Genomic DNA, 57,671 nt, shown 5'->3' on the forward strand with positions numbered 1-57,671 from the left:
TGCCAAGGCATTGGGGTTCAATCAGCGCCCATTGGGCGTCCGTCAGCACAAAGCGTTCCATCAGAAGCTTGAATCATAACCCAAGCCTCATGTGAATCCCCACACGCCGTAGTCGGGGTTTCATGGGCAGACTTTGAAACAGCCTCTTATCATTAAGAGACCGCCCCCTTTTATGAAGTTCGGGCCAAAGCCCGGAGAAATCCTCCCCATCCCGCTCAGCGGCAGGTTTCTCAACGAGCAGGTTTGCGGAATTTAAAGACCACCTGGTCGGTCCGTCCTCTGATGGAAGGATCGAACACAGTCGCCGTATGCGGATCAGACGGGTTCCGCAGAACGGAACTCTCGCTTTCAAACACGAAGCCGGCCTTCGTGACCTGATCGCGGATCAGGGCCGGATCGATCCTGTGAAGCGTCGTCGTCGGGGCGCTGCCGCTTCCGGCAATGGCGACATGGTCGATCACGATGAATGTGCCGCCCGGACGGAGAATGCCGAAAACAGCCTTATCGAAGGCCAGCGCGGCATCAGGACTCTGACCATAGACGTCGTGGTAGTTCTGGGAGGTCCAGGCCATATCAACCTGGCCAGGGAGAACAGGCGAGCCGAGCGGGGTCGTCACTTCGCTCACATTGGCGAAAGACGGATCGGCCGCGATTGCTTTTACGGCATCGGCTGCATCCGGCTTTCTGGCGACCCTCTCAGCCGGCACAACGGCATAGACATGACCGGTCTTTCCGACGACATTGCTGAAGATCCGTGTGAAATAACCCTGTCCCGGCATCAGATCCGCAATCTTCATGCCTGGCCCAAGCCCTGCGAAGGCGAGCAGCTGGGCGGGTTTCCGTGTTGCGTCGCGGGAGCGGTCCGCATCCGGGCGATCCCTGTCCGCCAGAGCGGCCGCGATCGGCAGCGTGCGGACCTGGCTTCCCTTCAGAGAATGCTGCGCAACTGCCATACCATCAAAAGACAGGCTCCCCGCAAAAACGACAGAGAATGCGGCAAGCAGGAGAGCTTTCTTGCGGGGCACGGACGTTTCCTTTTTTCAACGATATGACATAACGCATAGCAGACTGGCAGGTTGCTGTCTCAGGCGAGGAGCCTCAGAGCCTCTGCTACAGGCTGTTATAATGTATTCTTTCATCTGGTCATAATGGGTGTGAGAGCACCCTGATCAGAGCGGTTGTATACTTTGTGACCATGCGCGGAGCGTGTTTTCAGGGCCTATCCCCGAACCCCGTAAAGGGACGCGGTCCCATTGATCCCGACATATCTGAAGCTGCTTCAGACGCCTGCCCATGAAACTCTGGACTAATATTAAGAGAAGTTTTTGGTGAAGCTTTTTCCAAAAAGCTTCAGAAGACGCCGCCTTTTTGAAAAAAGGCGGCGCCCAAAAAATTTTATTACTTTTTATCAAAGAGTTAATTATGAGAATTCTTCGATCTGGCAGAGACAGGCAAGTGCCCAGGACGCAAAAAACCATAACATTATCAGTTTATGATGAGAATTTTGTGCATTAAAGGCTTTTGAAACAGCCTCTTAAAAGAGCTCAACCTCGCCTGACGGCTCCGACACCGGAGACAACGCCTGTCCGGTCTTCAGGAACGCCTCGACATCACCAAGCCGGAACCGCATCGTCTCGCCGGTTATCCGCAATTGCTCCCCACTGGCAGAAGCGCCGGTCTCAGCTGAGACCTCTTCCAGAACATGACCGATTTCTCTGGCCATCTGCGTGGCACGATCCAGATTCTGCAGACTTGCCGGAATGCCACCTGTTCCGTCAGTTTCCGACAGGTCATGCTGGAGCCGGTCGAGAAGGGAGCCCAGACTGTCAGCAACAGAGGCGATTCGTGCCAGAAATTCAGGCAGCCCGACGGAAACTGTTTTCATCAGAAAAAATCCGCCTCATGCTGTCTGTCCATTCTGATGCGCAATGCATCTTCCCGGGCCGCTCTGATTTCCGTCGCCGGCATCGTGTCATCCTGAATCACGGCCTGCTGGGCACGACCGCCGACAGGCCAGAATCTGACACGTCTGCCGAACGTGCCACCCGTGCTTGAAGAGACACAGTCAATTCCCTCATCCCGAAGAAATTCCAACGCGAATTCGGAATTCTGAGTGCCAATATTTCCGAAACTTAGCCGTATGTTAGCGCCCCCGAACAGCTTGCATTTAATACGGGACTTCCTGGCACCGATATTAATAAGGGCGTTGATAAGAACCTCCATCGCATGGGCGCCGTAGGAAATTCTGTCTCCCGTCGCATATCCTTCTCCCGAAGGCAGAAGAAAATGATTCATGCCACCGACCCCGGCGACAGGATCGAACATACATGCGGAAACGCAGGACCCGAGCAGCGTCATGAAAATTGTCTCCGAACAGTCAGAGACACGCACATCGCCCTGCGTCACCAGTATGACCCCGTCGGATTGCATGGTGCGCGACTGTCCGCCCGTTACGCGGTTATCGTGCCGAAAACCGCTTCAAGAACGGATTTAAGCTTTGCGACAGTATACGGCTTTGCCAGGAAGTTATTCACGCCGCCTTTAACCGCCTCCTGCACGAGATCTTTGCTGGCTTCGCCGGTAAGGATGATAAAAGCGGTTTTCTGTGTTTTCGGATTGGTTCTGACCGCTTTCAGCAGCTCAAGACCATTCATTTCAGGCATATTGAAATCAGAAATAATCAGATGAACGGAATTACCGTCGAGATAATCGACCGCATCTTTACCGTTTTTCCGTTCCGACACCTGAATGATACCAATCTGAGCCAGGCTGTTCCGCAGAATGGTCCGGATGGACGTCTGATCATCAACGATCAGTGCCCGAATAGCGGATGCGGATGGCATTAGTGCTTCACTCCTGTTGCAGCGCCCTGAGATGACATAAGAAAATCAGCGATCTTTCCGAGCGGCAGCGTTTTCTCAGCGGCGCCCAGTTCCACGGCCACACGCGGCATTCCATAGACCACGCATGTTCCCTCGTTCTGAGCGATCGTCTGCGCGCCGGCCCGGCGCATGGCCAGCAGACCTTCCGCGCCGTCCCGCCCCATGCCGGTCAGAATCACACCGAAAGCGTTTTTGCCGGCGACCTTCGCAACAGATGAGAAGAGTTCATCAACAGACGGCCGGTGTCCCGATACCGGCTCACCCGCATCAAGAGAGGCCGTCAGCCGGCCAGCGAGACGCCTGACATGAAGATGGCGCTGTCCGCCGGGCGCGATATAGGCGTGTCCGGTCCGCAATGTCATGCCATCCTGCGCCTCGGTGACTTCTATCCTGCACAATCTGTTCAGACGTGCCGCAAGGCTCGCCGTAAACAGCGCCGGCATGTGCTGCGTTATCACGACAGGCGCCGTCGATTCCGACAGAGCCGGCAGGATTTCACCAAGAGCCTCAACACCGCCCGTCGACGCTCCGATCGCTATGATTTCAGCAGATCCGTTCCCGGACCCGGACGGCTTATGCGACGATGCATCATGGATGTCCTGCCTGACAGAGGAAGGCAGCCTGCGTTTAACCCCGCTCGCGGCAGCGGCTTTAACGATCGGCACCAGACCGGCATAAGCATCGAGTCCGGAAAGACCCGAAGCCTTCGGAAAACAGTCGAAAGCGCCAAGTTCCAGAGCCTCAATCGCGACATCCGCACCCCGGACCGTAAGACTGGAGACCATGACAACAGGGATCGGTCTCAGCCGCATGATCTTCTCAAGAAACTGCAGACCATTCATATTCGGCATTTCGACATCCAGCGTGATGACGTCAGGTTCATCACGCACAATGATATCGCGTGCCTCGAAAGGATCACCGGCGGAACCGAGAATTTCGATGGAAGGGTCACGCCTCAACGCCGCGGCGATCAGTGCACGGCCGGTTCTGGAATCATCGACTATGAGAACCCGTGTTTTCCGGTTCATGACGATTCCTTCCGGTAGGTGGTCGGAGTGTCACAGGCAGCAAGAGATGCGACCAGCCCCTTCGGAATCTTTTCTGAATGCCCGATATAGAGATAACCGCCCGGTCGAAGATGCGCCGCCAGACGCATCCATAATCTGTCCTGCGTCTGTCTGTCGAAATAGATCGCCACATTCCGGCAGAAAATAGCCGAAAACGGGATACTCATCGGCCACGAAGCCAGCAGATTCAGACGTCTGAACGTAACCAGGCTTTTTACCGGCTGCCGGAATTCCATTCCCCCGTCTGTCGTCTCCATCCAGTTTTTTCTGATTTTATCAGGAATATCCCGACATTCCTCGCGGGTATAAATACCCTCCCTCCCGCGTCCGACCATATCAATATTGATGTCTGTAGCGAGAACCTTGATGTCATATTTATCAGAGTCGGGACATGCTTCCATAATACAGGAGGCAATTGAATACGCTTCCTGTCCGGAAGAACAGGCCGCCGACCAGAACCGGATTTTCTCTCCCCTTTTTGCCAGCGCAATCGCATCCGGCAGCACGATACGCGAAAAATGTCCGAAGTGATGGCCTTCTCTGAAGAAATTGGTAACGTTCGTTGTGATGGCATCGATCATTCGGGAGAGCTCTCTCTCACCGTCGGAAGCGGTCACAAAATCAATATAATCGCTGAAGCTGGGAAAACCGCATTCACGTATCCGACGCGCGACACGGGAATAAACAAGCGATTTTTTCGTCTCTCCCAGAGCGATTCCTGAATAATCATAAACAATATTCTTTATCTTATCGAAATCCTCGTCGGTATAAAGAACTTCACCCGGATGGACAGATAAAGCTGTCATACAGCTTCTTCCATAATCTGTTCTGCAACAGAATCCAGATTCAGGATGCCGATCATACGTCCGTCGAGTGCGATCAGTCCACTGATGATCCCGGATGTATCACCTGTGACAGATGACGGAACGTCCTGAACCATTGCCGGATCAACATCGATGATATCGGAAACCTTGTCGACGAGCAGGCCCGATACCTTATCGCCGATATCGACAACCATGACGACTTCACGGGAGACCGGACGCTCGCTTCCGATACGAAGCAGGACGCGTATGTCGATAACAGGAAGAATGATGCCTCGCAGGTTTATGACGCCGCGCACCCAGGGCGGTGTGCCAGGTAAAGGCGTGGCTTCCGTCCATCCCCTGATCTCGCGCACACTCAGTATGTCGACACAGTATTCCTGCTCACCGACGGCAAATGAGATCACCTTACCGGAGTTCCTGCTGTTGCCGTCGTATTCCCGTTCAGTATTCATATCATCGACTCCGCCGCAGCCATTTCAGAGGGAATGCCTGTTTGTTTTACCCATGAAATATCCGCCGGCTTTCCGGCCCCGGCAATGACGGCAGGCACATCAAGAATAAGGGCGACCTGCCCGCTTCCCAGTATCGTTGCCGCTGAAACACCCGCGATCGGACGGTAATTCGTTTCGATGGCTTTGATCACGATCTGCATCTGTCCGTCGATGCTGTCCGCGACGAGGGCGGTTGTCCTGCCGTCATCATCTTCAACAATCAGCACGACCTTATCGGACCAGTTTTTACTCACCGAAGAAAATCCGAGCGCGCTGCCGATCTCGATCATGGGAATAAAAGAACCACGCACGCACATAAGCGGCATATCATCGGCGACCGGAAAGATATTTTTCCGGTCGATCATCATTGTCTCAACAATGCAGGAGACCGGCAGTATCAGCACCTGCCCTGCAGCCGTCACCAGCATGCCATCCATGACCGCCAGAGTCAGCGGCAGGCTCAGAATGAAATCCGATCCTTTACCCGCTTCGGACTGGATGGAAACACGACCACCTAAATCCTGAATCGCCTGTTTGACGACATCCATTCCAACACCGCGCCCTGACAGATCAGTAACGGTTTCCGAAGTGGAAAAACCGGGGGCGAATATCAGGTTATCGACATCCGCGTCTGACAGATTTGCATCGGGTGAAATGATCCCTTTTTTTTCCGCTATTGCTCTTACGCGTTCACGGTTGATACCGCCTCCGTCATCTTTAATCGTAATAACAATCCGCCCGGACCGGTGCGCGGCTGAAAGCGTGATTGTACCCTCGGCTGGTTTGCCGGCAGCAATCCGCTTTTCCTCGGGTTCTATGCCATGATCGATGGCATTCCGCAGCATATGCGTCAGCGGATCGGTCAGACGCTCGATAAGTGTCCGGTCAACTTCCGTATCCTCACCTTCAGTAATCAGGTGAACACGTTTCTTTGCAATGAGCGATGTTTCCCTGACAACACGCTGCATTCTCTGAAATACCGTGCGCAAAGGCTGCGCCCGGACCGCCATCACCGCGTCCTGGATGTCCCGCGTAAGCTGTCCGATGGCGTTCATCGCGTCCGACAGCGTGGAGGAATCGCTTTCACCCGGAATACTGAGTGCGTTTTTATCGAATGCCTCCCGGAGCGCCGACTGGCCGATGACCAGTTCTCCGACAAGATCCATAACCCGGTCTATGCGGGCCACGTCGACCCGTATACTTGCCGGCGGTGCAGTAACAGGAACCACTGGTGCTTTTGAAACAGGTCCTGATAAGACAGGTGTTTTTGTCTCACACGGACTTTCAGACCGGACAGACTTCGCCATCTCCGCCGGTGGCTCTGCCTCTGCATGAGGCATATTTCCGGACGCAGGAGAGTCTGAGAATATCTCGAATCCTTCAGACAATTCAGGAATATTCTGCGGATCTGAGAGATCCTCCTCAAATTCAAACCGCACGGGCATGAATCCGTCAGGAACACCGTCGTCAGCCTCCGGCGTCGCTTCCGCAGGATCTTCAGACTTCTGCGCTGGCTCTGCTTCTGGCATCGCAGACAGAGCTTCAAGCATTTTCCCGCACTCTTCCGTCCTCTGAGGATCTGCGGCAGGACCGCCCTGCTCCGCGGCTGTGAGATCACTCAGAACATCGGTTGCATGAAGAAATATCTGAAGAACTGACGGTGCAGGCGTAATTTTTCCGGAACGGAGAAGATCGAGAGCCGTTTCAAAAATATGCGCGAATCTGACGAGTTCCGTCATCCCGAACGACCCGGCTCCGCCCTTGATCGAATGCACCGCCCGAAACGCCGCATTGACCGTATCGTGGTCTGCTTCTCCGTTCTCCAGACGAGCCAGAGCACGCTCCAGTTCGGTGAGCTGCTCAGCACATTCTTCAAAGAAGATCGGCCGGATGCTGTCCAGATCGTCCATCATCGCTTTGTCCCGTTATGATCCGATGACACGTTTCAGAGCGGAAAGAAGGACCGACGCTTCAAACGGTTTAACGATCCAGCCTGTTGCCCCGGCATTCTTTGCCCGTGTTTTCTTTTCGGCACTGGTTTCCGTGGTCAGTACGAGAACAGGGATGTGACGACCGCGATCTTTTCCCCGCGCCCCCTCTATGAAACCGTATCCGTCCATACGGGGCATATTTATGTCGGTAATGATCGCATCCGGCGCCGGATTCATTGCCTCCAGCTTCTCAAGACCGTCCTGTCCGTCAACCGCATCAACGACCAGATAGGCGGCGCCTTCGAGAGTACGACGAAGCATATCGCGCATCGTCCGTGAATCATCGACTATAAGGATTGTCTTTTCCATAGCTCTGCTTTCTCCCGTGTCCGTCCGTCCGCGAATGCTCAGAAATCTTCCCAGCCGTCATCGGAAGAGGCATGCCGGGAAACAGCGCCGGTACGAATCTCTCCATTTTCAGGGATCTCAGGGGCAGAGGGATGTTTCATCGCGAGAGATTTCGTCCTCTGTGTCGCCGCCGCTATCTTCCCGACCTCATCCCCGATACGAAACTGGGAGACAGCTTCGGCAAGATCCTTTGTTTCCCGGGTCAGATTATGACTCGCGGCGGTCGTCTCCTCAACCATGGCGGCATTCTGCTGCGTAGTCTGATCCATTTCGCTGATCGCGGCGTTGATCTGCGTGAGGCTTTCCGCCTGCTCCTGAGCCGATGAAGAAATCGATGCGATCAGATCCGATATCGTTTCCACATTCGCAGATATTTTAGAGAGAGCCGTTCCTGTCTGCGTCACAAGACTGACGCCTTTCGAAACCTGACGACCCGACAGGGAGATCAGCTCCTTTATATTTTTAGCCGATGTTGCCGATCGTTGCGCGAGAGAGCGGACTTCCGTCGCGACGACCGCGAAGCCACGCCCCGCATCTCCAGCACGCGCTGCCTCAACCCCGGCATTGAGAGCAAGAAGATTTGTCTGAAAGGCGATCTCATCCATTACGCCAAGAATATCAGCGACCTTTTTGGAAGAATCCTCAATCTCATGCATTGCGGAAATTGCCGACTGCACGACGGATGAAGACTCCGCCGCCTGCTCCCTGGCACCTCCGGCGGCTTTTCGCGCATCAAGCGCTGCCTGCGCCGTACGCTGAACGCCGGTTGTCACCGTGCTGACCGAACCGGCTGTTTTCCCCAGATTGTCGGCCTGCCGCTCCGTGCGACGCGCGAGATCGTCGGATGCCAGAGCGATCTCCGCGGAGCCTGAAGCGATTGTCGAAACACTGGCCGTCACTCTTCCCAGCGTATCGGCAAAGCGGTCGGCAGTCGCATTGAAATCTGTCCGAAACTGCTCGAATTCAGGACGAAACGGCTCTGTATAGCGAAAATTCAGATCGCCTGATGAAAGACGCTGCATGCCGAAAATAAGCTGTCCGACCAGTTCTTCCGTCCATTTCCTCTGCTGCGTACTTTCCTCGGTCAGCTGCTTCTGGCTGATCTCGGCGGCGCGTGATGCCGCGAGCGCTTCCTCATGGACCCTGGTGTTCTCAACCGACATATTGCGGAATTTTGTCAGCGCCCTGGAAAGACGACCCGAGCAGTCCCGGTAATTGTGATACGGAATCGGTTCATCGAGCCTGCCTGCCGCGATTTTCTCAGTGGCGGCTGTAATTTTCTCAAGCGGAGCTACGACAGTACTCATTGCAAGCATCAGCGTCACGAAGATAGTGACGATCTGAAACAGGCTGCCGCAGATGGCCGTTGTCGAGACCCAGTGGCTGTAAACCGGCGCAAAGACAGAGATAACGGAGACGCTCAGCTGAAGCAGGGCCGTAGCAAAAAGAATGCCGAATATTATGTTAATCTTTCTGCGAACAGAAGCGGCAGTTCGCAGCCACGATAAAGACATTCTCTGATCTCCGCAGTTCTCGTCGTGATCTGTTTTTCGGTTGCCCGGACACACGCGGTAAGGCTGCGGAAATTTTATAAAAAAACAGTTACTTTTTTAACAATATACGGTCGGCCGGCATTGCAGATACCAGAGAAAAGACGTTATTTTTATATTTCAGTTCAACCCTATGATAACTCTGAAAGATTTACTTTTATTTTAAATTTTAATATTCAAAAGAATACTTCTAATAATACACGGGATAATGATATCCGCAAAAGATGCCGCTTATCAACTTTGGCATGACGAAACAAAAAATCCTGTATTCGATACAATATAAACCGGAAAAAGAATCAATCTGATAAGTTATTTTTCCAACAAGGTGAGATTATTTTAAACTTCTGTAAACTTTGTTAATACGCTGATCTGAAACACTCAGAGACTGTTTCAAAAGCTTCATCCGGATAAAATCTTTCATAACATACGAATAATATTATGCTTTTTGTCCCACTTATCCGCTCGTCAGCCAGCCTCAAAAAAAGCACCCACGACAAATCTTTGATAAAAACAATAAAAGTTTTTAGGTGCTGCCTTTTTCCAAAAAGGCAGCGTCTTCTGAAGCTTTTAAAAAAGCTTCACCAAAATTTCTTTGTGATTTAAAAGAAATTTTATGAAAAGGATTTTGAAACAGTCTCTCAGGCTCATGCGATAATGAAAAAATGCCCGGCGTGGCCGCACACACAACTCCGACATTAAAGTAACCAGACCCTGTGCAATCCCCTGACATGCCAGTCAGCACTTACTTTCAATGCCATAACCTTCCGGCCCGTTAATTTACCTCTGATTACGATCACCACCTCACAATTGTGACCCCGTCTGGCGTTCCGGCGACGAAACGCTCTAAAAAGAACCAGTCTGCTTTTGGTACTCGGTTCTTCCCGGAGGATTCATGTCCGTCCCTCGCGTTGTCGCTCTCGCTGTTCTGGCTTTTCAGATGACATCTGTTGTGACGACCCGCGCAGCACCGGCACCCGCGAACGAGGCTCCGGATTACCTCTCTGACATTCACGGCGCGGAAGCGCTTGACTGGGTCATGGCCCACAACAGGAAAACCTTCGACGCTCTTCAGTCCGACCCGCGCTATTCAGGTTTTTATGCCGACGCGCTGGCTGTGGGACAGAGTCAGGACCGTCTTGCGAAACCCCGCTTCCTCGGGAAGAACATCTGGAATTTCTGGCAGGACGAACGCCATCCGCGTGGCATCTGGCGGCAGACGACTCTGGCCTCCTACCGGCAGCAGCTCACCGGCTGGGTGACGAAACTGGATGTCGACGCCCTCGCGAAGCAGGACCATGAAAACTGGGTCTTTAAAGGCGCGAACTGCCTGGAGCCGAAAGAACGGTATTGTCTTGTCAGCCTGTCTGACGGTGGCGAGGACGCGGACACGCTTCGCGAATACGACACCCAGGCCGGACTTTTCGTTCTGAACGGTTTTGCTCTGCCACGCTCCAAACAGGCAGTCGGGTGGGTTAACCGGGACACATTGCTGGTCAGCCGTGACTGGGATGGCACAGGAGCCACACTGACGGCGTCAGGTTATCCTTTCGTCGTGCGACGCGTCATTCGTGGCCAGCCGACCGATCTGGCGATTGAGATCGCCCGCGGAGAAAAGAGCGACGTTTCCGTTGATCCGGTCGTGCTGACGGACGGCGACGGAACGCAGCTTCTCCTCATCCACCGGGAGCCGACATTCTTTACGAGCCGCTTCGCGGTCGTTGAAAGCATGGATATCGCATTCCATGGAAACGGCGCGGGACAGCTCAGATGGCTCACACTGCCAGAGCATATCGAACTGCACGGGATGCTCCACGGGCGGCTGATTCTGTCACTGAATGAAGCATGGACGCCGTCCGGTTCGCCGCAGATTCCGTCGGGCAGCCTGGTGTCCGTCGATCCGCACGATCCGGGGCGGGACGCGGAAATATTGTATACGCCAGGCCGGACTGAAGCACTGGACGAAGTCGCTGTGACGAAGGATACCGTCGTTGTCACCTATTTTGACAACGTACGCGGTCGCGCCATGGTGCTCCGGTCACCATCCGTTCCCAGGACTGCTCCGGGGGCCGCCCCGGGAACCACCCCGGGAGCCACATGGTCCCGCGTGGTGCTTCCCCTGCCCGATATGTCGACAGTGCATATTGCTGACGCTGACCAGAATTCCGACGCCGCATTCCTGACTGTCGAGGGATATATCGATCCGCCGCAATTATGGCTTGTGGGAGCCAGCCCGGCCGGCGCCGAGAAGATACGGCAGATGCCGGCTCAGTTCGATGCCAGCGCCCTGACAGTTGAACAGCTCTGGGCGACGTCTTCCGACGGCACGCGCATTCCCTATTTTCTCGTGCGCCCGAAGGGAATGGTGAAAGACGGATCGCATCCGGTCCTTCTCACGGCTTACGGCGGATTTCAGGCCTCCTACACACCCACCTATGCGCCGGAGATCGGCCGGCTCTGGCTGGCCCATGGCGGTCTGTATGCCGTCGCCAATATTCGCGGTGGCGGTGAATTTGGTCCCGCATGGCACGAAGCCGGACGCAAGACGCACCGGCAGCGCATCTACGATGACTTTGCCGCCGCAGGCCGCGATCTGGTGGCACGGGGAATCACCTCGGTTCGTCATCTCGGCATCCGGGGACGATCCAATGGCGGCCTGCTGATGGGTGTCGAGTTTACGGAACACCCGGAACTCTGGAACGCCGTGGTGATCGGCGTGCCGCTGCTGGACATGCTGCATTATGAAACGATGGCGGCCGGCGCTTCCTGGGCGGATGAATACGGCTCGATGAGTGATCCGGCGGAGCGGCATTTTCTGGAGTCGATTTCGCCACTTCAGCATCTGAAAGCAGGCGTGCATTACCCGACGCCGTTTATCTTCACCTCCACAACCGACGACCGCGTGGGACCGGTCCATGCGCGACGGTTCGCAGCCCGGCTGGAAGCCCTCGGAGCACCGTTTTATTATTACGAGGATACGGAAGGGGGCCATTCGGGAACGGTGAACGCGAAAGAAGTCGCCCATGAACGGGCGCTGGAAGCGGTTTATCTCTGGCGGCAGCTCAGCGGTTCGGACATCAGTCACGAGGATCTGCCATCCGGGAAACCCTGATCAGGCGAAAACCGCCTGAACAAACCGGGATCAAAGGGACCGTGTCCCTTTGTGGGGTCCGGGGCAAAGCCCCGCGAAGCCATCCTCCCGTTCAGATATCCGGACACCAGAGATCTTTATTCCCGTTCATTCAGGAACACAGGACGCAGAATCAGCATGCTCCGGAACCCCACCCTGTTCCGTCATCGCTGAAAAACAGCTTCCTCCCGTGACATCCGCTTCATTCGGCTCTGGTCTTCGCCATACGGGGCTTGCCATTCGGGCGGCGTTGCCACATGTCCTGTCTGTATACAGGACCGTCCGTGTCCTCTTTTATCTCCGGCGTCCGGTCAGCCGTGCGGGACCGATGCCTTATCTGGAGTCTGGTCATGTTCATCGAGACTGAAGGCACGCCGAACCCGAACACACTGAAATTTCTTCCTGGCCGGGACGTGACCGGTGACGCCGGCACGGTCGATTTTATCGACGCGGATGCGGTATCCGGCCGGTCGGCTCTGGCCGAGGCCCTCTTTGAACTGCCAGGCGTCTCGCGGGTCTTCATGGGATCGGATTTCGTCTCCGTGACAAAGGCGGATGAACAGGACTGGGCGGAGCTCAAACCGCTGATCCTGTCGGCTCTGGTCGATCACTTCGTATCCGGACGTCCGGCTGTCGAAGCCGATGCGGCGGTAACGGAAGACCCGGTCATGCCGGGTGACGAAGAGATCGTTCAGCAGATCAAGGAACTTCTGGAGACGCGCGTGCGGCCGGCCGTGGCCAGCGACGGCGGCGATATTGTCTTCCGTGGCTACCGGGACGGAATTGTGCGGCTGAGCATGCAGGGCGCCTGCTCGGGCTGCCCGTCTTCAGGCGCAACGCTGAAGCATGGCGTCGAAAACATGCTGCGGCATTATGTGCCTGAAATCGTGTCGGTCGAGCAGGTTCTGAACTGAGACCGTTTTCCCGTCCTGGAATCCACCGGGAACACAGCCTTTCTGTGATCCTGTTCATTTTCGGAAAACCCCGGCTTCCTCCGCGCACCGGGTCCGTGATCCGGTGCGCATCGGGGTGGAAAGCCGCCTCCGGCAGAGGTATGCACGGCACGGAACCTGGACGGGGTAAGGTCTATGCCAGTGGATGAGAGCGTATCTGATTGTCTTTTCCGTAATGCGCGGACACCTTCGCGCTGGAAGGACGAGCCTGTCGCGAACGAAATGCTGCAGACGCTCTATGATCTTGTCAAAATGGGACCGACCTCCGGGAACTGCTGTCCGGCCCGTTTTGTCTTCCTGACGACACAGGACGTAAAGGAACGGCTGCGTCCGGCCCTGTCAGCAGGCAATGTGGACAAGGCAATGACGGCGCCCGTTGTGGCAATCATTGCGTATGATCCTCTGTTTTTCGATTATTTTTCGCAGCTGAACCCGGAACCCGATCTGCGTTCCTGGTTTGCCTCCGATGTCGGGCTCGCCGAAGAGACGGCGTTTCGTAACGGCACTCTGCAGGGCGGCTATCTGATCCTCGCGGCCCGGGCGCTGGGACTCGATGCGTTGCCACTGTCGGGCTTCGACAGCGCGATGGTGGAAGACACATTTCTGGCGGCGGACGGCTGGCGGGCGAATTTCCTTCTCTGCCTGGGCCATGGCGTTCACGACGAAACACCACGCGCCGGACGACTTTCCTTCGATGAAGCCTGCCGGCTGCTTTGAGCGGAAATATAACCTTGCCCGCACAGACCGCTCCTGAACGGATCGTCGTGCTCGACGCGTCGCCAGCCGGTGAGAAGGTCGGCGCCCGGGTGGCGACCCTGAATGCTGACCTGTCGGTTGTGGCATCGGCAGAGCAGGCAGGGCATGAAGGCATCGGCGCACTGGCCGTCATGCTGGAGACGTGCCTGAACGAAGCCGGCTGGGAAACGCCTGACCTCGTGGTGGTCGTGATCGGTCCGGGGTCCTTTACCGGTCTGCGTACGGCCTGCGCCCTCGCGGCAGGGCTGGCGTTCGGAGCAGGCTGTCCGGTCATGGGAGTGACACGCGGAGAAGCTCTGGCGCCGTCTCTGGACGCTCTGGTGACGGCGCGGGGGCTGGACGGGTGGCTTTGTATCTGCGGCGCTCGCCGCGGACGCTGGTTCGTGGAAGAATCTTCCTCCCGCAGAGATACACTGAGAGACACGCTGGCGGAGGTTATCGCGGTTCAGAGCGCTCTCTGGCGCCCTGAGCCCGGATCATGGCTGCTTGCGGGAGACGCCGCCGCCGAAGCCCTGGATCAGGCCGGAAACGAGCGATGCCAGATTGCACCGGTTTGTGACGCTGACTTCCGCGGGATCGCACTGGCAGGGCTCGCAAGGCTGAAGGGTGAACTGCCCCCGCGCCCGGCCCTGCCGCTCTATGTCGATCCCCCGGAGGCGAAACTGCCTCGTGCCGGTCTGCGGGCGACACCACGATGATGCCCGGAGTGATGTCCGGTTCTTCCGTGGACATCGTCGAAGCCGGGGTCATTTTTTGTGATATTTTCTCCGAGATTCATGCCGAGAGTTTCCAGGAGAATGAACGATGGTCTTCTCCGGCATTCAGATCATTTTTTGATCAGCCTGGAACGCTGGCTCTGATCGCTTCGGTCAATGGCGAACCGGCCGGATTCATCCTTGCGCGACAGGTCTCGGATGAGGCGGAGATTCTCACACTTGCCGTACGCCGCATGTTCCGGCGTCAGGGCATTGCCGGTGGACTGATCGGTGCATTGCAGAACAGGCTGCGGGAGATTCGGCCGATCCGTCTCTTCCTGGAGGTCTCGACGCTGAATGAGGCGGCGAAAGCGCTTTATCATGTCACCGGTTTTGAAAAAGCAGGCCACAGGCCACGGTATTACGCGGACGGATCGGGGGCGGATATCATGATATGGGAGCCGTAAGGCACGGGACCTGTATTTTCGGCTATTTTCGGCCCGCCTCAGCCATGCTCAAAGAGCACTTACTGTAAAAGTTTCCGGGTGCTGCTTTTTTTTCAGAGAGGCGGTGTCTTCTGAAGCTTTTTGAAAAAAGCTTCACCAAAAACTTCTTTGTATTTTACAGAAAATTTCACGGGCAGGCTTTTAAGCCCGTCTCTGAGAAATAATACCGGTGGCAGGTACTGTCTCGCCCTGTGACACCGGCTGTTTCTGACGATGTTACAGAAATCTGGTGGAGCCAATGAGAATCGAACTCACGACCTCCTGAATGCCATTCAGGCGCTCTCCCAACTGAGCTATGGCCCCGCTCGCGAACCATGTCATCAGACACGCATCGGAGTGCGGGCGATATAGCGGGGGAAATTCTTTCTGACAAGCCCTGAATGGCGGCCCGCATCACGGAATGATTTCATCCGGCGAGAATGCCGTGTTCCCGAAGCGCATGAAACAGCGGCAGCAGAGGAAGTCCAAGGATCGCGCTGTGATCGCCGCTGATGCGTTCAAAGAAGTGAATACCGGGTCCTTCGAGGCGATAGGCGCCCACACAGGAAAGACAGGCGCCTCCGTCGAGAGCGAAACAGGTCTCCAGAAAATCGTCGGAAAACAGGCGCATGGTCAGAGCCGGCGTCGACACATGATGCCAGAAAACGCTCCCTTTCCGGCACAGGACGACAGCGGAATGCAGGTGATGAGTGCGTCCGCGAAGCCGGCGAAGCTGATCGAGAGCCTCTTCGGGCGAGCCCGGTTTATCGAACCAGACGCCGTCGCAACTCAGCATCTGATCGGCGCCGATAATCACGGCATCAGGATCGGCGAGCGTGTCGGAAACAGCCTGTGCCTTGGCGCTGGCAAGACGGACCGCAACATTCTGCGGCGTATCGCCTGCCGCCTGTCCCACCTCTTTGAGAATGGTCTCATCGACGCCGGCGACCCGCACCTCAAACGGAAGACCGCTGCCGGCCAGAAGAGAACGGCGCGCCGCCGAACCGCTGGCCAGGACGAGACGTGTACTAATGCGGAGGAGAGAAAGCGTCAGTACTTCATTTTCTCCCGAATTCGTTTCGATCATTCCTTTTGCGCCTTCCTCAGATTACCCGACTCGGAAACACATCCGCTTCTGAGGCACGTTAGTACTTCAGTGAGTACTATGCCGGGTACTTTGTACGGTGATGGGGTACACGGGGACAGTACGGGAAAACGGCGTGATGGGTACCGAGTACCGTGGACAAGTGGTACAACCCCGGACGCGGTGAGTTGTACACAGGCGCCTGGGCGGAATTTCTGGATAAGTCAGAAAAGTGACGCTTTTTCAAGAACCTCCAATCTGTACACATCTGGGGAAAGATGGGGTACATTTTCGGAACAGTGGGTACCCCGTCATCCACAGGCCCTATAATCAACTCAACATTTCTTTATTCTCTTTTCTTGTTTAGAGATGAGCCCACTGATCGAAAAAGCTGGTGGACGGATCGTGACGGCGACACTCGGGACTGACGAACACAGACGGCTCCTGCGCACCCTGAAAGGGGAAGCCATGTGGCCGCCCCCGGTGTGGCTGATGCGACAGGCCGGCAGGTTTTTGCCGGAGTTTCGTGCGCTCAGGGAAAAGGCCGACTTCCTGACACGATGCATGACGCCCGATATCGCGACGGAAATCACCCTGCAGCCGATCCGCCGGTTCGCCATGGACGGCGCCATCCTGTTCTCAGACATCCTCGTGCTGCCCTGGGCGATGGGACAGTCACTGGAATTTGTCGAAAACAGGGGGCCGGTTCTTGGCGCGATCCGCAGTGAAGCCGATCTGAACCGGCTGGACCCGAACCGGGTGCCCGACATCACGGCGCCTGTCATGGAGACACTGACGCGGCTCAGAAAGGCATTGCGGGAACCCGTGGGAGCGGCTGAGGCGGACACAGTGACGCTGATCGGGTTTGCCGGCGCACCTTTTACGGTCGCCTGTTACATGGTCGATGGCGGAGGCTCCAGGGAATTCGCACAGACGCGGCTGATGGCCTATCAGGAACCGAAACTGTTCGACCGGCTGATCGACCTGCTGACGGAGACGACGGCGAAGATGCTGTCGGCTCAGATCGAAGCGGGAGCGCAGGCCGTGATGCTGTTCGACTCCTGGGCCGGGCTGTTGCCGCCCCCGGAATTCCGCCGGCATGTCATCGGCGCGACACGGCAGATTGTCAGTGACCTGAAGCGCCGGCATCCAGACATTCCGGTTATCGGATTTCCCCGCCTTGCAGGCGGAATGGCTCCGGAATACGCCCGCGAGACGGGCGTGGACACGATGGCGCTCGATACCAGCGCGGATCTTGCCGCTGTTTCGAAGCAGGTCAGCCCGGAACTGGTGCTGCAGGGCAATCTCGATCCGGTTTCGGTTCTGGCAGGCGGTCAGGCCATGCTGAACGAGGCGCTCGGAATCAGGGACGCAGGACGTGGGCGCCCTCATGTTTTCAATCTGGGACATGGCGTTCTGCCGGAAACACCGCCGGAGCATGTCGGCGAACTGATTTCAGCAATCAGGGCGGTGGGCTGAGATATGACATCTGCATTATCTCCCGACGGAACCCTGCGTCTTGTCATCTTCGACTGTGACGGCGTTCTGATCGACAGCGAAGGGGTGAGTTGCCGGATCATAGCGCAACTGGCGCGGGATCTGGGCGTGCCTGTCTCCGATGAGGAAGCCGTGCCCCGATTTGGTGGCAAGGCGCTTGTTGAAATTAAGCGTGAACTCGAGCAGGCCTGCGGTGCCACATTGTCGGATGACTGGGTCCAGGCAATAAAAATGCAGTTTATCGAGGCTTTCGGACGGGAAGCCGGGGTGATCGACGGGACTTATGACATGCTCGATGCTGTCCAGGCTCTGGGACTGCCGGTGCGGGTCGGGTCAAATTCATCCATGGCGGAAATGGACGCCAAATTTGGTTCGGCCGGTCTTCAGGAACGCCTGAACGGACGAATTCATTCCGCCGTTGATATGAATGCGCCGAAGCCGGCACCGGATGTCTATCTTCACGCCGCCGCTGAGGAAGGTGTGAAACCGGAGAACTGTGTTGTTCTCGAAGACAGCGACACAGGGGCACGTGCGGCGATCGTCGCGGGAATGACCTGTGTTCTGTTACGGCCGGAAGATCAGCCGGCACCGGCATGGCCAGGACTGCTGCGGATCGGCGCGCTTTCGGAGTTTCCAGTTCTGCTTGAGTCCGCGTTGCGGGCACAGGCCCGGAAATGACCGTGACGGGGCAACCATGATCGGGGCGCTGCAGCCATGGTATCTGTGGCTGAAAGCTTTTCATATCATTGCGCTGATCGCCTGGATGGCGGCGACGTTCTACCTTCCGCGGCTGTTTGTTTACCACTGCCAGGTAACAGCCGGCAGTTCCGAGAGCGAGCGGTTCAAGGTCATGGAACGGCTGCTGCTGCGGGCGATCATGACGCCGGCCATGCTGGCGACACTGCTTTTTGGCGTGCTGCTTGTCCTGACCCCGGGCGTCATCGACTGGTCCGCTGGCTGGTGGCACGTGAAACTTCTCGCTGTCGCCGGCATGTTTGCGTTTCACGGTTGCTGCGCCCGCTGGCGGTCTGATTTTGCGCGGGACGCAAACCGGCATACCGAACGTTTTTACCGGATGGCGAACGAGGTGCCGACGGTACTGATGATCGTTATTGTCATTATGGTTGTGGTAAAACCTTTTTGAAATCAGCTTTAACCTGAAAATGAAACCATTCGTGATCTGTGGCCGGTAACTGTTCTTACATTTCGTATCAATATCGCGATTTTTTTGTCATGGTCTTTTGTGTTCATTGTTGTCAGACGAGGTGACCGGGACGGGCCTGGTGACCGACAAGACAGGACAGACCATGAAACGCAGTTTAATGGCGATGGTACCTCTGGCAGCTCTGGCGCTTGGTGCTGTTGCTCTTGAAGGGACCGGAACGTCGGCTCTGGCCCATCCGCCAATGCCGGGTCCGGGGCCGGAAGGTTTCGGCCACGGAGGCCCAGGCGGCCCCGGGTTCGGAATGCCGATGCTCGAAGGCCTTGATCTGACGAAAAAACAGAAAGACGCCGTACATCAGGTGTTCAGGCAGAGTCATGACGGCATGAAGGACCTGCATAAGCAGGAAAAGGCTCTTCATGATCAGGTCGTGGCTCTTCTTCTGACACCAGGGAAAATCGACAGCGCTCAGTTGCAGTCTCTGACGCAGCAGCAGGCGGCTCTGGAAGCGAAGAAAGAAGCTGACCGGATGGATGTGGCAGTGAAAATCCATGACATTCTGACAGCAGATCAGCTGACAAAGGCAAAAGAGCGTCACGACAAAATCTCTGCGCTGCTCGATCAGTTGCATGAGATCGAACATCCGCAGGGCAAGGACGAGGACTGATACCGGAGGTCGTGCAGACCGACCGGCGGTAAAAAGGATCCGGGTATCGCCCGGATCCGGTGGAAATGTCAGAGGCTCAGGTCTTTTGTAAATTTTCCTGAAAGACCGGAGTTAGCGCCTCTGACGGGTCCGGCTTATGCGGAGTTTACGGGAATTCTTCAGGTCAGAGACCTTATTCAAAACCCTGCCCGTGAAACCTCTGGCTCGTTATAAAGAAGTTTTTGGTGAAGCTTTTTTCAAAAAGCTTTGGAATACGCCGCCTTTTTGTAAAAAGGCGGCACCCAAAAACTTTTATTATTTTTTATCAATAGCTTATCGCGATAGTATTCTCTGATCCTGGCTGACGCGAACAGAGGACCGGGATTCAAAAACGTAACATTATCAAATTGTTATGAATCTTTCTGCGCATTTGAGACTTTTGAAACAGCCTTTTACTGAAGATCAGGCCGGAACACAGAAGTCTGCGGTCAGGGACGGGTTTCATCCACATCCAGCCCGAGATTTTCGGCGGCCTCCGAGCGGTTTGTGGCGAGCGGTATCATGACGGCTTTCCGGTCCGGCTGATAGGCGCTTGCATTCCAGCCCCGTGCCTGCGCCAGAGCGCTTACAAGGCGATAGACGATAACCCAGCGGGAGTCTTTAGCCGGTGGTTTCCAGAAGCGCATGGCAAGGGCGCAACTGGCGATGACGAAGGAAGCGATGGATGTCGCTGTGGCCAGGTATGCTGGCGGTATAAGTCTGAAAACAGTTTCCAGGATGCTGGCGGTATCCATAGGCGGGCAGAGTCTCCGGGGAGCGCTGCGCTGCGAATGATATGCTGCGAGACGTCTCCTCAAAAAGAATGTGGATGGGCGTGAAGCCTACCCGTCCCCGCTACCTGTTCAGACACGATAAATCAGAGTCTCAGAGACTGTTTCAAAAACCTGCCCCTGAAACTTCAGCTTAATTATAAAAAGAAGTTTTTTGGTGAAGCTTTTTGGAAAAAGCTTCAGAAGACAGCGCCTTTTTGTAAAAAGGCGGCACCCAAAAACTTTTATCTCTTTATCATATCCTCATGGAGCCGGATGTTTACGCCGTCAGGCCGCCATCGACGCTGAGTGCCGCGCCGGTAATATAGGATGACCGGTCGCTGGCCAGAAAACTGACGAAATCAGCGATATCCTTTACCTCGCCATATTTCGGGATCGCGAGAACAGAACGCAGTGCGTCGCCAGCAGGGCCGTCAGCCGGGTTGAGCTCCGTGTCGATCGGTCCAGGCTGAATGACATTGACGGTAATGCCTTTCGGTCCGAGATCACGCGACAGGCCTTTTGCAAATCCGACCAGACCCGCCTTGGTGGCGCTGTAAATGGAAATTCCGGGAAGCGGGACGCGCTCTCCGAATGCGGAGCCGATCAGAATGATGCGACCACCCTCTTTCATGGCCCGTGCGGCAGACACGGACTCGATCATGACGCCGCGCATATTGAGATCGAGGGTCCGGGAAATATCGTCCACCGTCATGGTGTCCGGCCCGCCATAGGGATAGGCACCGGCGTTGCAGACCAGCGCATCGAGCCTGCCGAACGCGCTGACGACTTTCTGCACGAGCGCCGTATTGTCCGTGACATTGCCGCCGTCAGACTGAATGGCCAGCGCCCTGCGTCCGGTTGCCTCGATTGCCGAGGTGACGCGCCGCGCGGCTTCCGCGTTACGGACATAGGTGATGGCGATATCAAAGCCGTCTTTCGCCAGTCGTTCCGCGATAGCAGCGCCTATGCCGCGGCTTCCGCCGGTCACGATCGCAACGGGTGAGGTCATGGAGATTTCCTTGCTGAGATGTCGTGCTCATGGAGAGACAGGACCTGGTCCGCAGAACCGGCAGAAGCCGTAATCCCTGTCCCACTTCGGGAGACCGCCATCACTGACGGGCTCCGGATCAGTTCCCTGTTACAGGAATAATCCGGCTGTGCCTGCATCTGGTCAGGAATATCTTTTCACAAGGTCGTAACGCGCTCCGAAACCTCCGTCACAGGTGACAATCCCGGTTAAGAAACAGTGCGTGATGTCCGGCTCAGGCTGACAATTGTTTCCCGGAACGAAAAGGCTCCTGCTCTGCCTGAGATGTCAGAATCAGAATGAACAGACGCATTCAGCAACTGATAACATCATCAATCTTTAAGAGATTGTTTCAAAAGCCTGTCCGTGAAACCTCCTGATAAATCATAAAGAAGTTTTCGGTGAAGCTTTTTCCTAAAAGCTTCAGAAGACGCCGCCTTTTTGTAAAAAGGCGGCACCCAAAAACTTTTGTTTTTTATCGGGGATTTATCGTGGAGGGCTCTTTGATTCCGGCTAAAACAAACAGATGACCGGGACTCAAAAAACATAACATTATCAATTTTTTATAAGAATTTTTGTCCCTGCACGACTTTTGAACCAGCCTCTGAGGGAGAAATCCTGGTGGGCGCACAAGGGCTCGAACCTTGGACCCGCTGATTAAGAGTCAGCTGCTCTACCAACTGAGCTATGCGCCCAGGATTTTCAGGACACCGTCCGGAACGGCGACAGACGGGCTTTTACCAGCGCCGTCGCCCGGGTGCAAGCATTACATCCGGATTTATCTGTTCAGAAGCGCAAGCAGGGAGTCGAGCTGATCCAGCGTGCGATAGGAGAAGCGGATCGAGCCGCCTTTACCGTCGAACTGAACCTGAACCTGCAGACCGAGTTTAGTGGAAAGATCACGTTCCAGCATGGCGATTTCCGGGTCGCGGCGTTCGCGAACCGGCTTTTCAGTGGCAGCGGCAGGGGCCTTGCCCGCTTTCTGTACCAGAGCTTCGGTCTGGCGCACGGAAAGCTCTTTTGCGATCACCTCGCGCGCGGCGGCGACAGGGTCGGGATGGCCGAGAAGAGCACGGGCATGACCGGCGGAGAGCTTTCCCTGGGTCACATCCTGACGCAGGGCAGGAGGAAGACGCAGCAGACGCAGCGTATTGGTGATATGAGGGCGGGACTTGCCAATCGCCTGAGCGAGTTCGTCCTGTGTCAGGCGGTAATCTTCAATGAGACGGCTGAAACCTTCGGCTTCTTCCATCGGATTGAGATCGGCGCGCTGGAGATTCTCGACGAGAGCGGCGGCCATGGCGTCGGAATCATCGAGATCGCGGACCAGAACAGGAATCTCATGCAGGCCCGCCTGCTGCGAAGCCCGCCAGCGCCGCTCGCCTCCGATGATCTGATAGGTACCGGGCTTTTCAGGATGCGGACGGGCCAGAAGAGGCTGAAGAACACCCCGTGCGCGGATCGATTCCGCAAGTTCGGCAAGGGCTTCGGGTTCCATGACCTGGCGCGGCTGAAACGGGCTGGGTTCAAGGGACTCGATCGGAAGGGAACTGATGCCGCTTTTCGCCAGTGGCTGACGCGGAGCGGCGACGGCAGGCTGATCTCCCAGAAGAGCAGCGAGGCCACGGCCGAGACGGGGACGGGAGGGTGTCTTGTTCGTGCTCACGCGGGGCCTCGGTTTTTCTGTGTCTTCAGACGGGATCGTAATTCAGTGGCAAGGGCGAGGTAGGACGCGGCGCCACTCGACCGGGGGTCATACGTCATCACCGGTGTGCCATGGCTCTGGGCTTCCGAGATCCGGATATTCCGGGGGATGACCGTTTCCATTACGGCATCGCCGAAGAAACTGCGGGCATCGGCGGCGACAAGTTCCGAGAGATTGTTCCGGCGGTCGTACATGGTCAGTACGATGCCGGTGGTCTGCAGAGCCGGATTGAACTGCCGGCGGATATGATCGACCGTGCGGGTCAGATGACTGAGACCCTCCAGCGCGAAAAACTCGCATTGCAGGGGCGCAATGACACCATCGGCGGCAACCAGCGCATTCAGGGTAAGCAGCCCGAGACTGGGAGGGCAGTCGATCAGAATGTAGTCGTTGTCATCGACAAGTGGCTCCAGCGCCGTCTTAAGGCGCTTTTCCCGGTCATCAACACCGATCAGTTCGATTTCCGCACCGACCAGTTCCGTACTGGCCGAAATGACCTGAAGATTGTCGATACTGCTGTTCTGGACGAGCGAGGAAGCATCACGTTCACCCATCAGCAAGGCGTAGGAGCCGAGCTTTCTCGAATTGTAATCCACACCCAGCCCGGTCGAGGCATTTCCCTGAGGGTCCAGATCGACAAGCACGACGCGCGCGCCATCCTGAGCGAGGGCGGCGGCGAGATTGATGGCGGTCGTGGTTTTGCCAACCCCGCCTTTCTGGTTGGCGACGGCCAGGATGATTGCGGAATTTGGTTTTCTTTTATGCGAAGATTCAGACACGCCTGATGTCACTTATTTTCAGGATGACGCCGCCTGCGGTGCGGCCTGGAATTTGACTGACTGTCATGTGCCAGTCACGTGCGGCGTCGGTCAACTCATCCGGAGCATGTTGCCCTTTCAGAAAGAGAGCATATCCGTCCGGAGCGAGCAGTTTTTCTGTCCAGCCAAGAAGTTGCGGAAGTCCGGCAAGGGCACGGGCTGTCACAACAGGCGCGCGCGGAATCTCCACGTTTTCGATCCGCTGATCCACGACCCGTGTCCGGCAGCCCGTGGCGCGGCTGGCTTCACGAAGAAAAGCAGCCTTGCGACGATCTGATTCAATGAGTGTCACTTCCGCATCAGTCGCAATGGCGAGGATGATACCCGGAAAGCCGCCACCGGAACCGAGATCGGTGATTGTCGTGCCGCGTTCAACAAGCGGCACCAGTTGCAGACAGTCCCTGATATGGCGATCCCAGAGATGAGGGACATCCCCCGGGGAGATCAGGTTGATCCGCGCCGTCCAGCGGGTCAGCAGATCGGCAAAGCAGGTCAGCCGTTCCTGTGTTTCACGTGAAACGTTGGATAAAGCAGCGTCCTCTGACGGCATCATGCGGCCTGCTTCAGATGAGCCAGCAGAGCCATCAGTGCGGAGGGCGTCATGCCTGGAATACGCTGTGCTGCGGCAAAGCTGGCCGGACGCGCCCGTTCGAGACGTTCACGCATTTCCGTGCTGAGACCGCCGATACTGGCGAAGTCGAAACTCGCCGGGACAGCGATCGCGGATTCCGCGTTGAGCTGTCTGATCTCCCGCTCCTGTCTGAGCAGATAGCCGCTGTATCGCGCCTCAGTTTCGATATGCGTCCGGATACGCGGTGGAAGACCGGCGAACCACGGAGCGAGCCGGCCGGCAATGACCGGATCGCCTCCCGATGCAAGAACGTCGAACAGAGTGCGCCTGCGTCCGTCCTGCGAGACGGCCATACCGGCTTGCGCAAGCGCGGCGGGAAGCCATGTTTCGCTGCGGGTGCGGTCCGTCGCTTCCTTCAGAGCTGTACCCATCTGCGTGAACAGAGCGGCACGTTCCGGCCCGACACAGCCCCAGGCAATACCCGATGGCGTGAGACGGAGATCGGCGTTATCAGCCCGGAGACTGAGACGATATTCCGCACGCGATGTGAACATACGATAGGGCTCGGAGACACCCTGAGTGACGAGATCATCGATCATGACGCCGATATAGGCCTCGCTCCGGTCTATCGTGACCGGAGAGCTTCCGCCGGCGCGGCGTGCGGCATTGATCCCTGCCAGCAGCCCCTGGGCAGCGGCTTCCTCATAGCCCGTCGTGCCGTTGATCTGACCGGCGAGAAAAAGGCCGGGAACAGCGCGAAGCTCCAGCGTATTCATGAGCGCACGGGGGTCGATATAGTCGTATTCGACGGCATAGCCAGGACGGACGATCCGGGCATTTTCCAGGCCCGGAATCGTGTGGATCATCGCCTCCTGAACAAAGGGCGGCAGACTGGTGGAGATGCCGTTCGGATAGACCAGATCGCCACCGGGATTGTCCGGAAGGGACTCAGGCTCAAGAAAGATCTGATGTGTCGTCCTGTCGGCAAACCGGACAACCTTGTCTTCTATAGACGGGCAGTAACGCGGGCCACGACCCGCGATAGCGCCCCCATAGACGGCGGACAGATGAAGATGCTCACGGATGATATCGTGCGTTCGCTCATTCGTGGCCGTAATCCGGCAGGAAATCTGCGGGTTGGTGATCTTCTCCGTGAGACGGGAAAATGGTTCGGGTTCGGTATCCCCGCGATCCTCGGCAAGAGCCTCCCACCTGATGCTGTCGCGGGCGAGACGGGCAGGCGTGCCGGTCTTGAGACGTCCCATCGGCAGGCCAAGCGCTTCGAGACGCTGCCCGAGGGCATTGGCCGGACGATCACCGATCCGGCCCGCCGATTCTGTTTCGTGTCCGAAATGGATAACGCCCCGAAGAAATGTGCCGGCGGCAATCACAATGGACGGAGCATGAAGGATCGTGCCGTCTTCGCAGACAAGGCCTGTTACAGAACCGTCGGCCGCCAGCAGGAGATCGCCGGCTGTCCCTTCGGTGATGGTGAGATTTTCTGTCCGGTCCAGAAGATCGTGAATCGCGCTGCGATAAAGGCCGCGATCGGCCTGCGCACGCGGGCCATGCACAGCCGGCCCCTTGGAGCGGTTAAGCAGCTTGAAATGGATGCCGGCAAAATCGGCGGCGCGACCCATAAGTCCATCCAGCGCGTCAATTTCGCGTACGAGATGACCTTTGCCGATTCCGCCGATAGCAGGATTGCAGGACATGGCGCCGATCGTATCACGCTGCTGGGTCAGCAGCAGGGTCTCAGCGCCGCAGCGCGCGGCGGCAGCCGCAGCCTCGCATCCGGCATGACCTCCTCCGACGACGATGACGTCGAACCGCGTCTTCATCACGCTGCTTCCTCACTTTCCAATACAGAACTGTCCGAACACCGTATCCAGTATGTCTTCAACACCGACCTCGCCGGTAAGTCGCCCCAGCGAGCGCATGGCAAGGCGCAGCTCTTCACCGCGCATCTCCGGCCAGTCAACCCGCAACGCCTCATCAAGATTCGTTCGTGCGGCCTCGGCAGCCGCGCGGTGCCGCGCCCGGGTGAGCGGAGCAGCCCCGGTCCCCGCAGTGAGAGCCCGGGTTTTTTCTTCAAGGACGGAGTGAAGAGCCTGAAGACCTTCGCCTGTCTTAAGGCTGATTCCATACACCGGCGTGTCACTGATTACGGCAGGTGGAGGGACAAGATCAATCTTATTGCACACAGGAATGCTGCCAGGGAGCAGGCAGGCGGGCAGATCATCCGCCGGAAACATCTGGATGACGGCATCCGAATGTTCCACGTGAAACATTGCCCGCCTGACGCCTTCTGCCTCAACCGGATCGGATGTTTCCCGAAGCCCGGCCGTATCGACAAGGGTCACTTTGACGTCTGCAAGGATAATCGCGATTTCGACAGCGTCTCTTGTTGTGCCGGCAATGGGAGAGACGATGGCCGCGTCCCGTTCCGCAAGCCAGTTCAGCAGGCTGGATTTGCCGGCATTGGGCGGTCCGGCAATCGCAAAAACGATGCCACGGCGAATGCGTTCACCACGGCTTCCGTCGGCAAGATGAGCGCCGATTTCATCGCGAAGTGAGGCAATTTCAGCGAGAAGGCCGGCTTCGACATCGGGGGGAAGGTCTTCATCGGGAAAATCGATCAGCGCCTCCTGTCGCGCGAGAACGACCCGGAGCCGGTCAGCCCATTCCCGGTATAATGTGCTGAGGGCACCATCGACCTGACTCAGTGCCTGGCGGCGCTGCGCTTCCGTTTCGGCGGCGATAAGGTCAGCAATGCCTTCAGCCTCGGTAAGGTCGATTCGCCCATGCATGAAAGCCCGCCGGGTAAACTCGCCGGGTTCGGCCGGCCGGGCGCCTGCCTCGACAAGCGCATCGGCAACAGCGGTAATAACCGCAGGGCCGGCATGCAGATGAAGTTCAAAACTGTCTTCCCCGGTGTAGCTGCGAGGGGCGGGGAACCAGAGGACCAGAGCATCATCGAGATGATCTGTGCCCGATGCGGCGTCGCGCCAGAGACTGCGAAGAACGGCGCGCCGGGGCAATGGAAGTCTGCCAGCCAGCCTGGTGAGGATATCAGCACAGCCATCCCCGCTGACTCGCATGATTGCGATCGCAGCGCGGCTGCTTCCGGTTGCCAGAGCGAAAATCGGCGGGAGACCCGGATGATAATTCGTGATCGACTGCATGGACAATGACGTAATTCCGTTTGACGGGTCTGCATTACTGCCTGAAAAGTGTTACCACGTCGTGGTGGTCTCGGCGTATTGCAAGGCGGGAATAATGCCACAAATTTCGCTTCATTCTCCTCTCGGACCCTTGACGCTTTCGGAGGAAGATGGCGCGATTATTGCGCTGGACTGGGGCTGGGGGCGGGACCAGACAGAAACCGTGCTGCTGAAATCGGCGCGGGACTGGCTTCATGCATGGTTTGATAAGCCTGATGGCGTGTTTCCGTTGCCGCTTGCTCCCGAAGGGACGCCATATCAGAAGAAAGTCTGGGCAGCTCTGCTGAAAATTCCTGTCGGAAAGGTCCGGACATATGGTGAACTTGCCGCAGATATCGGCGGTTCAGCGCGGTCGGTGGGACAGTCCGTCGGTCGTAATCCCATACCGATCCTCATTCCCTGCCACCGGGTCGTGGCAGCACATTCCCTTGGAGGGTATTCCGGCGACGGCGGTCCTGATGACAAGTTATGGCTGCTGGAATTCGAGGGCGCCTGGCCAGTGCTCAATGCGTAGGATTATTATTCAAAGGACAAAAATTTTCTGTGCACTTTCCGGTCTTCGTGAAAGAGCATCATGTTACGACATTATTGCTGGATGAAACGATCAGTGCGCCCCTGTGTGTCTTTTCGAATAGCCGGCCTTTTCAGGGCAGATGAAAAAGAAATATTTTCAGGCGGATACTGATGAAAGTTTTTGTACAGCTGGATCACGGCCTTAGTGGGACCATCTGGCGGCAACGCCGGGGAAAAAGCGTTATTCCTGGTATGAATAAGCAGCATCTGACGCATGGATATCACCATACTGCGTCCGAAACTGTATCTGTTGTCTGGTCTGAAGATCAGGCCGAAAACCTGATTGAAAAAACTCTGGGATATGGCCTTCGGGTTTTGCTGGGGTTTGATTTCATTCGGGCATGGCGTAACCGGGCTGGTATCCTGAACGCCGATATTGTCTGGACGTACACAGAATCTCAGACGCTTGCTGTTTTGCTGCTGCTCAGAATCATGTGTCCGAAGCATCCGCCAAAAGTCATCGGGCAGGCAGGGTGGCTGGTGGACCGCTGGAACAGACAGCCTGTCCTGAGACGTATATTGTTCAGATATCTGCTGAAGCATCTTGATGTTCTGACGGTTCATTCGGTTCTCAATCTGGCGACTGCACGTGCTTTATTCCCAGACCTGCGGGTTGAGCAGATACGGTTTGGGATCAGGGCCGATGAGATGCAGACGGTGCGTGAGACCTGCAAAAATGGGGCTCTGAACATTCTCGCCCTCGGGAATGACGGACATCGCGACTGGCAGACATTGTGCGAGGCCGCAACATTATTGCCGCAGTTACAATTTTTCATTGCCAGCACTACGCGCGCCGCACGTGTGGCGGCGAAATCAGTCCCCAATGTCAAAATTGTTCGTGCTTATGACAATGACAGTTTGCTTCGTTTGTATAATCAGGCTGATATTGTCGTTGTGCCGCTTGTGCCTGACGAGCATGTATCCGGAATTACCGTCATTGAGGAAGCCGTTATTCACGGTGTTCCCGTCATTGCTTCGGATTGCGGAGGACTGACCGATTATTTTGATCATGACTGTCTGACATATGTCCCGTCAGAAGATGCAGCAGCTCTGGCATCTGCCATCCGGAGCATTCAGACTGACCCGGAAGCAGCCCGGGTGAAAACGGAACGGGGACAGAAACGTATGCGTGAGTGCATCAATTCGGTTGCATACGCGGAGCAGCATGTAGGCCTGTCGCGGGATCTGCTTGATCCGAAGTCCACCCGACCCCCATTGCCCGATAATCCTTCGGTCGTGGTCGGGATTGCAACATCGGGACGCGCGCCTATTCTCAGAGCATTATTATCGGATATCGGGCATCAGACGGTCCGTCCGGCTGCAGTCGTTATCTGCTACCGTAATCCGTCTGATATTGAAGGGATTTCGGAAGATCTGCTTCCTGGTGTCAGCCTCATTCTGTTGCAGGGCAGCCGTGGTCTGCCCGCGCAGCGAAATGTAATTCTGGATCATTCGGAAAACGCCGATATTGTCCTGTTTCTTGACGATGATTTTTTTCCGCAGGCTGATTATATCAGGGCTGTTATCGAGGTTTTCCGTCAGGACCCATGTATTCTCGGAATAACCGGGAAAGTTCTGGCAGACGGCGCGCGGGGACCTGGTTACTCTGTTGACCACGCGAGGGCATTTCTGGCCCGTGAGGTGCCGGATTCAGAAGCAAAAACAGTCGATGTTTTCAACACATATGGATGCAATATGGCTTTCCGAATGGACGCCATAAGACGGTATCATCTTTGCTTTGACGAAAAACTGCCACTGTATGCCTGGTATGAGGACATGGATTTTTCACGGCGGCTTCTGCCTCAAGGGCGCATTGTACGCGCGGAAGCAGCGACCGGCGTGCATCTTGGAAGCAAGAGCGGCAAGACATCCGGGGTCAGGCTGGGTTATTCCCAGATCGCCAATCCTGTTTATCTGGCCCGCAAAGGGACATACCCGTGGGATCATGCGCTCAGAAGCGCGGGGCGCCACACATTGATTAATATAGTCAGAAGTATTCGTCCGGAATCATGGATTGACAGGCGCGGACGAATGAATGGTAACTGGAGAGCCTGGAAGGATCTTCTTCTGGGGCGGCTTGATCCGGAGCGTATCAGTTCTATCTGACATCCAGAAATGATCGTTTGTGTAACTCATGCGTTTTTCTCTTATTGTTCCGACTCTGGATCGCCCTGTGGATCTGGGGAACTTTCTCGAAGGCCTGGTCCATCAGTCGTTCAGTGATCTGGAAGTGATTATTGTCGATCAGAGCGGCAGCGATCTCTATGATCAGGTCATAGAAACCTATTCCCGACATCTGTCTCTTCTGCATATACGCAGTAATGTCCGGAAGTGCCGGTACGCCTGTGCTGTTGGCGCAGCGCAGGCGTCCGGAGACATCATTGCCTTTCCGGATGATGACTGCATTTACAGACCCGATACACTGTCCCTGGTTGACAGGCATTTCCGGGCAGACCCGGAACTGGGTTTTCTCACCGGCGCCGTGGTCAACTGTCAGGGCAGCAGGACGCGGACGGGGCGCTGGTTAAAAAGGAGTACATGGCTGAATAAGAATACTATATGGACGGGTCTTATAGAGTTTAACATGTTTATTCGTCGTGATCTGTACGAGAAGACTGGCGGATTCGACCCAAATATGGGGCCAGGCTGCTATTTCGTGGCTGCTGAAGGTCAGGATCTCGGGCTACGTCTTCTGCAGAGTGGTGCTCGCGGATATTTTGACACTGATCTTCTTGTCATGCATCCGGATAAATCTGAGATTGTGGGCCGTAAGCGGGCCAGGAGTTACGCTCGCGGGATGGGTTATGTTTTACGAAAAAATAATGCGTCGCTGCCCCTTGTGGCAACGTTTGCCATTCGTCCCCTGGGGGGTGTTTTTTTAAGCCTGCTTCGTGGCAGGCCGGCTCAGGCAAGGTATTATCTGAGTACACTGGCGGGACGAATCGAAGGATATTTTTCTGCAGCGGCAGCCAGGACTTCGCCAATCCGGCGTATGAGATAAAAAAAATATCTAAAGAATAGAAACCTACAACAATTTGTCGCATTATGGTCGCATTATGATAGCAGTCTGACTATTATTCAGACTGCCGCCAACTATAAACGATCTTACTCTGATGACAGCATATCGATTATGATAGTCTGTCTAAATCAGCACAAAATCTCTCAACACATTCACGTAAAATTGATGAATGATCACGGCGATTTGATGATGGTTAATAACATGTGTATAATATTGTCACGTTAAGATTAACGAGCAGTTCGCCTTAAACATTCCGTCTGCCGAAAGGCATGTACTGCGTGTTTTGAAGCGGGCATGTTCCGGGCAATAAGGGTCTGCTGAGAATGGCGACGACGTACTGGAATGGAACTTCTTCCAACGATTTTTACGATCCGGCAAACTGGTCAAATGGCGATCTGCCGCAGAGTCATACCTGCCAGGAAGCAAATATCACCGGAACGGCCGAAGATCCGGCGCTCGCGGTTGCGAATGGCAGTTCGTACGGGCAGATCCATTCTCTGACAATCGGTGATTATGCAACGCTGAAAATTACGGCGGCCAGCGATTCGGACGATTCCGGTTATGTTTTTTCCACATATGGAATGCAGATCGCCCCGACAGGTCAGCTGATTATCGATACATCCGCTCCGGTCGAGCTGGGTCTGGTTAACGAAATTCGTGGTGGTACCGTCACCATCATAAATAACCCGGGTAAAGTTGTTCTGGACGGGAATTCACTGAACGGTGCCGGTCAGCTCAATCTCGTAAACTCGACACTGGGCAGCGCTGAAACACCGATCGACGTCGAGGGCATGAATGTAACTCTCCAGGATGGGAGCACATTTTATTCAGGTCTGGATGCCGCAGGCGCGTCGATCACCTTTGATCCGGCCACAAGCAATACCCTGGTCCTGAAAAGCAATGACGCAACGATTTCATCGCCCATCTACGGCGTATCGGAGAATTCGCATTTCGCGATCAACGGTGATGACGGCGTAACACCTGTCAATGCGGCATTCTCGGCCAATGGGAACGGCACGTATTCCCTGATTATTACGCTGTCGAATGGTAATAGCCTGACTCTGTCTGACATCAGTACGGCCAGTGGCTTTGTCCCCGGAACAGCGACGATTTCCCAGGACACCGCCGGTGATTACATCATCACCGATCAGAACGCAGCGGGAACGTCACCTGATTACACGACCTCCGCGACGCATGAGCAGCTGCAGCAGATCGCGACGACAGCTGAACAGACCGGTGATGATCAGACATATACGACGAGCGGTTACGTCAATCATAACGGTGTCCAGAACGACCATTTCACGGGTACCGGCACAGCGACTGATCCTGCGAACTGGTCCGACCCTGCGAACTGGGAACTGGGGGCTATCCCGCAGTCAGACAGCTGCTATCAGGGAACCCTGCAGGGCACGGCGGATAATCCCCTTTATGTCGTCTTTAATCAGGCGAATGTCGGGCAGTTTGTCAGTCTCTCGGTGCTCAGCAATGCAACGCTGACAATTACCGCTCCCGCCGGTCAGAACCCGGAGAGTTATGTCTTCTCTACAGCCGGGATCGAAATCCGCGATAACGGTCAGGTGAATATCGATACTGCCGCCCGTGTCGAACTCGGTGGTGTCAGTGCGATTGACGGCACACTGACCATCACGAATAATGACGGCAACGTTGTTGTCGACAGCAATCATCTCTCCGGCGGCGGCACGCTGGTTCTCGACAACTCCTCTTTTGGCACACCGGATAATCCGATCCGGATCGACCTTCCCACCATCGACATGAAGGATGGCAGCACTCTTTACAGAGCGCAGTTCAGTGGCACGGGCACGATCAATTTCGACAACTCGTCCAATACGGTCGTTCTGAGCGGCGATTCTCAGAGTATTACAACCGTCTTCAACAACGTCAGCGCGAACACACATTTCGCGATCGACGCCGATGTCGGGGCAAAACCGGTTTCAGCGGTCTACACCGAGAATGCTGACGGCAGCTACACACTGTCCATCGGACTCAGCAATGGTCAGACCGACGTGCTGGGCCACGTCAATCTGGCGCCGGGTTTTGTGCCGGGCAACTCGTCTTTCAGCCAGGATGCATACGGCGACTGGCTCATTAACACAGCCTCCACGGATGTCTGCTTCCTCGCAGGCACACTGATCCGCACCGATCGCGGCGACGTGGCCGTAGAGAACCTGGTGGTCGGCGATCAGCTGATTGTCTCCGGCGCCACCGAGGCGACCCGCCCGGTTGTCTGGATCGGCTCTCACGATGTCGTGGTGAACCCGGCTCTGAATGACGAAGATGCCGGCTATCCGGTCCGTATTCTGAAAGACGCAATCGCGGAGAACGTGCCGTCCCGTGACCTGCTGGTAACGCCGGAGCATTGCCTCTTCATTGACGGCGGTTTCGTTCCGGTCCGGATGCTCGTGAATGGCGCAAGCATTTTCTACGACCGGACCATTAAGAGCTACCGGTATTTCCACGTCGAGACCGAACAGCACAGCGTTATTCTCGCCGAGAACACGCCGACAGAAAGCTATCTCGATACCGGTCATCGCCGCTCCTTCACAGCAGGGCCGGTCGTATCCCTGACCTCCCGCGCACTGAACTGGGCCGATGACGCCGCCGCACCGCTCCTGACGCAGCGAGATGTCGCCGAACCCATCCACCAGCGGATTCTGGCCCGCGCAACAAGCGTTCTTTCGCTTGCGGCTCCCGCACACCGGGCAACAACCCGTAAGCCGGAGCTTCGGTTCGAAACTCTGCAGGGAACTGCCCTGCGCCGGCTCAATGACCGGAACGGAGTCGTCACGATCGAAGTGCCGGAGAACGTCACGCAGATCCGTATCCTGTCGCGCACGTCCAGCCCGGCCGGGGTCGTCGGACCGTTCGTCGATGATCGTCGCCAGCTTGGCGTGCTGGTGGGTGACGTAACACTTCAGGACGGAAGTGTCCGTCGCACCATCCGGAGCCATCTCGATGGCAGCCCGGCCATTGGCTGGCACGGGCTGGAAAATACGGACTGCCGCTGGACGGCTGGTGAGGCCATTCTGGATCTGGGCACCCGGACACCGGATACGAAGGCCATGCTGACAGTCCGCATTGCGGCGGCCGGTCCGTATCTCCTCGAAACGTCCGAAGAGCAGGCGCGCCTCTGCGCCTGATTGTCGCGACGTCAGGGTTTATAAAGAGGCTGTGGCGGAGAAATCCGTCACAGCTTTTTTGTATTTATACTCTTTTCTCCTAGGGCTTTACCCCGGACCCCACAAAGGGACGCGGTCCCTTTGATCCCGGTTATTTAGTGTAATTAACGGATGCCCGTTCGGGTATGAGACAGCCCCCGGATTCAGCGCGGGTCAGCCTGTTCCGTCAGATCACTTTCAAAAACAAGCATTTCATGACCGTCGCGTTCAAAACGTTCGCAGACCCGCATCCCGATGCCGCCAAGGACCTTGCGGGAAGCGATGTTGGTCTCACGGGCAATCGCGATCACACGGGTAATGCCGGCCGCGTGGGCCTGTCTGAGCGCCGCCGCCGCCGCTTCCCGGGCAAGGCCACGGCCCGCGGCCCAGGGATAGATCGCGAAACGGAGCGCTACACCGCGCCCGTCCGGGCGTTCGTGAACACCTGTAATGCCGACCAGACGACCATTTTCGCGAACAGCAAAAATGCCGGACCCATGCCGCGCCCAGCAGGAAATGTCGGACGCCATCTCTTCTTCAGCCTGTTGCCGACTTCGTACACCGCCCAGCATCATGCCGAACGCACCGCCATCCGATTTCAGACGGGCGATATCGTCCATGTCGCGCCACGACACCGGATCCAGCACGAGACGGGCTGTGCGAAGGGAATTAAGCCGCACGGACTGATATCCGGACTCTGCCCGGACCCGGCAGGGACCACAGGTCCCCGCATTCCGGCTTACTGAACAGGATGGTTGCCAGAGGTCTCAGGCCTCTGGCGGATTTCAGGGCAGCACCCTGAATAATACCCCTCATCAGGGTCATCTCCACGGTCCGGATATAAAATCCGGATGGGATTATTATTCAGCCGTCAGCGGGACGACGCTGAAAACTCAGCGCGCCAGCGGACGATACTTGATGCGGCTCGGTTCGGTGGCCGCGTCCCCGAGACGACGTCGCTTGTCGGCTTCGTAAGCCTCGAAGTTGCCCTCGAACCACTCGACATGACTGTCTCCTTCGAACGCAAGAATATGCGTCGCGAGACGATCGAGGAACCAGCGGTCATGGGTGATGATCACGGCGCAGCCCGGATACTCGGCCAGCGCGTCTTCGAGCGCGCGCAGGGTATCGACGTCGAGATCGTTGGTCGGCTCATCAAGCAGAAGAACGTTGCTTTCCTTGCGGAGCATTTTCGCGAGATGGACGCGGTTGCGCTCACCGCCCGACAGCACGCCAACCTTCTTCTGCTGATCGGCGCCCTTGAAGTTGAAGGCTCCGACATAGGCACGTGACGGAACGGCCCGCTTACCGAGATAGATAACGTCCGTACCGCCCGAGATTTCCTCCCAGACATTCTTGTTGTCATCAAGGCTGTCACGGGACTGATCGACGTAGCCGAGTTCCACGGTGTCGCCGATGATCAGCTTACCCTTGTCCGGCTGCTCCTGCCCGGTGATCATTTTGAACAGCGTCGATTTACCCGCGCCGTTCGGCCCGATCACCCCGACAATGCCACCCGGCGGCAGCTTGAAGCTCAGATCGTCGATCAGCAGACGGTCGCCAAAGCCCTTGCTGAGATCCTCGGCCTCAATGACCACATTGCCAAGCCGCGGACCCGGCGTGATGACGATGTCGGCCGTGCCGGTCGTCTTCTCGGCGCTTTTAGCCAGCATTTCCTCATATTTGGTGATACGGGCGCGGCTCTTGGTCTGACGGGCCTTCGGGCTGGAAGCAATCCATTCCTGCTCGGCGGCGAGAGCACGCTGGCGGGAACTCTCTTCCTTCTCTTCCTGCGCCAGACGCTTACGCTTCTGTTCCAGCCAGGAAGAATAGTTACCCTCGAACGGATAGCCACGGCCGCGCTCGATTTCGAGAATCCAGTTGGTGACGTTGTCGAGGAAGTACCGGTCATGGGTGATGACCATGACAGTGCCCTGGTAGTCGCGCAGCGTCTTTTCCAGCCAGGCGACGCTTTCGGCGTCGAGATGGTTGGTCGGCTCATCGAGCAGCAGCAGATCGGGTTTTTCAAGCAGCAGACGGCACAGCGCCACACGACGACGCTCACCACCGGACAGTTTGTCCACGGGACTGTCGGCCGGCGGGCAGCGCAGGGCATCCAGCGCGATTTCCAGCCTGCGGTCGAGTTCCCAGCCATCGCCGGCGTCGATCTTCTCCTGCAGCTCGGCCTGCTCGGCGAGGAGAGTATTCATCTCATCCTCTTCCATGGGCTCGGCGAATTTCATGGAAATTTCGTTGAACCGGTCGAGGGCCTTCTTCAGATCCCCGAAGCCGAGCGCCACATTCTCGCCGACCGTCAGCTTCGGATCGAGCTTCGGCTCCTGTTCCAGATAACCGACCCGCACGCCTTCAGCGGCCCAGGCCTCGCCGCCATATTCCTTGTCGATCCCGGCCATGATTTTCAGCAGGGTCGATTTACCGGCGCCGTTTACACCGAGCACACCGATCTTGGCGCCCGGCATGAAGGAAAGCGTGATGCCCTTGAAGACCTCACGACCGCCCGGATAGGCCTTGGTCAGGTCTTTCATCACATAGACATATTGATAGGGCGCCATGAGACGAACTCCTGAAAGACGGGCGGTGAAAAACGGTCGTTGCAGGACCGGGACGCCGAAGGCCGCATGACCACGCCGGTCAGGCAGAGACCCGCGACATGATGTGCCTGCGCCCGGCAGGACTTGAACCCGCAACCAAGCCGTTATGAGCGGCCCGCTCTGACCAGTTGAGCTACGGGCGCGCAGGCGACCCCTGATTCGCTCAACCCAACACTTTTTGCAAGACATGATGTGCAGCAATTATTGCATCGGCTCCCCGCGCGGTGACTGCTTCCGCTTGGCAATGCCGGGCTGCGCGGATAGGCTCCGCCCCGCCCTTATCTGAGACGGAGCAGCCAGATGGACGTGTCGAAACTTTCCCCCGGCAAGGACGTGCCGAACGACATCAATGTCGTAATCGAAATCCCGCAGGGATCATCGGTCAAATATGAGATCGACAAGGAAAGCGGCGCGCTGTTCGTTGACCGCTTCCTGTTTACCCCGATGGCCTATCCGGCAGCCTACGGGTTCATCCCCGGTACGCTCGCCGCTGACGGCGATCCGGCGGACGCCATGGTGCTGACGCCGCGCAACGTCGTCCCCGGCTGCGTGATCCGCGCCCGTCCGATCGGCGTGCTGCTGATGGAAGACGAAGCCGGTCAGGACGAGAAGATTCTGTGTGTGCCGCATGACAAGGTCCACCCGGAATTCTCGAAGGTCGAAAAAATCGAGGATCTGCCGGAAATCACCATCCAGGCCATCGAGCACTTCTTCACCCGGTATAAGGACCTGGAGAAGGGCAAATGGGTAAAAGTCACCGGCTGGGGCGACAAGGCACGCGCCGGCGAACTGATTAAAGCGGCCCTGGAAGCCGCGAAGAAATAAGTTTCGCCACAGACAGCACTCATGCGGACCCGGAAACGCATGAGTGCTGTCCCGGATAGCTGTTTGCGGACATGCCGCACCAGAGCCGCTGACATCCGTCCCGGTTCAGGTCCTGAGACGACTTAAAAATCTTTCTCGCGAAACTTCCCTGAAATTATAAAGAAGTTTCTGGTGAAGCTTTTTTCGGAAAGCTTCAGAAGGTGCCGCCCTTTTGGAAAAAGGCGGCACCCAAAAACTTTTATTAATTATATCAAATGTTTATCGTGAAGTACTGATCCTGGCTGATGCGAACAGAGGATCAGGACTCAAAAAGCATAACATTATCAGTTTTTTATGAGAGTTTTTGTGCATTTATGGCTCTTGAAGCAGCCTTTTATCCGTGCCATGTCGCCGCGGACCTCAACTGTACAGAAAATCTTTTCCGGTATCCGTCTCTGATATCACCGCCGATGACCTGTGGTCATTGATAACATTATCTGAAATACCTCCCACCCGAAGGCTTCCGCGGCGGTCATCCGGTGGAGAACGGGGCTATGTGTTTTTCCGGAAATACACGGCGCCGGCTATATTCCTGTGTCCCGGAAAACATGAACGGGACCGCTGTCAGGCGGCATAACTGAGGACAAAGAATGCAGCAGGTCAGAACTTTCGTTTCGACAGTGACGACACTGCTCAGTACGCCCCGTATTCTTGCAGCGATTTACTTCTTCTGTGCGCTTACGGCCGTCAGTCTGCTGGCTCTTCTGATTCCGCCTTTTGAAAATGCTGATGAGTTCAATCATTTCAGCCGTGCCGACCAGATTCTTTCCGGCACTCTGATCGCCAGGCGGACGAATTCCGTTCCTCCGCAGTCGGGAGGCGTGGTTGATCTGGGCATCAACCGGCTGGATGCTGTTTACGGCGTTGTCCGTTTTCATCCCGACGTCAAAGTAAGCGCCGAAATGACCGCGCGGGGCGCGGCTATCAGGATGGGAGAGCGCGGCTTTCAGCCTTTTTCGAATACGACGATCTATTCCCCTCTTCTTTATGCGCCGTCCGTCGCGGGACTTGCTGCCGCCAGAATTTTCCATGTCGGAAGGGTAACGCGGGCTCTGGAAATGAGCCGCCTCGCGAACGGTCTGGTGTGCGTGAGCCTTGCGACGCTGGCGATTGTTCTGGCCGGAAGCGCCGCCGCTTTTGTCACGGTTGTGCTGTCTCTTCCGATGACGCTGTCTCTCTTCTCGGCGGTCAGCCAGGATGGTCTCATGATCTGCGCCTCGGCGCTTACAGCGTGCTGCCTGCTGCGCATTCTGAGCAGTGTCGGCCCGGCCTGCGCAGAATGGCGGACACAGCTGTCTCTGTTCGCAGGTCTGACCGTGATGTCTTTAGGACGTCCGGCTTATGCTCCCCTGCTGCTGGCTCCGCTTCTTCTGTGGCCGGCAGTGCCTGAAGGGCGCAGCCGGCGTCGTGTTCTGTGGTTCTGTGCCGCGTCCATCGGTGTGATCGGCCTGTGGTCCGTTATTGTCCGCGTCTTTGTCATCGTCCCGCTCTGGGGGCAGGCCTCGCCCGGCCTGCAGCTTCGGAATCTGCTGCATCATCCGGGCCTGATTCCGCAACTGACCGTGGCCGCGCTGACAGATCATCAGGGAATGGGAGGCATGCCGTTCTGGAAGGAAATGGTCGGTGTTCTCGGCTGGGGCGACACACAACTGCCGGAATGGTTCTACAGCCTCTCGCTGATCGCGGCCGGTGCTGCGTGCCTTACGTCCTGTCGCCCGCTGCCAGCGGTCAGGCCGGCCGGCGTGCTCTGGCAGAGCGGTCTTGCTGTTCTGCTCGCCGGTTCTGTCACGCTGATTTTCCTGCTCGAATATCTTACTTTTACGCCCGTCGGGCAGACATACATCGTCGGTGTTCAGGGGCGGTATTTTCTGCCGCTACTGGCGTTTCTCCCGCTTCTGCTTCCGGCCGGACAGCGTTTCGTGCTTCCTCAGCCTGCCCGGAATACGATAACCGCCCTGGTGCCGGTCTGCATGATCGTCTCGATCATCGTCACCCTGCATGCGGTTCTGGTCCGGTTTTACGTGATCTGATCTGGTCCGGGGTTTTGCAGGAAAGCCGGAATGAGACCAGCGACACAGTTCTGATGCCGGGTCTCCTGCGGATCAGAGCCCGGTGTTCTCCGGCGTCAGTCCTCAGCCGGGTCTTCCGGCAGCCGCCAGTCGATCGGCTTCAGACCATGCTCTTCAAGAAACGCATTGGCTTTCGAGAAATAATGACCTCCGAAAAAGCCATTATGCGCGGAAAACGGGGACGGATGCGGTCCCTTCAGCACGAGATGCCGGGTGGTGTCGACGAAGGACGCCTTGCGCTGTGCATACGCACCCCACAGCAGAAAGACGACCGGCGTGGCCTGATCGTTGACGCGGGCGATCACCGCATCCGTAAACCGCTCCCAGCCTTTGCCCTGATGGGACGCGGCCCGTCCACGCTCGACAGTCAGAACGCTGTTGAGGAGCAGAACCCCCTGCTTCGCCCAGTGCGTGAGATCACCATGCCGGGCAGGCGGAATACCGAGGTCGTCCTGCATTTCCTTGTAAATATTGACGAGAGACGGCGGAATCCTGACGCCCCGCCGCACACTGAAGCACAGCCCCATGGCCTGCCCGTCGCCGTGATACGGGTCCTGCCCGAGAATGACGACCTTCACCGAACCCAGAGGCGTCAGGTCCAGCGCGCGAAATATATCTGATCCTTTTGGAAAGATGACCTTGCCGGCCTTCTTTTCCGCCACGAGAAATTCTCTGAGCGCCTTCATGTAGGGCGCGTCGAATTCCGTCTGAAGAGCCTCACGCCAGCTTTCATCAAGCCGGATAGCGGTCTGGGTCATGAGGCCTCCTTGATTCTGCGTCCGGATGTTTTTGCGGCGTAAGACGACATTCCGCAATCGTTCGTCCGGAAAACTCTGCAGGGTGGTCCGCCCGGAAAGACTATTATAACGTCGCGATAACAATTTTCCCGTCACAGTTCGGACGATCCATGTGAAGACGATTTTATCCCGGTCCCGCCGGATTGCGCTGACAGCGGCAAGTGGCATTCTGACCATCGGTCTTGCGGCGTGTCAGACAGATCCCCGCTCCATGAAACTGAAGGACGATCATCTGGTCGCCGCCGGCTTCGTGCAGAAAGCCGCTGACACCCCCACACGGCAGGAGATGCTGAAACATCTGCCGCCGCACCATTTCGTCAGGCACGAGACAAGCGGTAAAGTGACGTATCTGTTCGCGGATCCGGTCGCATGCGGATGCCTGTATGTGGGGGATCAGAAGGCTTATGACGCCTATCGCAGCTATCAGCAGCAACAGCAGCTGATCGAGCAGAAACGGCTCTCCGCGGAAACGATGTCCGATCCGGCCTGGGACTGGGACGCCTGGGGTGGCGTCGGACCAGGATATGGTCCCGGTTTCGGAACGACGGTCGGACCAGCTTACGGCAAGGTCTGGTAGGCGAGATCACGCGGTTTCAGGTGATACGCATACAGGGTGGCCAGCAATACGAGCGGGCTTTCGGGGCTTTGCCCCGAACCCCACAAAGGGACGCAGTCCCTTTGATCCCGGTTTGTTAAATTAAATGAAGTGAAGGGGTTGTCACGCGCAGCGCGCTTTTGCGTGACGACCCCTTCCGGGTGCCAGGGCAGAGCCCTGCATACACCCTTCAGGCTCAGGCGCGTTCGCCGAGAGCCAGTTCATCGGCGATATCACCGCGGGCGGCCGCTTTCGTCGCCTTGCGGTCACGGGCTGCCATCTTTTCAAGATGACGGCGCGCCTCAGGTGATACCGTCAGAGCCAGAGTCATGAGCGCCGACGCCACATAAAGCCCCGAGAAGATCCAGATGATCCCCTCAATGCCACGCCAGGACTCAAACCACGTAACAATGGCCGGACCAACCCAGGTGCTGGCACCGGCGCCAAGACCCAGAGCCGACAGAGCCGCGGCTTTCTCTTTCGGACAGATCTGCGGCACCAGACCGGAGAGCGGAACGAACGCCGCCAGCGATGCGCCATAGAGTGCGCCGATCACGGCAGCGACGAAGAAGTTCCCCGGATACATCTGAGGAACATAATAGAACGCCGGAACCATGAGCGCCGCGCCGATCCCGCCACCGACAGCCACAACCGTGCGATGCCCGATACGATCAGAGAAGATGCCCGAAAGCAGATTGACGAGAATGTTCGACAGGAACACGATCGACAGAAGCTGCAGCCATTGCGAAAGCGAAAATCCGATAACCTTCGTGAAGAAGGCCGGCATGATCACAAGAAACGCATATTCCGACGACGTGTTGATCGTGCGGACGATCATGGCGATGAACGTCTTCGGCTCACGCCACAGAATGCTGAGCGAGCTGAAGAAGATCGTTGCCGGCGCAACATCTTTCGGAGCCAGACGTTTGCTGCCGGTTGGCTCCTTCGTCAGAAGCAGCGCCATGAGGCCGCCAATGAGAACCATGCCGAGCGAAGCCCAGAACGTTGACATTTCTCCGATGACCGGAATGGCGAAACTGGCAAACAGGGAGCCAAGAGTAGGCAGACCGCCGGAGAAGGCGAACCAGAACCAGCCCGCTGCAGAGCCGAGCATCCGTGCCGGTGTCGCCGCGGCGATCCATACCAGAAAGCCATAGGTGAACAGCGGATATCCGAAACCACGCATCGCATAGGCGAACAGCATGAGCGGGTAGCTGCCGGTGGCGACACCACCCGCGAGGAAGACAACTTCAAACACGGCCCAGATGGCAAGGCCGATCCACATAACCCGTTTCGGGCCCCAGAGATCGGAAAGCGGGCCGGACATCCATGCCGAGATGGACACTGTCACGCCATAGATCGTGAACAGAAACGCCGTATCGCGCGACGTAATGCCGTGTCCTTCCAGATACGGAGCAAGGTAACCGGCTTCGACACCGTCACCGATCATGAAGAACAGAAGGCCGACAAAGCCCCAGAACAAAGGGGCGGGAATACCGAGGCGTTCCGCGAAGGGAAGCTTCGGAGCTGACAGAGGGTCTGTCTGTGTCAAGGGGAGATGCTCCTCTTTACGCAGGCAACCGTTATACTGAAAGAACCTCCACCGGATTGCGGAGTTTCAAAACTGGCTGCAGTTCTCCGGAACACGCCTCACAGGGCACGATCCGGAATCTTGGGATGGCTGGCCTCAGACAACGCAGTTCACAGGCAGGAGAAATGCGCTCCGCTTACGCCGGATAAGGCGTGTGACGCGGATTATGAGGAACGATCGAAACGATCGGGCGGTGCGGAAATGCACCTGGTCATAAAAGCGATTAACCACAGAAGGGTTACCGCGACGGAAACAGACGAAATGCCTGTCATTCAGACAGACGGGGCGCGCATCAGGCACGCACTGTTTCCGTAAAGACCGGAAGTTAAGGCAGAAAACCGCTGATTTCAGACGAAAAGCTGACCTCAGACTCTATCAGACCTGGAAAAATCGGACTTCTGCCCTCCCGTGCAATATGAGTGATGGAAAAGAGATAACCATATTTCAGGTCAGGTTTAAATGAACAATATTTAATTCTTTCGTCATGTTACAAACCATCGGGCTGGCGTCCGATCGCTCCGGACATTAACTCCGGCGTCTTTTTTTCATCCGGCAATGACGGATTGCTCATAATATTTCCACAAGTATCACCATCATCCTGCCGACCGGACCATGCCTGTTTCCACCGCTCATACCGCCGGAAAATCAGACCACAGGAAATATCGGCAAAATTCGGAGCTCCTGTCATCGCCGGCACAATTCTCCGTGAGACTCGGGCTCTGCATACCCGCCCTGAACGGAAGTGATTGACAGTCCGGGCGACTAAGGCGACTCATAAAGGCACCAAGGGGGGCTCCGTCAAGGAGCTGAGAGGCCGCTATGCTCCTGCAGCAGGACAAGCGCGGCGACCCTGCCGGATGTCGGAACCGATGTCCGGGGAACCTGATCCGGTTTATACCGGCGGAGGGACTGGTCCTGCCACGAAGCGGAGTCGTGGCGTCCCGGAACCGCTTCCGGGCGCGACGACAGTATATCGGGCCTGACCCGTTCCTCGCACAGACGCGAGGACAGTTTCATGAACCACATAGCACCGAACGACCCCGAAAAACCGGTCGCCTCTTCGCACCCCCCGGAGCCCGGAAAAGTCACCACAGGTCCGGTCTGGGGCTCACGCAAAGTCTGGTCCAGCCCGATCGGGCACCCTGAAATCGTCGTGCCGTTCCGCGAGATCGCGCTCGATCCGTCCGCGAACGAAGCCCCCCTGCGCCTCTATGACACGTCCGGCCCCTACACGGATACGGACGTCGTCATCGACGTAGCAGCCGGTCTGCCGAAGGTGCGCGCGGAATGGCTGGCGAAGCGTGGCTTTGTGAAGGCGACACCGCGCGCGGTGCGGCCGGAAGACAATGGCGGCGCCACCGGCGACCGCCTCGTGGCGCCCTGTCCCGCGTCCCACAGCGTGCTCGAAGGCGGAGACGCCCCCTATGTGACGCAGTACGAATTCGCCCGCGCGGGAATCGTCACCGAGGAGATGATCTATGTGGCGCATCGCGAAAATCTCGGTCGCCTGACTGCGGCGGAAGGCGCCGCCGTGCGCCGGAAGGACGGTGAGGATTTCGGCGCGGCGATCCCCGAATTCGTCACCCCGGAATTCGTGCGTGACGAAATCGCGCGCGGACGGGCGATCATTCCGGCGAACATCAATCATCCGGAGCTGGAGCCGGTCATCATCGGCCGCAATTTCCTCGTGAAGGTGAATGCGAATATCGGGAATTCGGCTGTCACCTCCTCGGCGGCGGAGGAGGTCGAAAAGCTGGTCTGGTCGATCCGCTGGGGTGCGGACACGGTGATGGATCTGTCCACCGGTCGCAACATTCACAACATCCGCGACTGGATCCTGCGCAATTCGCCGACACCGATCGGGACGGTGCCGCTCTATCAGGCGCTGGAGAAAGTTGGCGGGGATGTCAGCAAACTTTCATGGGAGGTATTCCGTGACACGCTGATCGAACAGGCTGAGCAGGGTGTGGATTACTTCACGATCCATGCCGGTGTGCGTCTGGCGCATATTCCGCTGACGGCGGAGCGTGTGACCGGCATCGTCTCGCGTGGCGGCTCGATCATGGCGAGCTGGTGTCTGATGGAGCATCGCGAGAGCTTCCTCTACGAGCATTTCGAAGACATCTGCGACATCATGCGCAAATACGATGTGTCGTTCTCACTGGGTGACGGGCTGCGTCCGGGCTCCATCGCGGACGCCAACGATGCGGCGCAGTTCGCGGAGCTGGAAACGCTTGGCGAGCTCACGAAGATTGCCTGGGCGAAGGGCTGTCAGGTGATGATCGAAGGCCCCGGCCACGTGCCGATGCACAAGATCAAAGAGAACATGGACAAGCAGCTGCGCGAGTGCCACGAGGCGCCGTTCTACACGCTTGGCCCGCTGACCACCGACATCGCCCCCGGCTATGATCACATCACGTCCGCCATCGGCGCCGCCATGATCGGCTGGTTCGGCACGGCGATGCTCTGCTATGTCACCCCGAAAGAGCATCTCGGCCTGCCCAACCGCGACGACGTGAAAACCGGCGTCATCACCTATCGCATTGCCGCCCATGCAGCCGATCTGGCGAAAGGCCATCCATCGGCGAAGCTGCGGGACGATGCGCTGAGCCGTGCCCGGTTCTCTTTCCGCTGGGAGGATCAGTTTAAGCTGTCGCTCGATCCGGACACGGCGCGAGCCTATCATGACGAAACCCTGCCGAAAGAGGCGCACAAGACGGCGCATTTCTGCTCGATGTGCGGTCCGAAATTCTGCTCGATGCGGATCAGTCAGGACATTCGTGACGATGCACAGCGGATTGCCGGCATGGAGGAGAAAAGCCGGGAGTTCCGTGAGGCCGGGAACAAGGTCTACGTTCCGGCTGAGTGAGGTCCGGGCCTGAATGGGGAAAGGGGTCTGCGGCCCCTTTCGGGTGCAGGGCAGCGCCCTGCTCTCCCCTTACGGTTATACTGGCTGGTTTCGGGGCTCTGCCCCGAGCCCCGCAAAGGGACACAGTCTCTTTGATCCCGGTTTGCTGATTGTTTCCTGTTCCGGCATCAGCGGCGGGATTACGCGTCTTCATAAAACATAAAGACTTAAGGCTTTTTCTGTATCCTGCTGCATCTGTTCAGAGGGATACCGGAGCATGTGGAAATTTGCTGGCCTTATGACCGGTCTGGTCTGCCTGTCCGGACAGGCCCTGGCGCAGGATTATTCGACCGATCCGGCGCGCAACAAGGCGCACTGGGATTATTCAGCCGGAAGCCAGCCTGCTCCTCCGGCGAACTCCTATGAAGGCTATCCTCCGCCTCCGACGCAGGTGGTCATCTCGCCGGGCATGTATGGCGGCGGCTATGGTGGCAATTATAACGGAACTTCCTCAGGAAATGGCGCGCAGAACAGCGGGACGTCCGGGCAGCAGGGCGGCCCGGGCGGGGCGTCAGGGTCTGGCGGCAGCGTTAACGGCGGCGTGGGCTGGGGAAATACCGGTGCGGGCAATACCGGGCGTGGGAATGTCGGATGGGGAAATACCGGAGCCGGAAATATGGGTGCGGGACGGGGTGGATGGCATCGGGGCGGATGATTTGATTGGGGTATTTTGCGGGGCTTTGCCCCGAACCCCACAAAGGGACGCAGTCCCTTTGATCCCGATTTGTTAAATCAAAAGGGGTGAAGGGGCGTCGTGCGCAGCACGCTTTCGCGTGACGACCCCTTCCGGTGCAGGGCAGCGCCCTGCGACTATTTCACGCTGCCAGACTGAATTCTTCTATTTCCACAACAAAGACATGCTCTGCTCCGCGACTGTGAACCGCACGCCCTGCGTATTCCCGGCGTTCAGTTCTTCGGCGATAGTTTTCTCCGGATTGTCGCCGGTTTTCAGCGACGGTTTGATATGCGCCACCAGCACCGGCAGACCGCGCAGCGAGGCGTGGGCGGTGTGCTGCAGGTCGTTCAGTTCCTCCAGCAGCAGGCGCGGCGTCAGATGGCCGAAGAGCAGCTTTTCGGGGCGCGCGTTGTCATAGGAACATTCGATGATGATGCCGCGCAGGCGACGGGCGCGGACCAGCGGGGCGACGGCCTGCCAGAGCGCATGCAGGCGCGTGCTGTGCTCGACGCTGTCGGCGCCGGTGTCTCCGAGATACAGCATGGCGTCGCGGCCGGAGCCGATCAGGAAGGCGGTGGACTCCATTCCGCCGTGGCTGAGTGGCCAGGCGGTGATCTGCAGAGCTGTCTGCGGGACGGAGACCGGCGTTCCGACGGCCAGATCGACATCGTGATATTTGCCGAGACGGGGCTCGTTTCCACGGTCTGTCATGTTGATCCAGACAGGGCTGCCGAACAGGTTCTCATTCAGAATGGCATGCACGGATGGCAGGGCGTAGATCGGTTTCTGCGCGTCGTCGGGAGAGACGAGAACGAGGCCGGCGACGTGGTCGAGATGGGCGTGGCTGATCAGATAGGCTCTGATGACATCATGCAGGATAAAGCCGGAGCGGGAGTCCGGCGTGTTCAGCGGGAGGCGGAGGTCACTGAACGCGCCGGCCTGATCGGCGGTCTGAATCCCGTTCAGAACGGTTCCGGCGTCGCACAGAATGCCGTTCGGGTCGTTTTCCGGTCTGACCAGATAGGCGCTGAGATTGCCGTCAAGCAGGCCGCCGCGCGCGCCCAGCACGGTGATACGGAACCCGGCGGCGTGCGCGAGGGGGGCTAATAGAAGGAAAAGGCACAGACTCAGCGATATCAGGCGCATAGGCGCTCTCCGTTACGAGGGCTTAATTATGTATTTTGCAAACAGAGGGCAGCGCTCCGCCCTTCACCCCTTCTAATTAACAAATCGGGATCAAAGGGACTGTGTCCCTTTGTGGGGTCCGGGGCAAAGCCCCGAAAAGCCACCGCACCGGCTGTTTGCAAAGCCTGCAAACGTCTAAAATATCCCCGGCTGCCCTGTCCAAACCGGTTTTGCGTTCTATATCTTAACATCGGAATGACAGGACGACCGATCGCACCGATGACCGAAAAATCTTCTTTCAGCCACGCCATCCGGGTCAAAGGGGCCAGAGCTCATAATCTGAAATCGGTCGATGTCGATATTCCCCGTGACAGGCTGACGGTGATTACGGGTCTGTCCGGTTCGGGCAAGTCCTCGCTGGCGTTCGATACGATCTACGCGGAAGGGCAGCGGCGGTACGTCGAGAGTCTGTCCGCCTATGCGCGTCAGTTCCTGGAGCTGATGGGCAAGCCGGATGTGGACTCGATCGAGGGGCTTTCACCGGCGATTTCTATCGAGCAGAAAACGACCTCGAAAAATCCGCGCTCGACGGTCGGCACGGTGACGGAAATTCACGACTATATGCGCCTGCTCTGGGCGCGCGCGGGTGTGCCGTATTCTCCGGCCACCGGGTTGCCGATCGAGGCGCAGACGGTCAGTCAGATGGTGGATCGTGTTATGACGATGCCGGAGGGCACGCGGCTGATGCTGCTGGCTCCCGTGGTCCGCGACCGCAAGGGGGAATACCGCAAGGAGCTTGGCGAGCTTCAGCGGAAGGGTTTCTCCCGTGTGAAAGTTGACGGCACGCTCTACGAGATTGCCGATGTGCCGAATCTGAACCGCAAGCTCCGCCATACGGTAGAGGCGGTGGTGGACCGGATTGTCGTGAAGCCCGGGATCGAGAACCGGCTGGCGGACAGTTTCGAGACGGCGCTCGGGCTGGCGGACGGGATTGTCTATGCCGAGGAGGTGAAGCGCGACGCGGCGGAAGGCGAGCCGGCGGAACGGACGGTGTTTTCATCACGCTTCGCCTGTCCGGAAAGCGGTTTCACACTTGAGGAGATCGAGCCGCGTCTGTTCTCCTTCAACGCGCCGCAGGGCGCATGTCCGGCCTGTGACGGGATCGGGACGGAAACGTTTTTCGATCCGCATCTGATTGTGCCCGATGAGACGCTTTCGCTTGAGCAGGGCGCGATCGCGCCGTGGCGGAGTGAAAAAACGCCGCTGTTTGAACAGACTTTACGAAGTGTCGCCACCCATCTCGGTGTGAGGATGGATACGCCGTGGCGCGATCTGCCGGAGGATGTCCGCGCGACGCTGATGGACGGCACGGACGAGGATGTTCATTTCGTGTACCGTGATGGCGGAAAAAGTCACACGGTGACGAAACCTTTTGACGGTGTCATCGCGAATCTGCAGCGGCGGATGCGGATGACGGACAGTATCTGGGCGCGGGAGGAGCTGTCGCGCTATCAGTCCGACAAGCCATGTCATGTCTGTCATGGCGCGCGGCTGAAGCCGGAGGCTCTGTCTGTCCGGATCGCGGGTTTCAACATTGCGCAGGCCTCTGATCTGTCGATCCGTGCCGCGTTTGAGTGGTTTGATACCGTGCTGCCGACGCTGACACCACAGCGTGCGGAAATTGCCCGGCGTATTCTGCGGGAAATCACGGATCGTCTGAAATTTCTTGTTGATGTCGGACTGGATTATCTGACGCTGGCGCGGGGATCGGCGACGCTGTCCGGCGGCGAGAGTCAGCGTATCCGGCTGGCGAGTCAGATCGGGTCCGGGCTGACAGGCGTGCTTTATGTTCTCGACGAGCCGTCCATCGGACTGCATCAGCGGGACAATGAGCGGCTGCTCGGGACGCTGGAGCGTCTGAAATCTCTTGGTAATACCCTGATCGTTGTCGAACACGACGAAGATGCGATCCGCAGCGCGGACTGGCTGATCGATATGGGGCCGGGCGCAGGTGTGAAGGGCGGCACGGTGGTCGCGGCCGGCACGCCGGCGCAGGTTGCGGCGGATAAGGACAGTCTGACGGGCGCCTATCTTTCCGGGCGCAAACGGATCGAGGTGCCGGAGACGCGCCGGCCTTTCGACCCGAAGCGGATTGTGACCGTGCGTGGCGCCACCGGCAACAATCTGAAAGATGTGACCGCGCAGTTTCCGCTCGGGACGTTTACGTGCATCACCGGTGTGTCCGGCAGCGGAAAATCGACGCTGGTGATTGATACGCTCTACAAGACGCTGTCGCGCAATCTGATGGGATCGGGTCAGTCACCGGCGCCATGCGCGGGTGTGGACGGCATGGAACTGCTCGACAAGATCATCGATATCGATCAGTCGCCGATCGGGCGCACGCCGCGCTCCAATCCGGCCACCTATACGGATCTGTTCACGCCGATCCGCGACTGGTTCGCGGAACTGCCCGAGGCACGGGCGCGCGGATACAAGCCGGGCCGGTTTTCCTTCAATGTGAAGGGCGGACGGTGCGAGGCGTGTCAGGGCGATGGTGTTCTGAAGATCGAGATGCACTTTCTGCCGGATGTGTTCGTCACCTGCGATACCTGCAAGGGCGCACGGTATAACCGCGAGACGCTGGATGTGAAGTTCAAGGGCAAATCCATTGCCGATGTGCTGGCGATGAGCGTCGATGAGGCGCTGCCCTATTTCGAGGCGCAGACGCGCATCCGCGACCGGCTGGCGATCCTGCAGAAGGTCGGGCTCGGCTATGTCGCGCTCGGGCAGCAGGCGACGACGCTCTCCGGCGGCGAAGCGCAGCGTGTAAAGCTGTCGAAAGAGCTGGCGCGCCGGGCGACGGGGCGGACGCTGTATATTCTCGATGAGCCGACGACGGGTCTGCACACGGAGGATGTGCGCAAGCTGCTGGAAGTGCTGCATGCGCTGGTCGATCAGGGCAACACGGTTGTGGTGATCGAGCACAATCTGGAGGTCATCAAGACGGCGGACTGGATTCTGGATGTCGGGCCGGAGGGTGGCGATGGCGGCGGGCGCATTGTGGCGGCGGGCACGCCTGAGGATATCGCGGCCTGTCCGGAGAGCCATACCGGGCGTTTTCTGAAGCCGTTGCTTGGCGACAGTCTGAACACAATTTCAAACGAAGCGCCGGTCAGCGGAGAGGCGCGGAAAAAGCCGGTGAAAAAGCAGGCCGGAAAGAAAGCGGCAGCAAAGCCGGCGGCCGGGACGCGACGGCGCGCAAAGGTGACCTGACGGAACGGGAAGACTGTCGCGGCGTTGGATAACCGTGGCCGGCAGCCGCAACGCAGGCCGGATCGGTAAACCGGAACAGCCCTGATACGGCCGGAAGGGAAACAGCGCTTCCCGTCAGGATGGGCTCCGGCATGAAAGACGAAAAGAAAGGAACGCCTCATGTCTGATGACGCAGAAGCCGGAAAGCACGCCAGAGCCCGCGAACTGGCTGAGGCTGCTCTGCGCGCCGAAGCAAAAGGCGATCAGATCCTGGCCGATAAATTGCTTGATCAGGCGGAAAACACGGACCCGGAGGCCGTCGAAAACGTCCTGCGTGACAGCCTGGATGAGCCGACGCGTCTGCATCACAGGCACGCGAAACCTTCCGATGCGGATTTTGGAGATGATGTCGCCGTCGCCGCCATGACCCGCACGGTCGAACCGGGTTCCGATGCTCCCGACCGCGCCGGCATCACGCAGAGCGGCAGCGGAGCCGATAACGAGCGCCGCTAGCTTTCTCAGCCAGAGCGGGCCGGAAACAGCAGCACCGTCATTCCCGTTCAGGCGGCGGGATCGTCCGGAGCCGAAGGCGCCCGATACGACAGATATGCCAGACGCTTCAGCTCCAGACGTCCCAGCGCCACGCTGTCCAGGATCAGACCACAGGACATCGACAGGGCCGCAAGCATCATCAGCCCCGTGGCGAGTACCGCGGTCGGCAGGCGAGGCACCTTTGCGGTGCGCAGATATTCCACGATGACCGGGAAACCGAGGATCAGCCCCAGCAGGCCGAACAGACCGCTGAGGATGGAGAAGAACATCAGCGGTTTTTCCTGCTTCACCAGCACCACGATGGTCCACAGAATGCGGAAACCGTCATGATACGTCCGCAGCTTTGAGACGGACCCCGCCGGACGCTCGACATACTGCGTCGGCAGTTCCGCGACAGGCATGCCCAGTTCGAGCGCATGCACCGTCAGTTCGGTCTCGGTTTCGAAACCGGACGACATGGCCGGAAAGGATTTCACGAAGCGTCGGGAAAACACACGATAGCCGGACAGCATGTCGGAAAGACGCTTGCCAAAAATCGCCGTGACAAGCCCCGTCAGCACCCGGTTGCCAAGCTGATGACCCGGACGATACGCAGCGACCCGGTCCGTCACGCGGGCAGCGTTCACCATGTCCAGCTTTTCACGCTGCGCCAGTCCGATCAGCGCCGGCGCGGCCGCCGCCTCATAGGTCGCATCCCCGTCAACCAGGACGTAGAGATCCGCCTCGATATCCGCAAACATGCGGCGGACGACATTGCCTTTCCCCTGCAACTGCTCCTGCCGCACAATCGCCCCGGCGGCGCGGGCGACGCTCACCGTGTTGTCGGTCGAGTTGTTGTCATAAACATAGACGCGGGCTTGTGGCAGCGCGGTCAGGAAATCCCTGACCACGATCCCGATCGCCGCTTCTTCGTTATGACAGGGCACAAGAACCGCGATCCGCGGAGACGCTCCGGCTTCCGTCAGAACCGGGCCGGCCGCCCGATTATCCGGCATAGGCCGCCATTGTCAGCCTGATGACCATGGGTTCGACCAGATATCTCAGCACAAGAAGAAGAATGAGCGGAGAGAGGTCGACATTGCCCAGTGCGGGCATGATCCGGCGAATCGGATTCAGGACCGGCTCGACCAGCCTGTTCAGGAAGTCCCCGACCTGCCAGACAATCCGGTTGCGTCCGTCAAGCACACCGAATGAATACAGCATGCTGAAAATACAGTACACGAAGATCACGCCTTCGTAGAGACTAAGCAGTGTCAGAATGATGCGACACAGACCAAACAGCAGCAAAATCCGATCCTTCCGAAGGCCGTTCAGGCAGATTTTCCTGACAGGCGGCGACTGAATTCCGGACCCTACAGAGAGGCCCCGGCCCAGACAATATGGCACTGTGGCCCGACGACGCCTGAGATGGCTTGACACGCCGCCTGTCAGGGTTATGTATCCACGTCAAGGCGGGGCTGTAGCTCAGATGGGAGAGCGCCTCGTTCGCAATGAGGAGGTCAGGGGTTCGATTCCCCTCAGCTCCACCAGCCGCCTTAAACTTCCCTTGTATAAATATATCGCCCGGACCGGTCATCCGAACACAGCCTTCCTCCCTGGGGCGGGAAGACGCAGTGTCGTGCAGCGTATCCTCTGAACTCAGATCCGGAACACAGCGGCATGATGACGCTGCCACAATATCGGCAATTCTTCCGCCGATATCAAATGACGGCCACAAAGCAATAATCGCCTGATTATCGAAAAACACACAGTAACGCGATACGGTTCCGGTGGTTGCAGCCATATCAGACAGATCCGGATCGCAAAAAATCGCAACCCATCCAGTAAAACTTTTTCTGCTCCCACGCTTTAATGCCGCAAGACGGTCAGCGATATCGCTGTGTTGTTCTGTATAACCGGTACAGATGTCGGCTGACCAAAGGCAGAAAGGTTGATTATTATGTTTGGTTCCAGACAGCTTGCTCTTCTCGCATCCTGCGGACTGGTCGTCGCATCCTTCGGCGCGGCTCACGCTCAGACGACACAGCCAGTCCCTGCCGGCACCACCCTTCCTGCCGCGCCCCCCGGTTCCGTTCCTGTGACCAATCCCGCCGACGCCGCATCGGCTCCGACAAGCCCCGGCGCCCAGATTGTTAACGGTGTGACCGGTGCCAGCACAGCGGCAACGCCGGGCGCGGTCGGCGCGGGAGGAATGCCCTCCATCGATAACGCCAGCACGGGAAATGTCGCGGGTCTGCTGTATTACTGCGTGAATAAGAAATACACGTATGGCACCACCACGCGCAGCGTCGGCCGCGCCCTCGCAAAGCGGCAGGACGTGAAGAACGATCAGGGCTATTCCCTGGGTGGTCAGGGACTGCTGCAGAACGGCACTTCGACGCCGTTTGATATTTCGACGCTGGATAAATCCCGGCGCGTGAAACTGTGCAGCGACCTGACGAAAAAAGGCCAGACCATGGAGTAACGCCTGGGGGAGCAATGCCCCGGGGATAACGTCCGGCCCGGTCGGGCGTTATCCTGGCCCTGAAGACCAGATCCCCCAGAGGCTCCATCTCTGAGGGATCTGCCATGTACGGCCCGCCCGAAGCCGGCCATTGCCCGGACCGGCATGATCGCGCACACTTGAACGTATGAACACGCCGAACGGCTCCGCGCCTCCTCCGACCGAAGCGCCCGACACAGACCCGGTCCGCGATACCGCCTCGCCCGCCAGAGCAGCGCTCGACTCCGCTGTGCAGCGCACCGGACTGAGCATCGCGCCCCGTGAGGAAACCGCTCTTCTGCGCCGGATCAGCCGCGCCCTTACCCCCGGCGCGCGGGACGTGCCGGACGAGGTCTTCCGCGCCGCCCTCTGCGCCGTCAGACGGAAACGATGGGCCTCGCGCCTGATGGACCTGACTCGCCGGGAAGGACGGATCTGGATCTCGCGTGAGGATATGGAACAGGCCGTCGCCGGCATCACCGACCCCTCCGCGTCTGATCCCGCTCTGCTGATCGCCCTTGAGCCGGTCATGGCAAACCGCTTCCGCGATCTGGGCCAGACCCCGCGCGCGGCGCTGGAAGCAATGAAGGCCGACCTGCTCGACACCGGCCGCGTTCTCTCCGCCGCCCAGACCACCCGGCTCGCGGACGAAATCGCCGGCGCCTTCAGCCTGTCGGACCGCGCCCGCTTCGTCGGTGGCGTGCAGCAGGAAGCCGAACACCGCGCCCGCACCGAAGAGACGATCGAGCGCACCGCGAAAGCCCGCCGCGAAAGCGAGGAACAGCGGCTGAAAGAGTGGGAAAGCAGTCTCGTCCGCTTCCAGGACGTGCCCCGCCTGCTCCACTGCTCCCATCGCGAAGCCCTGCGCTGGATCGCCGAAAACCGCCTTCCTGTCGCCCGCCGTGTCCGTCAGCCGGAAGGGCAGGAACTCTGGGAATTCGATCCCGTCGAAATCATCGCGCTCCGTCCGCTTCTGCCGGAATGGCGGCGCAGCATTCCGGGCGGCGGTTCGGAAGGCGGCGAGCGGAAAGAACGGCAGGGCAGGGGCCGTGACCGGCGTGAAACCACGCTCCCCGAACCCCCGAAAGTCGGAAAACACGTCGCCAACGCCGTCATCGCCCGCGTCGCCGCGCTCGACCGCTACGCCGCCCATTTCCGCACCGCCCGCGCCCTGACCCGCCGGATCACGCTGATCACCGGTCCCACCAACAGCGGCAAATCCCACATGGCGCTGGATGCCCTGGCCCGCGCCGAAAGCGGCCTCGCCCTCGCCCCGCTTCGCCTTCTCGCGCACGAATTCCGCGAAGCCCTGGCCGCGCGTGGCACCGAAGCCTCGCTCGCGACCGGCGAAGAGCGGATCATCGTCCCCGACAGCCGCCACCTTGCCGCCACCGTTGAAATGTGCCCGTTCAACAACCCCGTGGACGTCGCCATCATCGACGAGGCGCAGATGCTCTTCGACCCCGATCGCGGCGCCGCATGGACCGCCGCCATCATGGGCGCCCCGGCCAGGCATCTCTATATTCTCGGCGCGCCGGATTGCATCCCCATGGTCAGGCGCATCGCCGAACTCTGCGGCGATCCGGTCGATGAGGTCTCGCTGGAGCGCAAGAGCCCGCTCCGCGCCGCCTCCTCCACTGTCCGCCTCAACGATCTCCGCGCCGGCGACGCCCTGATCGCCTTCTCCCGGCGAGAGGTTCTCGATCTCCGCGCCGCCCTCATGGAGCGCGGCCGCCGCGTGGCTGTCGTCTACGGCGCTCTCAGCCCCGAGGTCCGCCGAGCGGAAGCCCAGCGGTTCAACTCCGGCGCCGCCGATATCCTCATCGCCACCGACGCCATCGGCATGGGCCTCAACCTCTCCATCCGTCGCGTCGTGTTCGCCTCGCTGCGCAAGTTCGACGGGCGCCAGACCCGCGATCTCTCCGTGCAGGAAGTCAAGCAGATCGGTGGCCGCGCCGGTCGCTACGGCAAGCATGAGGACGGCATCGTCGCCGTGCTCGCCGATGCCGGCAGCCCGCGTTTCATCCGCGAACGGCTCAATGCGCATCCCGAGCCGCCGGAGGAACTCCGCCCCTACGTCCAGCCGGACGCCGACATCGTCCGCGCCATTGCGACAGAGATCGACTCGGACAGCCTGTATGGCGTCCTCGCGCGCATTCGCCGCGCCGTCCTCCGTCATGACGACCCGAATTACCGTCTCGCCGACATGGAGCAGCCCTTCGCCATCGCCTCGGCGCTGGAAGGCGTCGAAGGTCTGGATCTGACGCAGCGCTGGACCTACGCCATGTGCCCCGTCGACGACCGCGACAACGGCATCCGCCGCCTCGTCGGCTGGGCCGCCGACCACGCCGCCGGCATCCGCGTGCCGCCCCCGGGCACAGGTCGCCTCCCGCCGCCCGACCGTGCCGGCCGCGAGGAGCTTGAACGCGCCGAAAAACGCCACAAACGCCTCGTCGCCTGGCGCTGGCTGGCCCTGCGCTTCCCGGATTTCTATCCCGACCGTGACGACGCCGAGGACGCAACCCGCACACTCAACGACTGGATCGAAAGCGTCCTCCGCCAGCAAAGCCGCGCCCGCACCAGGCGCTGAGGGCGTCTTTGCCTCAGGACTCTTTCCGTAAGGACCAGCGTTTCATATTGGGGCGGTCTCTCAGGGCTCTGCCCTGAAACCCGGCAGGGACCGCAGGCCCCTGCACCCCGGTTTGTTTATAAAATGGTTTGCAAAGGTCCGTGACCTTTGCCGGGTCCGGGCAGAGCCCCGATATCGTCCCACAGGAAACAGCGTTTCACGTTGGGGCGGCCTTCTCAGGGCTCCGCCCCGAACCCCGGCAGGGACCGCAGGCCCCTGCACCCCGGTCTGTTAAAACAAAACGGTTTGCAAAGGTCCGCGACCTTTGCCGGGTCCGGGCAGCGCCCGGAACCTCCCCACAAAGATCCTTCAGAGAAGCGACGCACCCTGCTCCACCAGAGCGCAGGCTTCCTCATCCACCCCTGCCAGCGCGGTCCCCAGCAGCTCGTCGTAAACCCCCAGCGTGGCCTGCTGCATCGCTTCGGTCGTGTAACCGTCAAGAACGCTCTGCCGCGCCCGCAGCCCCATCGCCGCGCGCTGATCATCGGACGCCTCCAGCGTGCCGGCGATCATCTCCCCCAGTGCCCGTGCATCGCCCGGCGGAAACAGAAGCCCCGTCTCGCCATGAACGACCGTCTCCATCGCTGCGCCATGAGCCGCGACGATCACAGGACGCGCCATGGCCTGCGCCTCGACCACAACCCGCCCGAACGGCTCCGGCTTCAGCGACGGCACCACCACCAGCTCAGACAGCGCCAGCGCCGCCGGTATATCGGCGCAATGACCGCCAAACCGCACCTGATCAGCCAGCCCCAGCCGGTCGACCTGCTCTTTCAGCGCGTCCGGATAACCCGACCTGTCCGGCGCCGACCCGATGAACACACAGACCCAGTTGCGGCCGGTCCACCCTTCCCGGACCATCGTCGCCAGCGCATCGAGCAGAAGACTCTGCCCCTTCCACTCCGTCAGCCGGCCGGGCATCAGAATGACAGGCACGTCTTCCGCAATGTCCCACGCATCCACCAGCGCCTGAACGCGGTCGCCGCGCACCAGCTCAGGACTGAACTGCCGCGTATCCGCCCCGCGCGGAATCACA

At 58.2% G+C, this 57,671-nt stretch carries 51 protein-coding genes, 4 tRNA genes and 1 pseudogene (1 of these 56 running past the window's edge); 23 read left to right on the top strand and 33 right to left on the bottom strand.

From position 1 onward, the window contains the following. Positions 1–230 precede the first annotated feature (230 nt). The 11 genes from GOB93_RS10215 to GOB93_RS10265 all read right to left on the bottom strand — a co-directional run bounded on the left by GOB93_RS10215 (position 231) and on the right by GOB93_RS10265 (position 9,895). Positions 231–1,025: a class I SAM-dependent methyltransferase gene (locus tag GOB93_RS10215; RefSeq protein WP_338422345.1), complete on the bottom strand. Its 795-nt coding sequence runs from the start codon at positions 1,023–1,025 to the stop codon at positions 231–233. Between the two features lie 509 nt (positions 1,026–1,534). After that, positions 1,535–1,885, bottom strand: coding sequence for a hypothetical protein (locus GOB93_RS10220; protein WP_173583407.1), 351 nt, complete (start codon positions 1,883–1,885; stop codon positions 1,535–1,537). Further along, positions 1,885–2,430: a chemotaxis protein CheD gene (locus tag GOB93_RS10225; RefSeq protein WP_173583408.1), complete on the bottom strand. Its 546-nt coding sequence runs from the start codon at positions 2,428–2,430 to the stop codon at positions 1,885–1,887. The genes GOB93_RS10220 and GOB93_RS10225 overlap by 1 nt, the downstream gene beginning before the upstream one ends. Positions 2,431–2,450: 20 nt before the next feature. Beyond that, positions 2,451–2,843, bottom strand: coding sequence for a response regulator (locus GOB93_RS10230; protein ID WP_173583409.1), 393 nt, complete (start codon positions 2,841–2,843; stop codon positions 2,451–2,453). Then, positions 2,843–3,910, bottom strand: coding sequence for a protein-glutamate methylesterase/protein-glutamine glutaminase (locus GOB93_RS10235; RefSeq protein WP_173583410.1), 1,068 nt, complete (start codon positions 3,908–3,910; stop codon positions 2,843–2,845). The genes GOB93_RS10230 and GOB93_RS10235 overlap by 1 nt, the downstream gene beginning before the upstream one ends. Further along, a complete protein-coding gene (locus GOB93_RS10240; RefSeq protein ID WP_173583411.1) occupies positions 3,907–4,755 on the bottom strand; it encodes a CheR family methyltransferase in 849 nt (282 codons plus the stop codon). The genes GOB93_RS10235 and GOB93_RS10240 overlap by 4 nt, the downstream gene beginning before the upstream one ends. Next, positions 4,752–5,225 carry a chemotaxis protein CheW gene (locus GOB93_RS10245; RefSeq protein WP_173583412.1) on the bottom strand — a complete coding sequence of 158 codons (474 nt, stop codon included), beginning with the start codon at positions 5,223–5,225 and terminating at the stop codon, positions 4,752–4,754. Before GOB93_RS10245 ends, GOB93_RS10240 begins: the two co-directional genes overlap by 4 nt. Then, positions 5,222–7,177 carry a chemotaxis protein CheA gene (locus GOB93_RS10250; RefSeq protein WP_338422346.1) on the bottom strand — a complete coding sequence of 652 codons (1,956 nt, stop codon included), beginning with the start codon at positions 7,175–7,177 and terminating at the stop codon, positions 5,222–5,224. The genes GOB93_RS10245 and GOB93_RS10250 overlap by 4 nt, the downstream gene beginning before the upstream one ends. A 12-nt stretch (positions 7,178–7,189) precedes the next feature. Next, on the bottom strand, positions 7,190–7,564 hold the full coding sequence (locus tag GOB93_RS10255; RefSeq protein WP_173583413.1) for a response regulator: 375 nt from the start codon (positions 7,562–7,564) through the stop codon (positions 7,190–7,192). 38 nt (positions 7,565–7,602) lie between these two features. After that, a complete protein-coding gene (locus tag GOB93_RS10260; protein ID WP_173583414.1) occupies positions 7,603–9,117 on the bottom strand; it encodes a methyl-accepting chemotaxis protein in 1,515 nt (504 codons plus the stop codon). A 559-nt stretch (positions 9,118–9,676) separates the two neighbouring features. Next, a complete protein-coding gene (locus GOB93_RS10265) occupies positions 9,677–9,895 on the bottom strand; it encodes a hypothetical protein (protein ID WP_173583415.1) in 219 nt (72 codons plus the stop codon). A gap of 150 nt (positions 9,896–10,045) precedes the next feature. Here GOB93_RS10265 and GOB93_RS10270 point away from each other — a divergent pair, with 150 nt between their 5' ends. The 5 genes from GOB93_RS10270 to GOB93_RS10290 all read left to right on the top strand — a co-directional run bounded on the left by GOB93_RS10270 (position 10,046) and on the right by GOB93_RS10290 (position 15,151). Further along, positions 10,046–12,262: a prolyl oligopeptidase family serine peptidase gene (locus GOB93_RS10270; RefSeq protein WP_173583416.1), complete on the top strand. Its 2,217-nt coding sequence runs from the start codon at positions 10,046–10,048 to the stop codon at positions 12,260–12,262. Between the two features lie 368 nt (positions 12,263–12,630). Continuing rightward, positions 12,631–13,194 carry a NifU family protein gene (locus GOB93_RS10275; protein ID WP_173583417.1) on the top strand — a complete coding sequence of 188 codons (564 nt, stop codon included), beginning with the start codon at positions 12,631–12,633 and terminating at the stop codon, positions 13,192–13,194. Between the two features lie 174 nt (positions 13,195–13,368). After that, on the top strand, positions 13,369–13,950 hold the full coding sequence (locus GOB93_RS10280; RefSeq protein WP_173583418.1) for a malonic semialdehyde reductase: 582 nt from the start codon (positions 13,369–13,371) through the stop codon (positions 13,948–13,950). Positions 13,951–13,964: 14 nt separating this feature from the next. Further along, the gene (gene tsaB, locus GOB93_RS10285; protein ID WP_173583419.1) at positions 13,965–14,687 is read left to right on the top strand and encodes a tRNA (adenosine(37)-N6)-threonylcarbamoyltransferase complex dimerization subunit type 1 TsaB; all 723 of its coding nucleotides are present in this window, start codon (positions 13,965–13,967) and stop codon (positions 14,685–14,687) included. Positions 14,688–14,698: 11 nt separating this feature from the next. Next, the gene (locus GOB93_RS10290; protein ID WP_173583420.1) at positions 14,699–15,151 is read left to right on the top strand and encodes a GNAT family N-acetyltransferase; all 453 of its coding nucleotides are present in this window, start codon (positions 14,699–14,701) and stop codon (positions 15,149–15,151) included. A 266-nt stretch (positions 15,152–15,417) separates the two neighbouring features. Here GOB93_RS10290 and GOB93_RS10295 read toward each other — a convergent pair. Together GOB93_RS10295 and GOB93_RS10300 are read right to left on the bottom strand one after the other, a co-directional pair. Continuing rightward, positions 15,418–15,493: transfer RNA gene (locus tag GOB93_RS10295), tRNA-Ala, on the bottom strand. Positions 15,494–15,596: 103 nt separating this feature from the next. Beyond that, complete coding sequence (locus GOB93_RS10300) at positions 15,597–16,256, bottom strand: Maf family protein (protein ID WP_173583421.1); 660 nt, start codon at positions 16,254–16,256, stop codon at positions 15,597–15,599. A 366-nt stretch (positions 16,257–16,622) separates the two neighbouring features. Here GOB93_RS10300 and hemE point away from each other — a divergent pair, with 366 nt between their 5' ends. The 4 genes from hemE (at position 16,623) to GOB93_RS10320 (ending at position 19,579) form a co-directional block, all read left to right on the top strand. After that, entirely contained in the window at positions 16,623–17,732 is a 1,110-nt protein-coding gene (hemE, locus tag GOB93_RS10305) for a uroporphyrinogen decarboxylase (protein ID WP_173583422.1), read from the top strand. Between the two features lie 3 nt (positions 17,733–17,735). Further along, positions 17,736–18,428, top strand: coding sequence for an HAD family hydrolase (locus tag GOB93_RS10310; RefSeq protein ID WP_173583423.1), 693 nt, complete (start codon positions 17,736–17,738; stop codon positions 18,426–18,428). Between the two features lie 16 nt (positions 18,429–18,444). Next, positions 18,445–18,894, top strand: coding sequence for a protoporphyrinogen oxidase HemJ (gene hemJ, locus GOB93_RS10315; RefSeq protein ID WP_173583424.1), 450 nt, complete (start codon positions 18,445–18,447; stop codon positions 18,892–18,894). 163 nt (positions 18,895–19,057) lie between these two features. After that, entirely contained in the window at positions 19,058–19,579 is a 522-nt protein-coding gene (locus GOB93_RS10320) for a periplasmic heavy metal sensor (protein WP_173583425.1), read from the top strand. Positions 19,580–20,046: 467 nt separating this feature from the next. On the opposite strand, the gene GOB93_RS10325 is transcribed toward GOB93_RS10320, so the two are convergent. The 8 genes from GOB93_RS10325 to mnmE form a co-directional block, all read right to left on the bottom strand. Beyond that, positions 20,047–20,352 (bottom strand): hypothetical protein, encoded by a 306-nt coding sequence (locus GOB93_RS10325; RefSeq protein WP_173583426.1) that lies wholly within the window; start codon positions 20,350–20,352, stop codon positions 20,047–20,049. 295 nt (positions 20,353–20,647) lie between these two features. Beyond that, positions 20,648–21,379, bottom strand: a complete 732-nt coding sequence (locus tag GOB93_RS10330) for an SDR family NAD(P)-dependent oxidoreductase (protein ID WP_173583427.1) — start codon at positions 21,377–21,379, stop codon at positions 20,648–20,650. Between the two features lie 637 nt (positions 21,380–22,016). Continuing rightward, a tRNA-Lys gene (locus GOB93_RS10335) sits at positions 22,017–22,092 on the bottom strand. A gap of 83 nt (positions 22,093–22,175) precedes the next feature. Beyond that, positions 22,176–23,063 carry a ParB/RepB/Spo0J family partition protein gene (locus GOB93_RS10340; protein ID WP_173583428.1) on the bottom strand — a complete coding sequence of 296 codons (888 nt, stop codon included), beginning with the start codon at positions 23,061–23,063 and terminating at the stop codon, positions 22,176–22,178. Next, positions 23,060–23,881, bottom strand: coding sequence for a ParA family protein (locus GOB93_RS10345; RefSeq protein ID WP_338422347.1), 822 nt, complete (start codon positions 23,879–23,881; stop codon positions 23,060–23,062). Before GOB93_RS10345 ends, GOB93_RS10340 begins: the two co-directional genes overlap by 4 nt. Continuing rightward, positions 23,874–24,473: a 16S rRNA (guanine(527)-N(7))-methyltransferase RsmG gene (gene rsmG / locus GOB93_RS10350; protein ID WP_173583429.1), complete on the bottom strand. Its 600-nt coding sequence runs from the start codon at positions 24,471–24,473 to the stop codon at positions 23,874–23,876. The genes GOB93_RS10345 and rsmG overlap by 8 nt, the downstream gene beginning before the upstream one ends. Beyond that, positions 24,470–26,332, bottom strand: coding sequence for a tRNA uridine-5-carboxymethylaminomethyl(34) synthesis enzyme MnmG (gene mnmG / locus GOB93_RS10355; protein ID WP_173583430.1), 1,863 nt, complete (start codon positions 26,330–26,332; stop codon positions 24,470–24,472). Before mnmG ends, rsmG begins: the two co-directional genes overlap by 4 nt. Before the next feature lie 12 nt (positions 26,333–26,344). After that, positions 26,345–27,676 carry a tRNA uridine-5-carboxymethylaminomethyl(34) synthesis GTPase MnmE gene (mnmE, locus tag GOB93_RS10360; RefSeq protein WP_173583508.1) on the bottom strand — a complete coding sequence of 444 codons (1,332 nt, stop codon included), beginning with the start codon at positions 27,674–27,676 and terminating at the stop codon, positions 26,345–26,347. Between the two features lie 94 nt (positions 27,677–27,770). Between mnmE and GOB93_RS10365 the strand changes: the two genes are divergently transcribed. After that, positions 27,771–28,229, top strand: coding sequence for a methylated-DNA--[protein]-cysteine S-methyltransferase (locus GOB93_RS10365; protein WP_173583431.1), 459 nt, complete (start codon positions 27,771–27,773; stop codon positions 28,227–28,229). 71 nt (positions 28,230–28,300) lie between these two features. Here the strand turns inward: GOB93_RS10365 and GOB93_RS21525 are convergent, their stop codons facing one another. Then, entirely contained in the window at positions 28,301–28,852 is a 552-nt protein-coding gene (locus tag GOB93_RS21525) for a hypothetical protein (RefSeq protein ID WP_242010692.1), read from the bottom strand. A 93-nt stretch (positions 28,853–28,945) separates the two neighbouring features. On the opposite strand from GOB93_RS21525, the gene GOB93_RS10370 reads away from it, so the two are divergent. Next, a complete protein-coding gene (locus tag GOB93_RS10370; RefSeq protein WP_338422348.1) occupies positions 28,946–30,394 on the top strand; it encodes a glycosyltransferase in 1,449 nt (482 codons plus the stop codon). Positions 30,395–30,422: 28 nt separating this feature from the next. Next, positions 30,423–30,986, top strand: a pseudogene (locus tag GOB93_RS10375) (glycosyltransferase family 2 protein); the annotation flags it as partial. A 37-nt stretch (positions 30,987–31,023) separates the two neighbouring features. Here GOB93_RS10375 and GOB93_RS21530 read toward each other — a convergent pair. Next, the gene (locus GOB93_RS21530) at positions 31,024–31,332 is read right to left on the bottom strand and encodes a hypothetical protein (protein ID WP_242010705.1); all 309 of its coding nucleotides are present in this window, start codon (positions 31,330–31,332) and stop codon (positions 31,024–31,026) included. 298 nt (positions 31,333–31,630) lie between these two features. On the opposite strand from GOB93_RS21530, the gene GOB93_RS10380 reads away from it, so the two are divergent. Beyond that, positions 31,631–34,465: a Hint domain-containing protein gene (locus GOB93_RS10380; protein WP_173583434.1), complete on the top strand. Its 2,835-nt coding sequence runs from the start codon at positions 31,631–31,633 to the stop codon at positions 34,463–34,465. A 182-nt stretch (positions 34,466–34,647) separates the two neighbouring features. Here GOB93_RS10380 and GOB93_RS10385 read toward each other — a convergent pair whose 3' ends face one another. The 3 genes from GOB93_RS10385 to GOB93_RS10395 form a co-directional block, all read right to left on the bottom strand. Then, entirely contained in the window at positions 34,648–35,163 is a 516-nt protein-coding gene (locus tag GOB93_RS10385) for a GNAT family N-acetyltransferase (protein ID WP_173583435.1), read from the bottom strand. 213 nt (positions 35,164–35,376) lie between these two features. Further along, positions 35,377–37,056 carry an energy-dependent translational throttle protein EttA gene (ettA, locus tag GOB93_RS10390; protein ID WP_173583436.1) on the bottom strand — a complete coding sequence of 560 codons (1,680 nt, stop codon included), beginning with the start codon at positions 37,054–37,056 and terminating at the stop codon, positions 35,377–35,379. 108 nt (positions 37,057–37,164) lie between these two features. After that, a tRNA-Ile gene (locus tag GOB93_RS10395) sits at positions 37,165–37,238 on the bottom strand. A gap of 157 nt (positions 37,239–37,395) precedes the next feature. On the opposite strand from GOB93_RS10395, the gene ppa reads away from it, so the two are divergent. Together ppa and GOB93_RS10405 are read left to right on the top strand one after the other, a co-directional pair. Then, on the top strand, positions 37,396–37,920 hold the full coding sequence (gene ppa, locus GOB93_RS10400; protein WP_173583437.1) for an inorganic diphosphatase: 525 nt from the start codon (positions 37,396–37,398) through the stop codon (positions 37,918–37,920). Between the two features lie 629 nt (positions 37,921–38,549). Beyond that, positions 38,550–39,989, top strand: coding sequence for a DUF2142 domain-containing protein (locus tag GOB93_RS10405; RefSeq protein WP_173583438.1), 1,440 nt, complete (start codon positions 38,550–38,552; stop codon positions 39,987–39,989). A 95-nt stretch (positions 39,990–40,084) separates the two neighbouring features. Here GOB93_RS10405 and ung read toward each other — a convergent pair whose 3' ends face one another. Next, entirely contained in the window at positions 40,085–40,786 is a 702-nt protein-coding gene (gene ung, locus GOB93_RS10410) for a uracil-DNA glycosylase (RefSeq protein WP_173583439.1), read from the bottom strand. Between the two features lie 151 nt (positions 40,787–40,937). Here ung and GOB93_RS10415 point away from each other — a divergent pair, with 151 nt between their 5' ends. After that, positions 40,938–41,402: a hypothetical protein gene (locus GOB93_RS10415; RefSeq protein WP_338422349.1), complete on the top strand. Its 465-nt coding sequence runs from the start codon at positions 40,938–40,940 to the stop codon at positions 41,400–41,402. 214 nt (positions 41,403–41,616) lie between these two features. Here GOB93_RS10415 and GOB93_RS10420 read toward each other — a convergent pair whose 3' ends face one another. Together GOB93_RS10420 and GOB93_RS22380 are read right to left on the bottom strand one after the other, a co-directional pair. Continuing rightward, the gene (locus GOB93_RS10420; RefSeq protein ID WP_173583440.1) at positions 41,617–42,972 is read right to left on the bottom strand and encodes an MFS transporter; all 1,356 of its coding nucleotides are present in this window, start codon (positions 42,970–42,972) and stop codon (positions 41,617–41,619) included. 837 nt (positions 42,973–43,809) lie between these two features. Further along, a complete protein-coding gene (locus tag GOB93_RS22380) occupies positions 43,810–44,028 on the bottom strand; it encodes a hypothetical protein (RefSeq protein ID WP_456304265.1) in 219 nt (72 codons plus the stop codon). Here GOB93_RS22380 and thiC point away from each other — a divergent pair. Together thiC and GOB93_RS21995 are read left to right on the top strand one after the other, a co-directional pair. Next, complete coding sequence (gene thiC / locus GOB93_RS10425; RefSeq protein WP_173583441.1) at positions 44,027–45,880, top strand: phosphomethylpyrimidine synthase ThiC; 1,854 nt, start codon at positions 44,027–44,029, stop codon at positions 45,878–45,880. The two genes, GOB93_RS22380 and thiC, sit on opposite strands and share 2 nt — an antisense overlap. 256 nt (positions 45,881–46,136) lie before the next feature. Then, a complete protein-coding gene (locus tag GOB93_RS21995) occupies positions 46,137–46,574 on the top strand; it encodes a hypothetical protein (protein ID WP_173583442.1) in 438 nt (145 codons plus the stop codon). Positions 46,575–46,757: 183 nt separating this feature from the next. Here the strand turns inward: GOB93_RS21995 and GOB93_RS10435 are convergent, their stop codons facing one another. After that, a complete protein-coding gene (locus GOB93_RS10435) occupies positions 46,758–47,741 on the bottom strand; it encodes an MBL fold metallo-hydrolase (RefSeq protein WP_173583443.1) in 984 nt (327 codons plus the stop codon). A 258-nt stretch (positions 47,742–47,999) separates the two neighbouring features. On the opposite strand from GOB93_RS10435, the gene uvrA reads away from it, so the two are divergent. Together uvrA and GOB93_RS10445 are read left to right on the top strand one after the other, a co-directional pair. Further along, positions 48,000–50,993: an excinuclease ABC subunit UvrA gene (gene uvrA, locus GOB93_RS10440; protein WP_173583444.1), complete on the top strand. Its 2,994-nt coding sequence runs from the start codon at positions 48,000–48,002 to the stop codon at positions 50,991–50,993. A 159-nt stretch (positions 50,994–51,152) separates the two neighbouring features. Then, on the top strand, positions 51,153–51,485 hold the full coding sequence (locus tag GOB93_RS10445; RefSeq protein WP_173583445.1) for a hypothetical protein: 333 nt from the start codon (positions 51,153–51,155) through the stop codon (positions 51,483–51,485). A gap of 47 nt (positions 51,486–51,532) precedes the next feature. Here the strand turns inward: GOB93_RS10445 and GOB93_RS10450 are convergent, their stop codons facing one another. Together GOB93_RS10450 and GOB93_RS10455 are read right to left on the bottom strand one after the other, a co-directional pair. Continuing rightward, entirely contained in the window at positions 51,533–52,519 is a 987-nt protein-coding gene (locus tag GOB93_RS10450; protein WP_173583446.1) for a glycosyltransferase family 2 protein, read from the bottom strand. Then, entirely contained in the window at positions 52,509–52,811 is a 303-nt protein-coding gene (locus GOB93_RS10455) for a YggT family protein (RefSeq protein WP_242010693.1), read from the bottom strand. Before GOB93_RS10455 ends, GOB93_RS10450 begins: the two co-directional genes overlap by 11 nt. A gap of 166 nt (positions 52,812–52,977) precedes the next feature. Here GOB93_RS10455 and GOB93_RS10460 point away from each other — a divergent pair. The 3 genes from GOB93_RS10460 (at position 52,978) to GOB93_RS10470 (ending at position 56,596) form a co-directional block, all read left to right on the top strand. Then, positions 52,978–53,053 (top strand) — tRNA-Ala (locus GOB93_RS10460). A 410-nt stretch (positions 53,054–53,463) separates the two neighbouring features. Beyond that, positions 53,464–53,988: a DUF2501 domain-containing protein gene (locus tag GOB93_RS10465; RefSeq protein WP_173583447.1), complete on the top strand. Its 525-nt coding sequence runs from the start codon at positions 53,464–53,466 to the stop codon at positions 53,986–53,988. 166 nt (positions 53,989–54,154) lie between these two features. Then, positions 54,155–56,596 carry a helicase-related protein gene (locus GOB93_RS10470; RefSeq protein ID WP_173583448.1) on the top strand — a complete coding sequence of 814 codons (2,442 nt, stop codon included), beginning with the start codon at positions 54,155–54,157 and terminating at the stop codon, positions 56,594–56,596. 348 nt (positions 56,597–56,944) lie between these two features. Here GOB93_RS10470 and GOB93_RS10475 read toward each other — a convergent pair whose 3' ends face one another. After that, positions 56,945–57,671 carry the 3' portion of a glycosyltransferase family 4 protein gene (locus GOB93_RS10475; RefSeq protein ID WP_173583449.1) on the bottom strand. It continues 491 nt past the right edge of the window, so 727 of the gene's 1,218 nt are visible here — the last part of the coding sequence; its start codon lies beyond the right edge, outside the window; its stop codon occupies positions 56,945–56,947.

It is taken from the genome of Acetobacter musti (assembly GCF_011516835.1).
GTDB classification, from domain to species: Bacteria; Pseudomonadota; Alphaproteobacteria; order Acetobacterales; family Acetobacteraceae; genus Acetobacter; species Acetobacter musti.

Bases quoted from the DNA above. Each gene is read 5' to 3' on its own strand.
- GOB93_RS10320 (WP_173583425.1), top strand. From the start codon at position 19,058: ATGAAACGCAGTTTAATGGCGATGGTACCTCTGGCAGCTCTGGCGCTT.
- mnmE (WP_173583508.1), bottom strand. From the start codon at position 27,676: ATGCAGTCGATCACGAATTATCATCCGGGTCTCCCGCCGATTTTCGCT.
- GOB93_RS10450 (WP_173583446.1), bottom strand. From the start codon at position 52,519: ATGCCGGATAATCGGGCGGCCGGCCCGGTTCTGACGGAAGCCGGAGCG.
- GOB93_RS10235 (WP_173583410.1), bottom strand. From the start codon at position 3,910: ATGAACCGGAAAACACGGGTTCTCATAGTCGATGATTCCAGAACCGGC.
- GOB93_RS10310 (WP_173583423.1), top strand. From the start codon at position 17,736: ATGACATCTGCATTATCTCCCGACGGAACCCTGCGTCTTGTCATCTTC.
- ung (WP_173583439.1), bottom strand. From the start codon at position 40,786: ATGACCCAGACCGCTATCCGGCTTGATGAAAGCTGGCGTGAGGCTCTT.
- mnmG (WP_173583430.1), bottom strand. From the start codon at position 26,332: ATGAAGACGCGGTTCGACGTCATCGTCGTCGGAGGAGGTCATGCCGGA.
- GOB93_RS10380 (WP_173583434.1), top strand. From the start codon at position 31,631: ATGGCGACGACGTACTGGAATGGAACTTCTTCCAACGATTTTTACGAT.
- GOB93_RS10260 (WP_173583414.1), bottom strand. From the start codon at position 9,117: ATGTCTTTATCGTGGCTGCGAACTGCCGCTTCTGTTCGCAGAAAGATT.
- GOB93_RS10250 (WP_338422346.1), bottom strand. From the start codon at position 7,177: ATGATGGACGATCTGGACAGCATCCGGCCGATCTTCTTTGAAGAATGT.
- GOB93_RS10325 (WP_173583426.1), bottom strand. From the start codon at position 20,352: ATGGATACCGCCAGCATCCTGGAAACTGTTTTCAGACTTATACCGCCA.
- GOB93_RS10225 (WP_173583408.1), bottom strand. From the start codon at position 2,430: ATGCAATCCGACGGGGTCATACTGGTGACGCAGGGCGATGTGCGTGTC.
- GOB93_RS10255 (WP_173583413.1), bottom strand. From the start codon at position 7,564: ATGGAAAAGACAATCCTTATAGTCGATGATTCACGGACGATGCGCGAT.
- thiC (WP_173583441.1), top strand. From the start codon at position 44,027: ATGAACCACATAGCACCGAACGACCCCGAAAAACCGGTCGCCTCTTCG.
- uvrA (WP_173583444.1), top strand. From the start codon at position 48,000: ATGACCGAAAAATCTTCTTTCAGCCACGCCATCCGGGTCAAAGGGGCC.
- hemE (WP_173583422.1), top strand. From the start codon at position 16,623: ATGAGCCCACTGATCGAAAAAGCTGGTGGACGGATCGTGACGGCGACA.
- GOB93_RS10270 (WP_173583416.1), top strand. From the start codon at position 10,046: ATGTCCGTCCCTCGCGTTGTCGCTCTCGCTGTTCTGGCTTTTCAGATG.
- GOB93_RS10300 (WP_173583421.1), bottom strand. From the start codon at position 16,256: ATGATCGAAACGAATTCGGGAGAAAATGAAGTACTGACGCTTTCTCTC.
- GOB93_RS10465 (WP_173583447.1), top strand. From the start codon at position 53,464: ATGTTTGGTTCCAGACAGCTTGCTCTTCTCGCATCCTGCGGACTGGTC.
- GOB93_RS10405 (WP_173583438.1), top strand. From the start codon at position 38,550: ATGCAGCAGGTCAGAACTTTCGTTTCGACAGTGACGACACTGCTCAGT.
- ppa (WP_173583437.1), top strand. From the start codon at position 37,396: ATGGACGTGTCGAAACTTTCCCCCGGCAAGGACGTGCCGAACGACATC.
- GOB93_RS10280 (WP_173583418.1), top strand. From the start codon at position 13,369: ATGCCAGTGGATGAGAGCGTATCTGATTGTCTTTTCCGTAATGCGCGG.
- GOB93_RS10230 (WP_173583409.1), bottom strand. From the start codon at position 2,843: ATGCCATCCGCATCCGCTATTCGGGCACTGATCGTTGATGATCAGACG.
- GOB93_RS10220 (WP_173583407.1), bottom strand. From the start codon at position 1,885: ATGAAAACAGTTTCCGTCGGGCTGCCTGAATTTCTGGCACGAATCGCC.
- GOB93_RS21525 (WP_242010692.1), bottom strand. From the start codon at position 28,852: ATGAACCGTCAGAACATCAAGATGCTTCAGCAGATATCTGAACAATAT.
- ettA (WP_173583436.1), bottom strand. From the start codon at position 37,056: ATGGCGCCCTATCAATATGTCTATGTGATGAAAGACCTGACCAAGGCC.
- rsmG (WP_173583429.1), bottom strand. From the start codon at position 24,473: ATGATGCCGTCAGAGGACGCTGCTTTATCCAACGTTTCACGTGAAACA.
- GOB93_RS10275 (WP_173583417.1), top strand. From the start codon at position 12,631: ATGTTCATCGAGACTGAAGGCACGCCGAACCCGAACACACTGAAATTT.
- GOB93_RS10365 (WP_173583431.1), top strand. From the start codon at position 27,771: ATGCCACAAATTTCGCTTCATTCTCCTCTCGGACCCTTGACGCTTTCG.
- GOB93_RS22380 (WP_456304265.1), bottom strand. From the start codon at position 44,028: ATGAAACTGTCCTCGCGTCTGTGCGAGGAACGGGTCAGGCCCGATATA.
- GOB93_RS10470 (WP_173583448.1), top strand. From the start codon at position 54,155: ATGAACACGCCGAACGGCTCCGCGCCTCCTCCGACCGAAGCGCCCGAC.
- hemJ (WP_173583424.1), top strand. From the start codon at position 18,445: ATGATCGGGGCGCTGCAGCCATGGTATCTGTGGCTGAAAGCTTTTCAT.
- GOB93_RS21995 (WP_173583442.1), top strand. From the start codon at position 46,137: ATGTGGAAATTTGCTGGCCTTATGACCGGTCTGGTCTGCCTGTCCGGA.
- GOB93_RS10240 (WP_173583411.1), bottom strand. From the start codon at position 4,755: ATGACAGCTTTATCTGTCCATCCGGGTGAAGTTCTTTATACCGACGAG.
- GOB93_RS10330 (WP_173583427.1), bottom strand. From the start codon at position 21,379: ATGACCTCACCCGTTGCGATCGTGACCGGCGGAAGCCGCGGCATAGGC.
- GOB93_RS21530 (WP_242010705.1), bottom strand. From the start codon at position 31,332: ATGCGACAAATTGTTGTAGGTTTCTATTCTTTAGATATTTTTTTTATC.
- GOB93_RS10290 (WP_173583420.1), top strand. From the start codon at position 14,699: ATGTCCGGTTCTTCCGTGGACATCGTCGAAGCCGGGGTCATTTTTTGT.
- GOB93_RS10445 (WP_173583445.1), top strand. From the start codon at position 51,153: ATGTCTGATGACGCAGAAGCCGGAAAGCACGCCAGAGCCCGCGAACTG.
- GOB93_RS10435 (WP_173583443.1), bottom strand. From the start codon at position 47,741: ATGCGCCTGATATCGCTGAGTCTGTGCCTTTTCCTTCTATTAGCCCCC.
- GOB93_RS10245 (WP_173583412.1), bottom strand. From the start codon at position 5,225: ATGAATACTGAACGGGAATACGACGGCAACAGCAGGAACTCCGGTAAG.